Source organism: Acinetobacter sp. YH16038 (assembly GCF_013417275.1).
In the GTDB taxonomy this organism is placed as follows: Bacteria; Pseudomonadota; Gammaproteobacteria; order Pseudomonadales; family Moraxellaceae; genus Acinetobacter.
Map to the genome: position 1 here is coordinate 1 of NZ_VPEG01000006.1, position 57671 is coordinate 57671.

General features: G+C 44.6%; 57 protein-coding genes, 1 rRNA gene and 1 pseudogene (1 of these 59 running past the window's edge). 26 read left to right on the forward strand and 33 right to left on the reverse strand.

What is annotated here, in order from left to right; genetic code table 11:
* Positions 1-3: 3 nt before the first annotated feature.
* From rrf to FTV34_RS18070, 4 genes and pseudogenes are all read left to right on the forward strand, one after another.
* Positions 4-118: ribosomal RNA gene (gene rrf / locus FTV34_RS03375) — 5S ribosomal RNA — on the forward strand.
* 187 nt (positions 119-305) lie between these two features.
* Entirely contained in the window at positions 306-2093 is a 1788-nt protein-coding gene (locus FTV34_RS03380; protein ID WP_180068883.1) for a GGDEF domain-containing protein, read from the forward strand.
* A gap of 143 nt (positions 2094-2236) precedes the next feature.
* A complete protein-coding gene (locus FTV34_RS03385) occupies positions 2237-3394 on the forward strand; it encodes a PQQ-dependent sugar dehydrogenase (RefSeq protein WP_180068885.1) in 1158 nt (385 codons plus the stop codon).
* A gap of 375 nt (positions 3395-3769) precedes the next feature.
* A pseudogene (locus FTV34_RS18070) lies at positions 3770-4163 on the forward strand (tautomerase family protein).
* A 254-nt stretch (positions 4164-4417) separates the two neighbouring features.
* On the opposite strand, the gene FTV34_RS03395 reads toward FTV34_RS18070, so the two are convergent.
* The 5 genes from FTV34_RS03395 to ribF all read right to left on the reverse strand — a co-directional run bounded on the left by FTV34_RS03395 (position 4418) and on the right by ribF (position 10013).
* Positions 4418-4960, reverse strand: coding sequence for an NADPH-dependent FMN reductase (locus tag FTV34_RS03395; protein ID WP_005232867.1), 543 nt, complete (start codon positions 4958-4960; stop codon positions 4418-4420).
* Between the two features lie 133 nt (positions 4961-5093).
* Entirely contained in the window at positions 5094-5576 is a 483-nt protein-coding gene (locus FTV34_RS03400) for a peptidylprolyl isomerase (protein WP_125278879.1), read from the reverse strand.
* Positions 5569-6108, reverse strand: a complete 540-nt coding sequence (lspA, locus tag FTV34_RS03405) for a signal peptidase II (protein ID WP_004781354.1) — start codon at positions 6106-6108, stop codon at positions 5569-5571. Before lspA ends, FTV34_RS03400 begins: the two co-directional genes overlap by 8 nt.
* Entirely contained in the window at positions 6101-8947 is a 2847-nt protein-coding gene (gene ileS / locus FTV34_RS03410) for an isoleucine--tRNA ligase (protein WP_180017312.1), read from the reverse strand. The genes lspA and ileS overlap by 8 nt, the downstream gene beginning before the upstream one ends.
* Before the next feature lie 64 nt (positions 8948-9011).
* Positions 9012-10013 (reverse strand): bifunctional riboflavin kinase/FAD synthetase, encoded by a 1002-nt coding sequence (gene ribF / locus FTV34_RS03415; protein ID WP_034705207.1) that lies wholly within the window; start codon positions 10011-10013, stop codon positions 9012-9014.
* 255 nt (positions 10014-10268) lie between these two features.
* Between ribF and FTV34_RS03420 the strand changes: the two genes are divergently transcribed.
* Positions 10269-10832 (forward strand): 5'-nucleosidase, encoded by a 564-nt coding sequence (locus tag FTV34_RS03420; RefSeq protein ID WP_180011126.1) that lies wholly within the window; start codon positions 10269-10271, stop codon positions 10830-10832.
* A 72-nt stretch (positions 10833-10904) separates the two neighbouring features.
* Here FTV34_RS03420 and FTV34_RS03425 read toward each other — a convergent pair whose 3' ends face one another.
* The 14 genes from FTV34_RS03425 to ubiG all read right to left on the reverse strand — a co-directional run bounded on the left by FTV34_RS03425 (position 10905) and on the right by ubiG (position 22985).
* On the reverse strand, positions 10905-11528 hold the full coding sequence (locus FTV34_RS03425; protein WP_005232857.1) for a TetR/AcrR family transcriptional regulator: 624 nt from the start codon (positions 11526-11528) through the stop codon (positions 10905-10907).
* Between the two features lie 348 nt (positions 11529-11876).
* Positions 11877-12683, reverse strand: a complete 807-nt coding sequence (locus FTV34_RS03430) for an ABC transporter ATP-binding protein (RefSeq protein WP_180011124.1) — start codon at positions 12681-12683, stop codon at positions 11877-11879.
* Between the two features lie 25 nt (positions 12684-12708).
* The gene (gene ssuC / locus FTV34_RS03435; RefSeq protein WP_179991885.1) at positions 12709-13524 is read right to left on the reverse strand and encodes an aliphatic sulfonate ABC transporter permease SsuC; all 816 of its coding nucleotides are present in this window, start codon (positions 13522-13524) and stop codon (positions 12709-12711) included.
* On the reverse strand, positions 13524-14699 hold the full coding sequence (gene ssuD, locus FTV34_RS03440) for an FMNH2-dependent alkanesulfonate monooxygenase (RefSeq protein ID WP_166137591.1): 1176 nt from the start codon (positions 14697-14699) through the stop codon (positions 13524-13526). The genes ssuC and ssuD overlap by 1 nt, the downstream gene beginning before the upstream one ends.
* Before the next feature lie 16 nt (positions 14700-14715).
* Complete coding sequence (locus tag FTV34_RS03445) at positions 14716-15648, reverse strand: sulfonate ABC transporter substrate-binding protein (RefSeq protein ID WP_257218576.1); 933 nt, start codon at positions 15646-15648, stop codon at positions 14716-14718.
* A gap of 88 nt (positions 15649-15736) precedes the next feature.
* Entirely contained in the window at positions 15737-16696 is a 960-nt protein-coding gene (locus FTV34_RS03450) for a sulfonate ABC transporter substrate-binding protein (protein ID WP_180068887.1), read from the reverse strand.
* A gap of 334 nt (positions 16697-17030) precedes the next feature.
* Positions 17031-18374 (reverse strand): amino-acid N-acetyltransferase, encoded by a 1344-nt coding sequence (gene argA / locus FTV34_RS03455; protein WP_179991887.1) that lies wholly within the window; start codon positions 18372-18374, stop codon positions 17031-17033.
* Positions 18375-18506: 132 nt separating this feature from the next.
* On the reverse strand, positions 18507-18869 hold the full coding sequence (locus FTV34_RS03460; RefSeq protein ID WP_159124174.1) for an RcnB family protein: 363 nt from the start codon (positions 18867-18869) through the stop codon (positions 18507-18509).
* Positions 18870-19091: 222 nt separating this feature from the next.
* Complete coding sequence (locus FTV34_RS03465; protein ID WP_034704024.1) at positions 19092-19487, reverse strand: RcnB family protein; 396 nt, start codon at positions 19485-19487, stop codon at positions 19092-19094.
* A gap of 306 nt (positions 19488-19793) precedes the next feature.
* Positions 19794-19949 (reverse strand): hypothetical protein, encoded by a 156-nt coding sequence (locus FTV34_RS03470; RefSeq protein WP_004781372.1) that lies wholly within the window; start codon positions 19947-19949, stop codon positions 19794-19796.
* A gap of 182 nt (positions 19950-20131) precedes the next feature.
* Entirely contained in the window at positions 20132-20551 is a 420-nt protein-coding gene (locus tag FTV34_RS03475; RefSeq protein ID WP_180002558.1) for a hypothetical protein, read from the reverse strand.
* A gap of 223 nt (positions 20552-20774) precedes the next feature.
* A complete protein-coding gene (locus FTV34_RS03480) occupies positions 20775-21521 on the reverse strand; it encodes a YciK family oxidoreductase (protein WP_179991891.1) in 747 nt (248 codons plus the stop codon).
* A gap of 49 nt (positions 21522-21570) precedes the next feature.
* On the reverse strand, positions 21571-22260 hold the full coding sequence (locus tag FTV34_RS03485; protein ID WP_034170271.1) for an HAD family hydrolase: 690 nt from the start codon (positions 22258-22260) through the stop codon (positions 21571-21573).
* Positions 22257-22985: a bifunctional 2-polyprenyl-6-hydroxyphenol methylase/3-demethylubiquinol 3-O-methyltransferase UbiG gene (gene ubiG / locus FTV34_RS03490; protein ID WP_034704015.1), complete on the reverse strand. Its 729-nt coding sequence runs from the start codon at positions 22983-22985 to the stop codon at positions 22257-22259. The genes FTV34_RS03485 and ubiG overlap by 4 nt, the downstream gene beginning before the upstream one ends.
* A 226-nt stretch (positions 22986-23211) precedes the next feature.
* On the opposite strand from ubiG, the gene FTV34_RS03495 reads away from it, so the two are divergent.
* A complete protein-coding gene (locus FTV34_RS03495) occupies positions 23212-23829 on the forward strand; it encodes a thiol:disulfide interchange protein DsbA/DsbL (RefSeq protein ID WP_004781380.1) in 618 nt (205 codons plus the stop codon).
* A 98-nt stretch (positions 23830-23927) separates the two neighbouring features.
* Here the strand turns inward: FTV34_RS03495 and FTV34_RS03500 are convergent, their stop codons facing one another.
* The gene (locus FTV34_RS03500) at positions 23928-24557 is read right to left on the reverse strand and encodes a TetR family transcriptional regulator (protein WP_180068889.1); all 630 of its coding nucleotides are present in this window, start codon (positions 24555-24557) and stop codon (positions 23928-23930) included.
* A gap of 194 nt (positions 24558-24751) precedes the next feature.
* Between FTV34_RS03500 and rph the strand changes: the two genes are divergently transcribed.
* Together rph and FTV34_RS17890 are read left to right on the forward strand one after the other, a co-directional pair.
* Positions 24752-25468 carry a ribonuclease PH gene (gene rph / locus FTV34_RS03505; protein ID WP_004781384.1) on the forward strand — a complete coding sequence of 239 codons (717 nt, stop codon included), beginning with the start codon at positions 24752-24754 and terminating at the stop codon, positions 25466-25468.
* 149 nt (positions 25469-25617) lie between these two features.
* Positions 25618-25740, forward strand: a complete 123-nt coding sequence (locus FTV34_RS17890) for a hypothetical protein (protein ID WP_005232802.1) — start codon at positions 25618-25620, stop codon at positions 25738-25740.
* Positions 25741-25827: 87 nt separating this feature from the next.
* Here the strand turns inward: FTV34_RS17890 and nadC are convergent, their stop codons facing one another.
* Positions 25828-26673 (reverse strand): carboxylating nicotinate-nucleotide diphosphorylase, encoded by an 846-nt coding sequence (gene nadC, locus FTV34_RS03510; RefSeq protein ID WP_034704010.1) that lies wholly within the window; start codon positions 26671-26673, stop codon positions 25828-25830.
* Between the two features lie 181 nt (positions 26674-26854).
* On the opposite strand from nadC, the gene ampD reads away from it, so the two are divergent.
* Both ampD and murJ read left to right on the forward strand, forming a co-directional pair.
* Positions 26855-27427: a 1,6-anhydro-N-acetylmuramyl-L-alanine amidase AmpD gene (ampD, locus tag FTV34_RS03515; protein ID WP_159124180.1), complete on the forward strand. Its 573-nt coding sequence runs from the start codon at positions 26855-26857 to the stop codon at positions 27425-27427.
* 77 nt (positions 27428-27504) lie between these two features.
* On the forward strand, positions 27505-29055 hold the full coding sequence (murJ, locus tag FTV34_RS03520) for a murein biosynthesis integral membrane protein MurJ (protein ID WP_171505608.1): 1551 nt from the start codon (positions 27505-27507) through the stop codon (positions 29053-29055).
* Between the two features lie 84 nt (positions 29056-29139).
* On the opposite strand, the gene FTV34_RS03525 is transcribed toward murJ, so the two are convergent.
* Complete coding sequence (locus FTV34_RS03525; protein ID WP_004647174.1) at positions 29140-29298, reverse strand: DUF1328 domain-containing protein; 159 nt, start codon at positions 29296-29298, stop codon at positions 29140-29142.
* A 192-nt stretch (positions 29299-29490) separates the two neighbouring features.
* On the opposite strand from FTV34_RS03525, the gene FTV34_RS03530 reads away from it, so the two are divergent.
* Entirely contained in the window at positions 29491-29943 is a 453-nt protein-coding gene (locus FTV34_RS03530) for a YcgN family cysteine cluster protein (RefSeq protein WP_004781392.1), read from the forward strand.
* A 43-nt stretch (positions 29944-29986) separates the two neighbouring features.
* On the opposite strand, the gene FTV34_RS03535 is transcribed toward FTV34_RS03530, so the two are convergent.
* Positions 29987-32119, reverse strand: coding sequence for a bifunctional diguanylate cyclase/phosphodiesterase (locus FTV34_RS03535; RefSeq protein WP_180068891.1), 2133 nt, complete (start codon positions 32117-32119; stop codon positions 29987-29989).
* A 267-nt stretch (positions 32120-32386) separates the two neighbouring features.
* On the opposite strand from FTV34_RS03535, the gene FTV34_RS03540 reads away from it, so the two are divergent.
* Entirely contained in the window at positions 32387-33661 is a 1275-nt protein-coding gene (locus tag FTV34_RS03540) for a replication-associated recombination protein A (RefSeq protein ID WP_180031978.1), read from the forward strand.
* A gap of 267 nt (positions 33662-33928) precedes the next feature.
* Here the strand turns inward: FTV34_RS03540 and purC are convergent, their stop codons facing one another.
* Genes purC through dapA form a run of 3 tightly spaced genes read right to left on the reverse strand, consistent with a single transcriptional unit; the run spans position 33929 to position 36204 of the window.
* Positions 33929-34648 (reverse strand): phosphoribosylaminoimidazolesuccinocarboxamide synthase, encoded by a 720-nt coding sequence (gene purC / locus FTV34_RS03545; protein ID WP_004781395.1) that lies wholly within the window; start codon positions 34646-34648, stop codon positions 33929-33931.
* Between the two features lie 38 nt (positions 34649-34686).
* On the reverse strand, positions 34687-35292 hold the full coding sequence (locus FTV34_RS03550) for a lipoprotein-34 precursor (NlpB) (protein WP_034703997.1): 606 nt from the start codon (positions 35290-35292) through the stop codon (positions 34687-34689).
* A gap of 12 nt (positions 35293-35304) precedes the next feature.
* Positions 35305-36204, reverse strand: coding sequence for a 4-hydroxy-tetrahydrodipicolinate synthase (gene dapA, locus FTV34_RS03555; RefSeq protein WP_125278859.1), 900 nt, complete (start codon positions 36202-36204; stop codon positions 35305-35307).
* Between the two features lie 728 nt (positions 36205-36932).
* On the opposite strand from dapA, the gene mhpT reads away from it, so the two are divergent.
* From mhpT to FTV34_RS03570, 3 genes are all read left to right on the forward strand, one after another.
* Positions 36933-38138 (forward strand): 3-(3-hydroxy-phenyl)propionate transporter MhpT, encoded by a 1206-nt coding sequence (mhpT, locus tag FTV34_RS03560; RefSeq protein WP_180002565.1) that lies wholly within the window; start codon positions 36933-36935, stop codon positions 38136-38138.
* 233 nt (positions 38139-38371) lie between these two features.
* Complete coding sequence (gene pncA / locus FTV34_RS03565) at positions 38372-39001, forward strand: bifunctional nicotinamidase/pyrazinamidase (protein ID WP_159124185.1); 630 nt, start codon at positions 38372-38374, stop codon at positions 38999-39001.
* A 107-nt stretch (positions 39002-39108) separates the two neighbouring features.
* The gene (locus FTV34_RS03570) at positions 39109-40083 is read left to right on the forward strand and encodes a bile acid:sodium symporter family protein (RefSeq protein WP_180068892.1); all 975 of its coding nucleotides are present in this window, start codon (positions 39109-39111) and stop codon (positions 40081-40083) included.
* A 79-nt stretch (positions 40084-40162) separates the two neighbouring features.
* Here FTV34_RS03570 and FTV34_RS03575 read toward each other — a convergent pair whose 3' ends face one another.
* Positions 40163-41416, reverse strand: a complete 1254-nt coding sequence (locus FTV34_RS03575; RefSeq protein WP_180068894.1) for a hypothetical protein — start codon at positions 41414-41416, stop codon at positions 40163-40165.
* 77 nt (positions 41417-41493) lie between these two features.
* On the opposite strand from FTV34_RS03575, the gene serB reads away from it, so the two are divergent.
* The 4 genes from serB to FTV34_RS03595 all read left to right on the forward strand — a co-directional run bounded on the left by serB (position 41494) and on the right by FTV34_RS03595 (position 44661).
* Positions 41494-42714, forward strand: coding sequence for a phosphoserine phosphatase SerB (gene serB, locus FTV34_RS03580; RefSeq protein ID WP_180002568.1), 1221 nt, complete (start codon positions 41494-41496; stop codon positions 42712-42714).
* A gap of 417 nt (positions 42715-43131) precedes the next feature.
* Positions 43132-43467, forward strand: a complete 336-nt coding sequence (aciT, locus tag FTV34_RS03585) for a ciprofloxacin tolerance protein AciT (RefSeq protein WP_034703185.1) — start codon at positions 43132-43134, stop codon at positions 43465-43467.
* A gap of 140 nt (positions 43468-43607) precedes the next feature.
* Entirely contained in the window at positions 43608-44087 is a 480-nt protein-coding gene (locus tag FTV34_RS03590) for an SCP-2 sterol transfer family protein (protein ID WP_180068896.1), read from the forward strand.
* 67 nt (positions 44088-44154) lie between these two features.
* Positions 44155-44661 carry a hypothetical protein gene (locus tag FTV34_RS03595; RefSeq protein ID WP_180068898.1) on the forward strand — a complete coding sequence of 169 codons (507 nt, stop codon included), beginning with the start codon at positions 44155-44157 and terminating at the stop codon, positions 44659-44661.
* 57 nt (positions 44662-44718) lie between these two features.
* On the opposite strand, the gene dtd is transcribed toward FTV34_RS03595, so the two are convergent.
* Positions 44719-45159 (reverse strand): D-aminoacyl-tRNA deacylase, encoded by a 441-nt coding sequence (gene dtd / locus FTV34_RS03600; protein ID WP_004281259.1) that lies wholly within the window; start codon positions 45157-45159, stop codon positions 44719-44721.
* A gap of 227 nt (positions 45160-45386) precedes the next feature.
* Here dtd and FTV34_RS03605 point away from each other — a divergent pair, with 227 nt between their 5' ends.
* The 5 genes from FTV34_RS03605 to asd all read left to right on the forward strand — a co-directional run bounded on the left by FTV34_RS03605 (position 45387) and on the right by asd (position 50824).
* Complete coding sequence (locus FTV34_RS03605) at positions 45387-46901, forward strand: catalase (protein WP_180068900.1); 1515 nt, start codon at positions 45387-45389, stop codon at positions 46899-46901.
* A gap of 186 nt (positions 46902-47087) precedes the next feature.
* Complete coding sequence (locus FTV34_RS03610; protein WP_180031972.1) at positions 47088-47615, forward strand: ankyrin repeat domain-containing protein; 528 nt, start codon at positions 47088-47090, stop codon at positions 47613-47615.
* A gap of 128 nt (positions 47616-47743) precedes the next feature.
* Positions 47744-48949 carry a nicotinate phosphoribosyltransferase gene (pncB, locus tag FTV34_RS03615; RefSeq protein ID WP_180031970.1) on the forward strand — a complete coding sequence of 402 codons (1206 nt, stop codon included), beginning with the start codon at positions 47744-47746 and terminating at the stop codon, positions 48947-48949.
* Between the two features lie 178 nt (positions 48950-49127).
* Positions 49128-49976, forward strand: coding sequence for a sulfurtransferase (locus tag FTV34_RS03620; RefSeq protein WP_180031982.1), 849 nt, complete (start codon positions 49128-49130; stop codon positions 49974-49976).
* Positions 49973-50824: an archaetidylserine decarboxylase gene (asd, locus tag FTV34_RS03625; protein ID WP_180031968.1), complete on the forward strand. Its 852-nt coding sequence runs from the start codon at positions 49973-49975 to the stop codon at positions 50822-50824. The genes FTV34_RS03620 and asd overlap by 4 nt, the downstream gene beginning before the upstream one ends.
* A 300-nt stretch (positions 50825-51124) precedes the next feature.
* Here the strand turns inward: asd and FTV34_RS03630 are convergent, their stop codons facing one another.
* Complete coding sequence (locus FTV34_RS03630) at positions 51125-51739, reverse strand: SPOR domain-containing protein (RefSeq protein WP_159124212.1); 615 nt, start codon at positions 51737-51739, stop codon at positions 51125-51127.
* 313 nt (positions 51740-52052) lie between these two features.
* Positions 52053-53843: an arginine--tRNA ligase gene (argS, locus tag FTV34_RS03635; protein ID WP_180031966.1), complete on the reverse strand. Its 1791-nt coding sequence runs from the start codon at positions 53841-53843 to the stop codon at positions 52053-52055.
* 254 nt (positions 53844-54097) lie between these two features.
* Here argS and FTV34_RS03640 point away from each other — a divergent pair, with 254 nt between their 5' ends.
* A complete protein-coding gene (locus FTV34_RS03640; protein ID WP_125278848.1) occupies positions 54098-54385 on the forward strand; it encodes a DUF2798 domain-containing protein in 288 nt (95 codons plus the stop codon).
* Positions 54386-54471: 86 nt separating this feature from the next.
* Here FTV34_RS03640 and FTV34_RS03645 read toward each other — a convergent pair whose 3' ends face one another.
* From FTV34_RS03645 to FTV34_RS03655, 3 genes are read right to left on the reverse strand one after another with little or no spacing between them, the layout of a single operon-like run.
* On the reverse strand, positions 54472-55773 hold the full coding sequence (locus FTV34_RS03645) for a DUF445 domain-containing protein (protein ID WP_159124210.1): 1302 nt from the start codon (positions 55771-55773) through the stop codon (positions 54472-54474).
* 14 nt (positions 55774-55787) lie between these two features.
* Positions 55788-56354: a hypothetical protein gene (locus tag FTV34_RS03650; RefSeq protein WP_159124209.1), complete on the reverse strand. Its 567-nt coding sequence runs from the start codon at positions 56352-56354 to the stop codon at positions 55788-55790.
* A 41-nt stretch (positions 56355-56395) separates the two neighbouring features.
* Positions 56396-56935: a DUF924 family protein gene (locus FTV34_RS03655; protein WP_180014864.1), complete on the reverse strand. Its 540-nt coding sequence runs from the start codon at positions 56933-56935 to the stop codon at positions 56396-56398.
* 211 nt (positions 56936-57146) lie between these two features.
* On the opposite strand from FTV34_RS03655, the gene gshA reads away from it, so the two are divergent.
* On the forward strand, positions 57147-57671 hold the 5' portion of the coding sequence (gene gshA / locus FTV34_RS03660; RefSeq protein ID WP_159124207.1) for a glutamate--cysteine ligase. The gene runs 1053 nt beyond the window's last position; the window shows 525 of its 1578 coding nt (coding positions 1-525); it begins with the start codon at positions 57147-57149; its stop codon lies off the right edge, out of view.

Consider the following 57671-nt stretch of genomic DNA (forward strand, 5'->3'; position numbering starts at 1 on the left):
TGTGCTGGCGACCATAGCAAGAGTGAACCACCTGATCCCTTCCCGAACTCAGAAGTGAAACCTCTTAGCGCTGATGGTAGTGTGGGGTCTCCCATGTGAGAGTAAGTCATCGCCAGCTCATTATTCCTAAAAAGCCCTCTGCTCACGCAGGGGGCTTTTTTTATATTTATATAATCACTTTTCTCTCTTTAACGACTAATTTTTTACAGCTGTATAATCTCTGATCAGCTGTAAAATGTTATACTACTCGTGTAAATATTTTTTATTCTCTGAGTCATATGCAGCAGATTCTCATAAACACATTTGTGTTGATATGGCTCAGTTTGATTTCTCCACAGCTATACGCTGTAACAGAATTAAATTTTGATCATCATCAGTATGTCAAACTCGATGGAGAATGGGATTTCTACCCCAATCAGCTGATTGATCCCACTTCTGAGCAGCGACCATCCCCATTAAATTCCTTTAGTCAGACTCTGGCTGTTGAAAAAGTTCATTTACCTAATTCTTTCCTGACCTTAACAGGTCATAAAGACTATATTGGAACTTTTCAAAAAACCTTCAAGCTGCCTGAATCAGCCATTAATCATGCGGTTTATGTTTACATACCATACCAGTATGGGGCTTATCGCCTGTATGTTGATGATCATCTCCTGATAGAAGTAGGGCAGGTAGGCATACATGGTCAGCATCAGACCATGATGGCGCCAAAGTTGGCTTCTTTCTTTCCCTCACAGCGGGAAGTGACGATTACCATTCAGGCTTCAAGTTATCACCATATCCGTGGCGGGCTGGAAAACAGCATGTTTATTGGCTTTAACCAGCCTATTCTGGATAAGTTTTATGATCAGGTGATTCCTTTAAGTGTGATCAGTGGCGTTCTGCTGATGATTGGCTGCTTTATGGTGTTCTTTGCAGTATTTCGCAGCCTTAAAACGCAAGCAGGTAATTTGCTGCTGTTTCTAGGGTTATTTATTCTGTGCTTGAGCCTGCGTAGCTTCTTTGCAGTTCCATTTATTTATACTTTATTCACGAATATTTCCTGGGTATGGGGCACACGATTTGAGTATTTACTGACTGAATTGGCGACTCTGTTCTTCCTGATTTATATCTATTTATTGCCGTATCGACTGTTAAATCCTTATTTATTAAAAATCACAGCTTTGCTAATTAGTATCAATGTAGCTGTGACCCTGTTTACGCTGCCTTATATCTTCCAGAGCTTCTTTTTCCAAAGCTTTAGTATTGCAGTACTGGTTTTTATTAATCTGCTTTATGGCGCTTACCGCATGCACAAATCGCATGTGCGTTATTCCAAGATCAATTCTATTGCGGTGGTGCTGGTCTGCCTGACCTTCCTGCATGACTATTTACTTGCGCTTAAGGTAATTGATTCAGTTGAAATTGCATTTTATACCTCCTGTGCCTATTTTATTTTAATTACCTTTCAGCTCAGCCGTAATTATGCGGTGCAAAGTATTAATACCGAGTTGTTAAACAAGCAGCTTTTGCGCCTGAATAAAGAACTTGATCAGAAGGTTCAGGACCGTACACGTGATATTACTCTGCTTAATGAGAAACTCGCGCAGCAGGTGAGGCTGGATTCGCTGACAGGTGCCTATAATCGCTTTGCCTTAAATGAACAGCTTCAGCAGCAATATGAACATGCGATCGTAAACCAAACTTCGCTGGCTGTTTACATGATCGATGTCGATTATTTTAAAAACTATAATGACTATTATGGTCATCTCAAAGGTGATTATATTTTAAAAACACTGGTTCAAACCATTCAGCAAATATTGCCTGAAAATGGCTTTCTGGCACGTTATGGGGGTGAGGAATTTGCGGTTTTACTGGCAGATATTTCCTCGCAGGAAGCCGAAGCTTTTGCCGAGCAACTTTGTGAGGTCATTCGTCAGCTCAATTTGGAACATGCCAATCGTGGGGATGACAAGACCTGGATCAGTATCAGTGTTGGGGCAGCGATTATGGACGCTGAGCATATCTATAAAAATGTTGACCGTTTACTGAAAACAGCAGATCAGCGGTTGTATCAGGCGAAAATTCTTCGTGATTCAGCCTATATTAAATAATAAAAAATCTAATCAATACATCAGCTATCTTATTGAGATTATGTTATATCCGCTTACGATTCCTTTACTTTTTTATTATTTTAGCCGCTGTCTGGAATGCTAAATTGGTACTTATCTGAATGAAATTAGCATGAAAAATAACAATGAAACAGACTCAATTAGCAGCAATTTTATTATTAGGCTTGGGTTCCTATAGCCTGACCGCCTGTGCCCAAGATAAGACTTCAGCATCCCCAGCTGGACAATCCGCTGCCAAAACCACACAGCAAGCCTATAAAGTTGAAGAATTTACGCAGTTGAATGAGCCATGGGCACTGACTGAGCTGCCAGATCAGCGTTTACTGATTACCGAAAGATCTGGAAAGTTAAAATTATTTAATCCAGCCAATCGCAGCACTCAAACTGTTCAGGGTATTCCTCAAGTGGCCTATGGCGGACAAGGTGGCTTAGGCGATGTTGTACTCCATCCTGACTTTACCAAGAATCAGTGGGTATATCTCAGTTATGCTGAACAAGGGCAAGGTGGTTATGGTGCAGTCGTGGTTCGTGGCAAGTTGGATCTCACCAAGAGCACACCACAACTCACTCAGATCAAAAAAATCTGGACTCAGGTACCGAAATTTTCTTCCGGTCAGGGCCATTATGGGCACCGGATTATCTTTGGCTCAGATAACAAACTCTGGATCAGTTCGGGTGAACGTCAGCAATTCAATCCAGCTCAAGACATGAAATCCAATGCCGGCAAGATTATTCGTCTGAATGACGATGGTTCAATTCCTTTCGATAATCCATTTATGAATCAGGGTGAAATTGCCAAGCAGGTCTGGAGTCTGGGGCACCGTAATCCTCTCGGTTTGGCATTTGATCCACAAGGGCAGCTTTGGGTGATTGAAATGGGTCCTAAAGGCGGTGATGAGCTGAATAAAGTGATGAAAGGCAAAAATTATGGCTATCCGATCGTCTCCAATGGAGATCATTATGATGGCAAGCCGATTCCAGATCACAGTACCCGACCAGAGTTTGAAGCACCAGCACTAGATTGGACTCCAGTAATTTCTCCTTCAGACTTGCTGTTCTATACTGGCAATAGCTTTCCTCAATGGAAAAATAAAGCCATTGCTACAGGTCTGTCTTCTCAGGCAATGATCGTGATTGATACTACTCAAAGCCCTGTTAAAGAAATACAGCGACTGGATATGAAAGAGCGGATTCGTGGTGCGATTCAGGCCAAAGATGGCTCACTCTGGGTGATTGAAGATGGTCCAAAAGCCAAGTTGCTTAAGATGACCGCCCCTCAGTAAAAAGCTAAATAGTTAATATCAGAATGAAAGAAAAAGGCCCCAACTCCTGTGAGGGCCTTTTCAAATTTAGCTCAGATACCTTTCCTCCGGTATCAATCAGCATCCTGCCGATGTTTTATTCTTGTTTTTGCAAGACTTCCTGTCTTGGTATGCACTCAATATAGCCTGAGTCAGAAAGACCGAGTAGAGGCATTGACCGCATCTGCTGTAGGCCAGAGGCGACAAGGTCACTTGAAAATATTTATCCAATTAATTCCAGAGTTCTCAGGATAATTTTGCGATATGGTAGAGATAGAAGACCTTATTAAAGCTCATCTCTCTATTCAATAAAAAATATCTAAAAGAATTCAATAAAATAATAAAAAGAAGAAGCACATGCCTACCGTTCAAATTGAAGTCCGGCAGCAATATTCCCAGGCTGATGAAGAGCAGTTACTCGACAGCGTATTTCACTGTGTGAAAAATGCCTTTCAACTGCCTGACTATGACCGTAATATCCGGCTGGTGGTACATGAAGCCCATCGTTTTCAATATATGGTTCATCTGGCCCAGCCTGAATATTTTACTTAGATCAGTATTGACTGCTTCGCTGGCCGAAGTCTGGAGACCAAGCGCAAACTGTATCAACAGAGTGTAGAAAGCTTGGGAAAACTGCATTCCGTCTGACCATATCCTGATTCATCTGCAGGAAAGTCCATTGGAAAACTGGGGAATCCGAGGCGGACAAGCAGCCTGTGATGTCAATTTAGGCTTTAATGTAGAGATCTGACCTTTTTAGAAAAATACCAGATTTTAAATACAAAAAAGCCCCAACATCCTGTTGAGGCTTTTCTGGATTTGCTTTTCAGATCTGACTCCTGTCTGACCTGTCAACGTCCTGTTACTCTGCGCTTTTTATTGTTGTTGTATCGCTTTGCAGACTTCCTGTCTGTCTATGAATCAAACTATAGCCTTGAACTGAAAGTGGGAATAGCCGACAAATTCTGCGCTGCCTGTAGGCTAAAGCGCACATCGCTGTCGTCCTCAGGCACTGACATACTGGATCAGCTTATCCACGACATCTCTGAGTGTTTTATTGTCGAATTCATTTCCTTCAAAGCTGTAGTCTTTATTGCGACTAAAAATGTCTCGCAGCTCTACAATCGCATTGGTATCCACCATACCGAGCTGAGTGCCGACCTGGCGGATCTGATCAATGGAACGTGAGCCATTAGTGACGCCATAACCTATATAGGCTGCCGGCTTGCCTTGCCATTCCTTGGCCAGATAATCCAGCGCATTTTTTAATGCCGGGCTATAGCCATGGTTATATTCGGGACTGATAAAAATAAATGCATCCGCAAGGGCAATAAAGTCAGCCCATTCCTGCTGTTTCGGCTGATCATAAATACCGGTCAATGGGGGATGAGAACCAGCAAAAAGCGGAAGATCCCATTCTTTTAAGTCGACAAGTTCGGTTTCAAGCGTGCTAAAACCATATTTTTTAATTTCCTGTAGTACCCAATGTGCGACCTTAATTGCTGTACGTCCTTCACGCACACTGCCAACCACAATATAAATTTTCATATCTTTCCCTTTCTTATCGCATGCTCATCAAATTAAATTAATCAGATTTCTGAACAGAGACTAGAGAGGATTTGTATCCAGAAACTAAAAAAGCTCCCGAAGGAGCTCTTTTAAATCATGTGATTAGCCGATATTACATCAGCTTCACGCCTTGCTGGCCAGCTGGAGTAACTTTGAAGATTTCGACTTCAAAGGTGATATTTTTACCTGCAAGCGGATGATTAAAGTCCACTTCGGTAATATCATCATTTACGGATCTTACTACGCCATACAAAGTCGATTTGGCCTTGTCTTCAAACTCGATCATGTGACCTTCGATCGGACGTTCGCCAAATTTCACCGTATCAAATTTTTGGACATTTTCAGGATTCCACGGACCAAAAGCTTCTTCGGGCGGGAGGCTGACGGTACGACGGTCACCAGCACGCAAGCCCATCAAGGCTTTTTCAAAACCTGGTAATAGGTTGCCATCACCAATGGTCAGGCTTACCGGTTCTTCACGGCTACGGGTATTGTCAATTTCTACGCCACTTTCGATCGCGACAGAAAAATGAAGCTCGACTTTAGAGCCGTCTTCAACACGAGTTTCCTCGTTAGGATTAATAAAATCAGTCATGTTGCGCCTGTGCACGTTGAATTCGGTGTTTTTCCAGGAAAAACGTATCAATCAGCAGCAGAATCGTACCTAAAGTAATGGCACTATCCGCAATATTAAAAGCAGGGAAGTGGCTGTTCTGATAATAGACATGAATAAAGTCAACCACATAACCCAAAGAAATGCGATCAATCAGGTTACCAATAGCACCACCCAGAATCAGGGCAACCGCTAATGGTAATACTTTCATGCTCTTTGGCATACGCATCAGCCAGAACACGAAAACCACAGACACTAAGCCTGCAAGAGAAGTAAAGAAATAACGTTGCCAGCCACCGGCATCGGACAAGAAACTAAAGGCAGCGCCATAGTTATGTAACAGTGTCCAATTTAAAAAGGGCAGGACGGGCACCGGATCTGCATATTCCAGATGTGTTACCGCAATCCATTTGGTCCATTGATCTAGAATGATCGCCAGAATAGCCAGTCCAATCCACCACAAATTGTGAGGATAGAACTGGAACAGACCCTTTTTCTGCTGTGGGTTAGGCATATTTTCTCTCTTCACCTTGGCCGCTCGGGAGGTTAATAATACAACGACCGCATAGTCCTGGATGTGAGGCATGTGTATTCACATCAGGAAGCACGTGCCAGCAGCGTACACATTTCTCGCCATCTGCCGCAGATACTTTCACGCGTAGACCTTCAAGTTCAGCGTCATTGCCTTGAGCAGCATCAAACGGATTCACGATTACCTGAGAAGTGATCAAAACGAAACGCAGCTCATCACCCAGACGGTCTAGAACAGCTTTCAGTTCATCATTGGCCCACAGCTCAACTTTGGCAGACAGGTTTGAACCCACCAGTTTCTCGTTACGCGCATTTTCAATGTGCTTGTTCACCGCAGATTTCACTGTAATCAGGGTTTGCCAGTCTGCTTCAGACAACAGGTTTGCCTGTGCTGAAACTGGAATATCGTACCATTCAGCAGTGAACACATATTTCTCGCTTTGACCTGGAATTAGTGGCCATGCTTCTTGAGCGGTGAAGCTCAGGATTGGTGCCATCCAGCGAACAAAGGCTTGTACCAGATGATACAGCGCAGTTTGCGCAGAATGACGTGCCTGTGAATCTGCTTTAGTGGTGTACTGACGGTCTTTGATGATGTCTAAGTAGAAACCACCGAGGTCGTTAATACAGAAATTGGTCAAGGCATTGGTCACGATATGGAAGTTCATATCTTCATATGCTTTCTTGATGGTTTCCTGTACATCATTGGCGCGTTGCAGGATGTATTGATCCAGTGCAATCAGTTGATCTACAGGTAGTGCATCAGTTTCCGGATTGAAGCCATTCAAATTCGCCAGCAAGAAACGCAGGGTATTACGGATACGACGGTAACCATCTGATGCACGGTTAAAAATTTCTTTACCTGCGGTCATTTCATAACGGTAATCTGCTGAAGCGATCCAGAAACGCAGGCCGTCTGCACCCATGTTCTTGATAATGTCTTGCGGAGTAATAATATTACCCAGCGATTTCGACATCTTGCGACCTTTCTCATCAACCACGAAACCGTGAGTCAGCAGACCTTTATATGGCGCACGTTGATTGATTGCCATAGAGGTCAATAATGAAGACTGGAACCAGCCACGGTGTTGGTCAGAACCTTCAAGATATAAATCAGCTGGATCAGTTAACTCTTCACGGTCACGCAGCACTGCATAGTGAGTTGTACCAGAGTCAAACCATACGTCTAAGGTATCGCGAACTGCGTTGTACTGCTCAGCATCATTACCAATAAAGTCTTTGGCTTCACGATTATACCAGGCATCAATACCTTCCTGTTCGATTAGTTTAGCCACTTCTTCGATCAGTTCAGGTGTACGAGGATGCAGTTCATTGGTGTCTTTGTGCACGAAGAATGGGATTGGCACGCCCCAAGTACGTTGACGTGAGATACACCAGTCCGGACGGCCTTCGATCATTGCCTGGATACGGTTTTTACCCCAATCCGGAACGAAGCTGATGTCATTTTCAATGGCATTCAATGCGCCCTGACGCAGACCTTTTTCATCCATGCTGATGAACCATTGTGGGGTCGCACGGAAGATAATCGGAGTTTTATGACGCCAGCAGTGCGGGTAGCTATGCTTGATCGGCTTATGTGCCCATAGCTTGTTAGCTTCGCCAAGCGCCGCAATAATTTGTGGATTGGCCTTGTAGATATGTTCGCCTGCAAATAGTGGTGAAGTCGGTAAATACACACCATTACCGCCCACTGGATTATCTACTTTCAGGTTATACAGCAGACCAACTTTATAATCGTCCACACCGTGGCCAGGTGCAGTATGTACAGCACCAGTACCGCTGGTTGCAATAACGTGTTCACCCAGAATAACTGGCACTTGACGCTCAGCGATTAAAGGATGTTGTAGTACCAGATTCTCAAGTTTCGCACCGGCAAAATCGGCAATCACTTCAACCGCGTTAAAGCCATAACGTTCAGTCGCAGATTCAACCAGATCTTTAGCCAGGATAAAGTTTTGCGCCGCTTTATCTTCACCACGTGCAACAACCAATTGGTATTCAATTTCAGCGTGCAGAGCAACCGCCTGATTCGCAGGCAGGGTCCAAGGCGTAGTCGTCCAGATCACGATATCGGTTGAGTCTTTAACTTCAACACCTAAACGTGCAGACAGATCCGCCAGATCCACCACGGTGAAACCCACGTCAATCGCGTCTGACTTTTTATCTTCATATTCAACTTCAGCTTCAGCCAGTGCTGAACCACAGTCCAGACACCAGTTCACCGGTTTAAGACCTGGCTGGATATGGCCATTTTTCGCGATTTCACCGAGTGAACGCACGATGTTGGCTTCCTGCTTGAAGTTCATGGTGAGGTAAGGATTGCTCCAGTCACCAAACACGCCCATACGGATGAAGTCTTTTTTCTGTAGCTCCACCTGACTCAATGCATATTCGCGGCAAGCTTTACGGAAAGTAGGCGCATCCACTTTAACGCCGACCTTACCGACTTTTTCTTCAACTTTCAGTTCAATTGGAAGACCGTGACAATCCCAGCCTGGCACATAAGGCGCATCAAAGCCGTCCATGATGCGGCTTTTAATGATGATGTCTTTAAGTACCTTGTTGACTGCATGACCTAAGTGAATCTGGCCATTGGCATATGGAGGGCCATCATGAAGCACGTATTTTTTCTTGCCAATTCGCGATGCACGAATCTGCTGATAAATGTCATCGGCATACCACTCTTCTAACCATTTCGCTTCACGTACTGCCAGATTTGCTTTCATTGCAAAGTCAGTACCTGGGAGGTTCAGCGTGGCTTTATAATCCACTGCATTTTCAGGAGTTTGCTTATCGCTCATGCAAGTTGTCTTCCAATTTAATCAGTCATTAGACTGACACGTTTTACAATAAAAATACGGGACATTAAAAGGGAAATGTGGGGTGTTTTCGACGAAACTCAAGCAGTTTCTCAACATCATCATCAATTCCGGCCTTTAACGCTTCAAGCGAAGGATAATCTTTTTCGCCATGCAGATAATTCAAGAAGGTTACCCGCATTAACAGGCCATACAGATTAGCAGAAACATCAGGAAAATGTACTTCTAATCGCCATTCCGGATGAGTCTGTTTGATCGCAGGGCGGGTACCTACATGACCGGCACCAAACAGGCTGCCCTGATCATAGCCGGCAATACCCGGCTGTTCAGGATTTTCTTGCTGAACCTTGGCGCTGAGTGATCCGGTTTCACAGACGACTTCAACCCCATAAATACCCTGCAGACAGGGTCTATGCCGGTTTAACCGGACATTAATGGTCGGGAAATCAATGGTACGACCAATCTGGTCGCCGTATTGCACCCGGCCGGTAATACTATAAGGACGTCCCAGTAATTTGGCTGCCAGAGCCAGGTCACCCGCTTGCAGAGTCTGACGGATGCGGGTAGAACTGACCCGTTCACCATCCAAGGCAATGGTATGCAGGTTGGTAACCTTAAATCCGTAGTCTCGCAGGAATTCACTATTACCTTGACGGTTTTTACCAAAGTGAAAATCATCCCCCAAGACCAGATGCGCTGCATTCAGTTTATCTTTCAGAATGTCGGCAAAGGCTTCGGCACTCAGGCTACGAAAATGATGATCAAACTTGGCGACTGCAATATAGTCCACACCCAGTTCGCTTAAATATTCCACTTTTTCACGCAAAGAGGAAATACGCGGCGGTGCTTCATAACCTTTAAAAAATTCAAGCGGTTGTGGCTCGAAAATCATCACAACAGTTTTTAGTTGCTCAGCTTCTGCAACAGCTTTTAACTGTTTGATCATGGCCTGATGACCCAGATGCACGCCGTCAAAATTACCAATCGTAACGGCGGTTTTTGGCAATTCAGAATGTGACGCTAAAGCATTGAGACGGAGCAGCTGCATAGGCGAAATCAGGGAATTGAAAAATAGGAAAGGCTATATATTGCCATAATCTCAACGATTCGTCTTGTTGTTGTGTTTTTATGCAAAAAAATTATTGAAAAATCACGAAACCCATCAAGAAGAAAGTGTGCCATCCAAGAATCTTCTGCGGTTATTTAAGTGAAAGATCTGCAAAACAGAAATCTAAAAACCCGCTTTTCATTGCCTGGATTTTGCTTTCTAATGTCACGGTTTTCTCAGTATCGAGTAGTTTGCATGTCAGATTCGGCACTCATTATGGCATTGGCCAGTGAATCCAAAGGTTTGTTCGAAGCAGAAGGTGTAGAAGTCCACTATAGTGGCATCGGCAAGGTGAATGCTGCTTTTAAGGCTTTTGAAGTGATTCAGAAAACTCGCTGTAAGACCCTGATTAATCTGGGCACCGCAGGCAGTTCCCATTTCAAGGCGCATGAACTGGTCGAAGTTAAGCGTTTTGTGCAACGTGATATGGATGTTTCACCCTTGGGGTTTGACGTCGGCATTACCCCGATGGATAATCATTTGCCGGGTGCAATTGATCTGGAACCGTTCTTTGCCCATTTACCGAAAGGGGTTTGTGGAACAGGGGACAGCTTTGAAATAGACTTACCAAAAGTGGCTTGTCAGCTGGTGGATATGGAAGGCTATGCGCTGGCCAAGGTATGCAGAAAATTGGATGTGCGCCTGATTTCAGTCAAATATATTACTGACGGTGCAGATGATAGCGCTCACTTGGACTGGGAAGAGAATCTGCTGCTGGGTGCGCAGAAATTATTGAATTTATATCGAACGTTAAAATAATAATAAAGGGTGAGAGAAGGGGTCGGCGACCATAAAATTTATGGTCGTATGCCAAATAATTTTTGCGTTGACCTATTTTTCTTGTGTACGCGGAAGTACGCCGTACAGCATCATATGTACAGTATGCTGGATAATCCGTTGTTGCATGCTGCGGTTACGTAAGGTCTTGCCTGTTACCATTTCCATCTGAGTCGCGAAATCTGCATAGTTCTGGGTTACCGCCCAGATATTCAGAATCAGCAGTTCAGGATCGATATCTTTAGAAATCTTGCCTTGTTCCTGCCAGTTTGAAATCACTTTGGCTTTACGCTTGACCAGTTTTTTCAATGGACCTTTTAAGATTTCTAAAATGTGCGGCGCACCCTGAATCACTTCCAGAGCGAACAGGCGTGAAGCTTTAGGCTGGGTACGCGATACTTCAATTTTTTGCATCAAATAATTGGTAATCGCTTCTTCAGGCTCAAGATCAGCTTCTAGCATTTGTAAAGGTGCCAGCCATTTTTGTAGAACGGTCGTTAAAACCTCTACATAGAGCGCCTCTTTATTTTCGTAATAATAGAAAATATTCGACTTATGCATTTCTGCAATTTGCGCGATCTCATCTAAACTCGCCCCATTAAAACCGTATAGGGAAAAAACATCGAGTGCAGCATTCAGCAGCTGGTTGCGTTTTTGAGTACTCTTTTTTTGTTCCATCAGCAAATATTAAAAACAATTAAAAAGGGAATTTTTAATTGTACGTCAAATCATCAGATTTGTGCATCAAGTCAGGTGCTAATTTTATGAATAATGATGATTTATTCTTTAGATTAAAGATATAATTAGTATCGGTTTAAGGCGCAGGAATTAAAAACCAAGCTTTTGAAAAGGTTGATGATTTTTTAAGTACTAATTATTACCTTGAAGCATCATAAAGTTAAAATAAAATTAATGAATGAAGTTGAAATTTTGCCAATTGCTGAATAAATAATCAGTGAGACAGATATTCTCTTGATTCGAAATAAGGAATCCAGAATAAACAGTTATTCCAGATTCCCTCACATTTTAGGTTGCCAGAACGGCATTCAGAACCTGCTGTTCAAGTTCGGCGAATTTCACATTCTTTTGTCGTGGACGTGGAAGATCAACTTTGAACTCTTTGGCAATATGGCCTTTATCCAACAGGATAATCCGGTCTGCCAGTTGTACGGCTTCACTCACGTCGTGGGTGACCAGAATCGCGGTAAAGCCCTGTTCAGTCCATAATTTTTCAATTAGGTTCTGCATATCCAGACGGGTCAGGGCATCCAGCGCACCAAGTGGTTCATCTAGCAATAAAATACGTGGCTTATGTGACAAGGCACGTGCCAGAGCTGTACGCTGACGCTGACCACCAGATAATTGTGAAGGCCAAAGCCCAGCTTTTTCTTTTAAGCCGACTTTCTCCAGCATTTGTGAAGCATTGCCATGCTGATCTTTTGGTAAGCCAAGTTGTACGTTCTGTTCGATGCTGCGCCATGGCAATAGACGCGGATCCTGGAACATCACGCGGATATCATCAGCGGTAATACCTTCACGAATATGACGCGCAGACTTGAATTTAATTTCACCGTAACTCTGTTTTTCAAGATCGGCAATCAGACGGAGCAGGGTACTTTTACCACAGCCACTACGTCCAACAATCGCCAGAAATTCACCCGGCTGAATATGCAGGTCCAGATCTTCCAGTACCTTCACCGAACCATAGAACTTGTGCAGCTGTTCAATAATGATTTCGGCACCCGCAACGGCATTGGGATTGATGTCGGTTGCAGCAGGCTCCTGCACTGCAGTCGGATCATTGGCAAGACGCCCTAAGCTGAGATCAGTCATCACATGCTCCTCAATATTTTTTCAATTATTTTTGATAGCCAGCATGCCAGCGCAGCAGGAATCGTTCTAAGGCCACGGCTAGGACATCTGCCAGTTTACCGAGCAGGGCATACAGTAAAATACCCACCAGTACGACATCAGTTTGCAGGAATTCACGCGCGTTCATGGTCATATAACCGATACCGGACTGGGCAGAAATCGTTTCAGCCACAATCAGCAGTACCCAGACCAGACCAAGTGAAAAACGTAGGCCGACCAGAATTGAAGGCATTGCCCCTGGCAGGATGATTTCTTTATAAAGCTGCCAGCGAGTCAGGCCATAGCTTTTACCCATTTCAATCAGCTGGGGATCGACTGAACGAATCCCATGATAGGTATTGATGTAGATTGGGAAAAACACACCAATCGCGACCAGGAACAGCTTGGCTGATTCATCAATCCCGAACCATAAGATGACTAGGGGAATGAGTGCCAGTGCAGGAATATTGCGGATCATCTGCAAGGTGGTGTCGAGCAGGGTAGAGGCAGTTTTGGATGAACCATTTAACAGACCCAGCAATAGACCCAAACCACCACCTACCAATAATCCGCTGATGGCACGTCCTGCACTGACTTGCACATGCGTCCACAGTTCACCGCTGAGCAATAAATTCCAGAAGGCTAAAACCACGGCACTCGGTGCAGGCAGAATCCGGCTTTCCAGCAGGCCTGTGCTAGAGGCAATTTGCCAAACTGCAATCAAGAAAATTGGAACCAGCCAGGGCAGCAGATGCTGCTCCAGAATTGTTCCACGTGAAACCTTCTTTTCTGCGAGGGTTTCAACTGAAACGACTTTCGACATTAAGCTGGCTCCTGAATACTCTCAGCCTTCTTGTTCTCATCTGGAGTGTAGTTATTTGCCACAATCTCACCGAATGGACCAGTCAGGTTTGGCTGAGCCAGTTTTTGCTGAGTTTCAAGCGGAAGTAATGGGAATACCAGTTCCGCAAAACGGATCGATTCTTCCAGATGTGGGTAGCCTGAGAAAATGAAGGTATCGATACCTAGATCAGCATATTCCTGAATACGTGCTGCGACAGTTTCTGGATCACCTACAAGCGCTGTACCTGCACCGCCACGTACCAGACCTACACCTGCCCACAGGTTTGGAGACACTTCGAGTTTGCTACGGTCGCCATTGTGCAGCTCAGCCATACGACGTTGGCCGACAGAGTCCATTTGCTTGAATTTCGCTTGTGCAGCAGCAATAGTGGCATCATCTACATACTGGATGAGCTCGTCTGCTGCTCTCCATGCTTCTTCATTGGTTTCACGCACGATCACATGCAGACGGATACCGTAGCTCAGCTTGCGACCTTTCGCTTCCGCTTTGGCACGCACATTTTCAATTTTTTCTTTCACTGCTGCAGGCGGCTCACCCCAAGTCAGGTAAGTGTCAACCTGATCAGTGGCCAGTTCAACGGCTGCATCTGAAGAACCACCGAACCAGAGTGGTGGATATGGTTTTTGAATTGGTGGATAAAGCAGTTTGGCATCGTCCACACTTAAGCGTTCACCATGGAAAGTGAAGCTTTCGCCGGTATGTGAACGGGTCAGGATTTCACGCCAGATGGTGGTGTATTCAGCTGCAGTCTTGTAGCGTGTTGCATGATCTTCATAAACGCCGTCGCCTTTTAGCTCTTGCTCATCACCACCCGTCACCAGGTTCAGCAATACACGGCCACCAGACAGACGGTCAAAGGTTGCAGCCATACGTGCAGTCAGGGCAGGCGTAGTAACACCTGGACGCAGCGCGACGAGGAATTTCAGTTTTTTAGTGGCATCAATCAGGCTGGCTGCAGTTAACCATGGATCTTCACATGAACGGCCAGTCGGGATTAATACACCTTCATAACCAAGATTATCGACCGCAACCGCAATCTGCTTCATGTAGGCATGATCAACCTGGCGTGCACCTTTGCTGGTACCTAAGTAGCGGCTGTCGCCATGTGTCGGGATAAACCAGAAAATTTTCATGTCTTTGATCCTTAGATTATTTGCCTGCCCAAACGGCTTGCTGAATATTGATAGATTTCGGAATGATCTTGAGTTCGCTGAAACGGTTTGCGAGTTCCTGCTGATCGGCAATTACTTTCTTGGTGAGCGGTGCCGCACCAGACGGATTCGGACGACGCTGGATAAAGGTCTGGCTGACAATCGGTTTTAGACCGGTACTTTGTGCAAAGATGCTTGCAGTTTCAGCCTTATGGCTTTGTACCCATTTATCTGCAACATTGACCTGCTTGATAATGCCTTTTAAGGCTTGCGGGTGATTTTTGATCAAATTTTCTGAAGCCAGGTAAAAGGTATAATTCGGACTTAAGCCCTTGCCTGAAGATAAAACTCTGGCTTTATCTTCTACTTGAGCCGCAGCATAGTACGGATCCCAAATTGCCCAGGCATCAATCGCCCCTTTCTGGAAAGCTGCACGCGCATCAGCAGGGCTTAACCAGACCGGCTGGATATCGGTCCATTGCAGACCCGCTTTGCGTACTGCCTGCACCAGTAAATAATGTGAGCTTGAACCGCGGTGTACGCCGACACGTTTACCTTTGAGCTGGCTCAGCTTGGTAATTTTGGAATTATGCTGGACCAGAATGGCAGAAGATAAAGGTTTTGCAGTTTCATAAGCAAAATAGTGCAATGGCTTATTGCCTGCCTGAGCGTAGACAGGAGGTGTATCTCCAGTTGCACCTACATCAATAGAACCTACCGCCAGTGCTTCTAGAATTTGTGGTCCGCCTGGAAATTCGTTCCAGCTGATTTTTGCATTTGGAAATTCCTTTTCAAACAGCTTTTGCTGCTGTGCAATCACCAGGTTTACAGAGGCTTTTTGATAACCCACACGCAGCTGTTTAACTGAAGGATCCACTGCCCAAGCGGCACTTGAACCCAACATCGCGCAAGCAACTAATGCAGCGTTCATCCCATGACTGGAGGTCTTGAACCATGTGATTGCTTTGTTGTGTAGCTGATGTTGAGTCATGATTAAATCCCCTAAATTGTTCTTTGGTTTACTTCGCGATAATTGCAGATTGAATATTCAGTTTGGCTGGAATCAGTTGCTGGCCATAAAAGGCATCAGCCACCTGTTGTTGTTTTTGTGCCACTTCGGGAGTGAGTGGTTTTACTCCAAAACCCATGCGTGAAATAGACGTTTTCAATACATCAAAGGCCAAACCTGTTGGTTTTTCCAGAAGTTTGGCGGCTTTATCCTGATGAGCAGAGACCCACTCAGTGGTCAGGTTGAGTTCATTCACGACAGCTTCAATAATCTGTGGGTTGGCTTCAGCAAACTTGCGATCTGCCAGATAGAACTGATGGTTACTGATGATGTTCTCACCCGTGGCGATGACACGGGCACCAATCTGATGTTCTGCTGCAGCGAAGAACGGGTCCCAGATCACCCAGGCATCGACAGCACCGCGTTCAAAAGCGGCACGGGCATCAGAAGGTGGCAGGTAAACCACTTCGATATCACTGAGTTTCAGATTGTTGGCTTCAAGGACTTTAAGTAGTAAGTAATGAACATTTGAGCCTTTATTTAAGGCAACACGTTTGCCTTTCAGATCCTGAACTGACTGGATATTCGAATCTTTTTGTACGATTAGCGCTTCAGCTTTCGGTGCTTCAGGCTGATTGGCCACATAGACCAGATTTGAGTTCGCTGCTTGAGCAAAGATCGGTGGCGCTTCACCGGCTTCACCAAAAGATACGCTGCCGACATTCAAGCCTTCAAGCAACTGAGGACCAGCCGGGAATTCAACCCATTTCACATTCACGCCTTGTTCTTTTAATGACGTTTCTAAGGTGCCACGTTCTTTTAAGATCGGCAGTACGCCATATTTCTGGAAACCAATATTCAGGGTCACGGCTTCCTGTTTTTTGCCACAGCCAGAAAGCATCATCACGCCAGCCACCGCAGCACTAAGGACCGCAGTTTTTGTGAATAATTGAATGTGTGATTGGCGCATGAATCAGAACTCCTGAAAATTTAGAAATGTGAAATGAAGAACTTAGGCATACGCTAAAGCTTTTTACTTTTCTAAAAAAATAACTATTCAGGAATTTCTAATGAAGAAAAAAGATAAATAAAAAAGTGCAAAACTTATGCAGGAAAGTGATTTACACATTAATTTAGGAAAAAAGAATTATTTATATAAGACAATGAAATATAAAATTATTTATTCTAAATAAAGTGGCCAGATATGCTTATTAGAAAATCAGCAATAGGATTTTTATGCTGAATACAGGTTTTATGAATATCGTTATCTAAAATAGAGATATGAGAGCGAATAAAAAGTCACTTTAAAGTGACTTTTTACAGACAATTGAATTGCGCTGATAATTATAAAAAGCCTGTCGGGCATCAGGCAAATCATCTACTGATGCCGGTTCAAAACCCTGTTCCAGAAACCAGTGTGCAGTACGGGTCGTTAAAATAAACAGTTGCTGAATACCCAGACTTTTGGCCTTATCTTCCAGATAATGCAGGATCTGGCTACCGCGGTTGGATTGACGGTAACTTGGATCTACTGCAACGCAGGCGATTTCTGCGGAACGCAGTTCATTGCCCGTAGTCGGAATCGGATACAGGGCAGCACAGGCCAGAATCATGCCGTCACGCTCAATTACCGCGAACTGGTCAATTTCATTTTCCAGACGCTCCCGCGAACGGTAAACCAGAATACCTTCTTCTTCTAAGGGGCGGAGCAAACGGATCAGGCCACCGACATCCTGAATATCGGCCATACGCACTTCTTCATAATGCGCATCGGTGATCATGGTGCCGGAACCATCCCGGGTGAACAGTTCTTCCAGCAAGGCGCCGTCATAGGTATATGAAATCAGATGAACACGATTGACGCCATTTCGGGAAGCTTCCTGAGCGGCCTTGAGCTGGAGCCGAATTTCAATATCCTGTTCATCAGAAAGAATATAGTCATCCAGTTGCTGTGGGGTTACTTCCCGTTTTAACTGGCCCTTACTGTCGAGCAGACCATGCTGTCGACCCAAGATAATCAGTTTATCTGCTTTGAGGCGGGTCGCAGTTTTGGTTGCAACTTCTTCAGCTAGAAGGTTAAAAACTTCGCCTGTCGTTGAATAGCCGGTCGGACCGAGAATCACAATATTATGATTGTCCAGATGACGTTGAATCGCATCAGTATCAATCGCCCGAACTTCACCAGTTAACTGAAAATCGACCCCGTCACGGATGCCATAAGGTTTGGCTGTCACAAAATTTCCTGAAACGGCATCAATGCGCGCACCATACATGGGTGAATTGGCCAGCCCCATCGACAATAGCGCCTCAATCTGTAAACGGATCGATCCTACTGCATTCAGTACACAGCTTAAGGATTCACGAGTTGTGACCCGACGCTGCTGATGGAAAGGGGTCTCGAAGCCACTCGCAGCCAGATTCTGGTTAATCTGCGGACGCGCGCCGTGCACCAGAATCAGCCGGATTCCTAAAGAATTGAGCAGGGCAATATCATGAATGATGTGCTGAAAGTTGTCATGCAATACCGCTTCACCATCAAACATGATCACAAAGGTTTTATTGCGATGAGCATTGATATAAGGCGCAGAATGGCGAAACCAGTGCACATATTGCAAGGTGTTGCTCGGTGAGGTTTCTGCTGCAGTCATAGCTGTGCCTATTTCAACATTTAAAGATCTAGCTTTGATTCTAATGAAAAAATACTGAAGTGGAAGTACAGATATAAAAAAACACCTAAAGCGAGCTTCAGGTGTCTGCTAGAAGGGCAGAAAAGAGAATGATTAGTTGATGATTCGAACAATCTTGTCATTACGATCGTTGACTAGTACATAGTCACCATTGATTTTGTACCATTGCTGGTTTTTACCTGCTTTCGGCAGACGGCGTGCTTCATAGCCACTGACTTCAAAGCGACGGTTGTCATACTGGTTTGGCAGTTTTTGACCTACACGCCAGTCACGGCTTGGGTTAACCCCACGGTTGTTGTAACGACGGTCATCCCATTTTTTCGCATCTTTATGATTCCAGTGCGGTGCTGGTTTATGCGGTGCATAACGTGGATCATGATGCTGCGGTGCTGCCATTGCAGAAGTAGCAACCAGCGCACTAAGAGATAAGGCAATTGTAGTTAAAACTTTTTTCATGGCTCTCACCTAAAAATCTGTACATGTTTTCGATGAGATTAAATTAGCGAATAAGTAGATAGAAAGCGTGAGGCCAGTTTAGTGGAATTGTTAAATTCATGAAGGAATTTAGGAGATTAGCCACGATTAAAAGGAAAGCTCTAAAATAAGAAAAAGCCTAAAAAGGCTCATCCGAAAAATCAAAAAGCCCAAACGAGGTTGGGCTTTGCATCAGGTTCTAAATCAGTCTCCGATAATCCGGACAATACTGTTATTTTCAGAGTTCACCAGAATGTAGTCATTGTTGACTTTGTACCATTGCTGCTTACGGTCTGGTTTAGGCAGTTTATGGTCCTTATATTCGACCTTGTAGCCATTACTGCGATAATGCTGCGGCATGACATAGCCAGGCTGCCAGCGTAACTGTTGCAGACGTTTAACACCACGTTCTTCACGCATACGACGTTTATCATACTGGTCTTGGTGATCGTCATGGAACTCACGCGATTTCTTGGCCTGATGATGACCCGGACCCCGTTCCATACGCTGTTCATCATTGAAATGAGGGGCAGCGTTTGCAACATTTGCCAGCATGAATGCACTGCAGGACATCGCCAATGCTACCAGAACCTTTTTCATGTTGAACCCTCATTCAATTGTTCATTTTCTACAGTAACTAATGTACGGAAAAATTGCAGAGAAACTGTGAAGAACTGGCTGAAGTTTTATATCAATTACAGAGAAATTATGATTATGCCATGATTTTACATAAGCTTAGGATGCACTTCAGTCAGTTGACCAGTTATGCCCAGCCCCATTGGCATTTCAGCAAAACAGGGATCAAGATGCAAGCGCAATGTCCTGAATTGTGTATCAAAACCGTCTCAAATTAGTGGAAAAATATTCTTTTTAAGCACCAGATCTTGATTCGGTCATTGCAATTTTTCAATTCCACTGTTCCGTTAAACCCTGTAAGGACTGAATGGCTTCAGCCACAGACTCTGCCTCGACTGCATCTTCTAAAGCCAAAATCAGGGCAGTTGATAACTGCAAGTTTTCAATACGACGAATAGTTTCAGTTTTACGTTTTTGGTCTGCCATTTAATTTTCCTTCGCTTTGATTTAACTTGAAAAGCATTATAAAAATTTTATATTAATTTGAGAAACCGAATAATTTTATATTATTGATTCGTTAAAACGATTTATGTCTGTTTTTTAAAGAATTTAAGGATAAAAAAGAGCATCATCCGTAAATGTGCTCTTTCGGGGTCTAATGAACGATCTTAATAGGCATAGTTCAGATCAGTATAGTCACTTAGGGATTTCTGTACATGTGCCTGAATAAAAGTACGCACATCTTCTGCTGTCATTGCTTTGCCCTGATTGCTGATCACATGTTCAATTTCAGGCTGACCTTCGATCTTGATGCGATAGACAAAGTGTTTCGCTACCTGATAACGATCGCCCAGCTTTTCGATACCCGTCACATAATGATAGGAATGTTCAAAATTCAGATCGGTATGGGAAAAGACAAACTGGTCAAACAGTTTCAGTTTTTGACCATTTTCGAGTGCCTGAATGTCATCGACAATGCTGGCATCAAACTTCATGCCGTATTTTTCAGAGATCGGCTGCTGATCGACCAGCAGAGAGACCATGCCATCTTCCAAAGTCGTCACGGTGATGTTGTTTAAGTCAGTCATGTTGCACTCAAATAAAAATCTGTTGGCGCTAGTATAGGGGAATTTGCAGCGAACTGAATAAAGACAGTATTGTAGAAATAAGAAAGGTCTGGCTGATTCAGTCTGAAATCTGGATGAATTGGGCAGAAGAATAAGCCAGCTTTCAAATGGGTCTTATCTTTATAGAGTTTAAAAACAAAAAGCCAATGCGGACATTGGCTTTTAAATAGGCGTCAATTAAAGCTTAATCTTGAGCATCAATACTTTGACCATTCATATGCAAGCTATCTTCACCCATCAGGTACAGATAGGCTGGCATGATGGAATCCGGTGTCGGTAAGGTTTTCGGATCTTCATTCGGATAAGCCTTGGCACGCATTGCCGTACGTGTAGCGCCTGGATTGATACAGTTAAAACGGATATTCGAATTGACCCGTTCTTTGGCAAATAACTGGCTCACTGCTTCAATGGCAATTTTTGAAACTGAATAAGCGCCCCAGCATTCCCGGGCTTCACGACCTACGCCGGAACTGGCAAAGACCACCGAAGCATGTTTGGATTTTTCCAGCAGAGGTAACAGGGCTTGGGTAATCACAAAAGGCGCACGAAGGTTAACTGCCATGACATCATCCCAGACATTGACCGGGTATTCCGCCAACGGCACTCGTTCGCCTAAAATACCGGCATTATGCAAAATCCCGTCCAGACGGCCAAACTGGCGATCGAGCGTGTCGAGCAATAACTCATAATCACGTTCAGAGGCGCTAGATAACTGTAATGGGAGAATGGCAGGTTGCGGCGCCCCCAAGCTTTCAATCTCGTCATAGATGACTTCAAGCTTGTTTAAGGTACGCCCATGCAGAACTACAGTCGCCCCATGCAGGGCATAGCTGATTGCTGCTGCACGACCAATGCCATCGCCCGCACCCGTGATCAGGATGATACGATCTTTTAACAGATCGGGGCGAGGTTGATATTCTGAATACTTCATTATCTACCTCCTCATTATTATTGTTAAGTGTCTTCAGTAGTTTCAGGAATCAAGACAGGACACTTGGCTCGCTCAAGACCAGTTTTTGAATGTGCTGGTGTAACTCGTTCACTGTATTCACTATATAGTCGGCTTGCCAGGCTGTTAAGTCATCTTTGTATTGCAGTGGTAAATAACCGTATGCTGCCAGTATGGTATACATTTTGGCATTGCGGCCAGCATCAATATCCCGTGGATGGTCACCGACATAGATACAGTCTTCTGCAGCCAGCTGTAACTGCTGGGCAGCCAGATACATTGGCTCCGGATCTGGCTTGGTTCGAGTTACATCTTCCGGACAGACCAGTACGGCACAGCGCTCGGTCAGGTTTAAAGCTTTGAGTAAAGCTTCGCTCAACCAGCGCGGTTTATTGGTTACGATTCCCCAAGGGATATCATTTTCCTCTAATTCTTCAAGTAGAGGATACATTCCGCTGAACAGGTCTGTATCCACAGCAATATCTGCACCATACATATCCAGAAAACGCTGGCGATGATCCAAGAAAACCGGGTCTTCCAGTTGCAGTTCCGGATAGACCAATTTGACCATAGCACGTGCACCTTCTGAAACCTGGGTACGGATCAGATCAGCTTCCACCACGTCACGGCCGGCTTCACGGCACATATGCTGGATAATCCGGATAAAGTCAGCTGCGGTATCAATTAAAGTACCATCCAGGTCGAATAGAACCGCCTTCATTGGGCAGCCTCTTGCGCACTTTCTTTAACGGTATACACCATATAGTTCACGTCAACATTCGGTGCCAGCCAGTAACGCTTGGTCAGCGGGTTATAATGCAGGCCAGTCATATCTTTCAGTTTTAAACCGGCATTACGGATGTCGTGCGCCAGTTCAGACGGCTTGATGAATTTGCTGTAATCATGTGTACCTTTGGCCAGCATACGCAGGATATATTCTGCGCCAATGATCGCGAACAGATAAGATTTTGGATTACGGTTAATGGTCGAGAAGAAGACATGGCCACCAGGTTTGGCCAGTTTATAACAGGCCTGAATAATAGAGGCTGGATCAGGTACATGTTCCAGCATTTCCATACAGGTAACCACATCGTATTGACCGGCTTGCTCTTCTGCCAGCTGTTCTACCGGAATCTGACGGTATTCAATATTGCTAACATCTTCCTGCTCAGCATGGATGCGTGCCACATTCAGTGGCGCTTCGCCCATATCAATGCCCAGCACCTGAGCGCCACGGCGCGCCATGCTTTCTGACAGGATGCCCCCGCCACAGCCCACATCCAGCACTTTCTTGCCGCTCAAGCCACCAGCATGTTCATCAATCCAGTTGAGACGCAACGGATTGATCATATGCAATGGGCGGAACTCGGAATGCTGATCCCACCATATAGCTGCAAATGCTTCAAACTTGGCAATTTCTTGTGGATCAACATTCAATTGCGACATCGGTGTTACCTCAATCAGTCGTGATTATTTAAAATTTAAGTTCGCCCAGAGGCGGTATAAACAGATTTAACTTCTTGTAAATCAGTACACTTGTTTAGTGTAGCGATTCTGGAAAAAAAAGCGATAAAAGCTGTAAAAAAGTTCACAGAATAAAAACGAAACCGGCATAATTACTTTATAGTGAAGCCATAAATTAGACATAATGATTTAGAGGACGATAATCCCAATGAAAAAATTTATTTTAGGCACTGTAGCCGCATCTGTTTTGGCATTTTCTGGCAGTGCAATGGCCGCCAACTTTGTAGCAGGTCAAGACTATCAAGTCCTGGCGAATCCAGTAAAAGTTGAAAAGCCGGGGAAAATTGAAGTCCGTGAATTCTTCTGGTATGGCTGTGGTCACTGCTATTCTCTTGAACCACACATGCAAAGCTGGTTAAAAAAATTGCCTAAAGATGTACGTTTTGTACGTACTCCAGCGGCGATGAATCCGCTATGGGAACAGGCAGCTCGTGCGTATTATGTGTCTGAAGCTCTAGGTGTTCGTCAAAAAGCACATTTGCAGCTATTCCATGATATTCATGCGAAGAAACAGCCAATTCTGGAACAGGCTCAATTGGCTAAGTTCTATACCCGTTATGGTATTTCTGAAGCGAAATTTAATACCACCTATAAATCATTCCCGATTTCTTCAAAAATCGCACAGGCCAAAAATCTGGCTGCGACTTATCAGTTAAGCGGCGTACCAGCGGTAACCGTAAATGGTAAGTATGTGGTTCAGGGCGATGATGCCAAAGTGGTTCAAGTGGTAAATTATCTGGTTGAAAAAGAGCGTAAAGCTAAATAAAACCAGATCTGCATGAATCTAAAAACCCGCTGTTATATGCGGGTTTTTTATGTCAGGATAAAATTGAACTGCGAAATAGATTTCACTCAGATGAGATCTCAGGCTTGAGATAAAATTCCACGAAATAACAGTTCTAACTGCTTTAGGCTTTGCGCTTTGAAGTCATTTATCCGAGTTTGCCGCAGTGCAGGATCAGGCTGTGCCTGAAGCTGAATCCAGCCCATAGCCCAGTTTAATGCGAGAGGAACCAGGATCTGTGCCAGTGCGGTTAATTCGGCTGGAGAAGGAGATTGCTGGACGGCTGGAATCTGTTCCAGGGTATGCCTTAAATCTTGGGTCAGATAATGAATTTCCCGCTCAATCCCTTGTCTGAGAATGATAGAACCGCCCCAACGTTCGGCACTCACAAATGTCCAGGCTTCGGGATGTGCATCAACTGCCTGAAAAAACAGTTCGATCTTGGCTGAAAGCTCATCAAGAGAAAAATCTGCAGGTCCTAACTGATTCAGCACACCTTTGAGATGAATTGAAACCTGATCCAGAAGTTCTAGTCCCAACTGATCCATATTCTGAAAGTGTCGATAAAATGCGGCAGGTACTAGTCCGACTTCATGAGTGATTTCGCGCAGGCTGATGCTGCTAAAGGCATGGCCACGGCTGCTCAATGCCAAGGTAGCATCGAGGAGGGCCTGACGGCTTTGTTGCTTGCGTTCTTCACGTAAAGACATAGGGATTTTCCTTCGGCAGATCTGCAGTTTAGCAAAAAACATCTGTCTATCGCAGTAGCCCCAATGGACTGAAAAATCTATACAAGCAAGGCGTGTCCAGTGATTTTGTAAATGATCTGTCCTCTGTTCCAATCTTGGCGGAGGCTTCTGTTATACTGAGCCGCAATTATTTTTAGTCAACAGCAGGACCTATTATGCGTATCGACCAACGAGCATTAGATCAATTACGTGAAGTGAAAATTACCCGTAACTATACACGTTATGCGGAAGGTTCCGTATTGGTTGAATTTGGTCATACCAAAGTGCTGTGTACTGCCAGTGTGGACAGCTCTGTACCACGTTTCCTAAAAGGTCAGGGCCAAGGCTGGGTAACAGCAGAATACGGCATGCTGCCACGTTCAACACATACCCGTAGTGATCGTGAAGCTGCTCGCGGCAAACAAAGTGGCCGTACTCAGGAAATCCAGCGTCTGATCGGTCGTAGCCTACGTTCAATGGTCGACCTGAAAAAACTTGGTGAAAATACCATTACCATTGACTGTGACGTGATCCAGGCAGATGGTGGTACCCGTACTGCATCAATTACGGGTGCAGCCGTAGCATTGATTGATGCCATGAACGTATTGCTTGAGAAAAAGAAAATTAAACAGGACCCACTTAAAGGTCTGGTAGCAGCCATTTCTGTAGGTATTTTTAAAGATGAAGTCTTGCTGGATCTTTGCTATGAAGAAGATTCAAACTGTCAGACTGACTTGAATGTCGTGATGACTCAGGCAGGTGAATTTATTGAAATCCAAGGTACTGCTGAAGATAAGCCATTTACCCGTGAGCAATGCAATGACATGCTGGCCATGGCTGAAAAAGGGATTCAGGAACTGATCAAGAAACAGCAAGAAGCTTTGGGCTGGTAAGCTTTTCAAGTTGTAAAAAACGCATCTTCGGATGCGTTTTTTATTGTACCTACACATTGCCTGACAAAAAATGAACAGGATCTGTCTACTGTGTAACCTCTGTTTTAAGCGATGATCTTTTAACCAAATCTCATTCAGAGGGGTATAACATGAAAATATGGTTAATGGCATTTTCAGTATTTGCTGTGCTGGGTTTAACTGCCTGCGATTCGAATTCTCGTGATGAAAACCGCGATGGTGCAAATATGGAACGAGGAAGTGATACCAATTAACAGAGTAGAGCCCATTCAACCTCTATGATTTATATCCTTGAGAATAAGAAAAAGGGTGCTGTGGCACCCTTTTTTAATAATAAGACTTTAACCATTAAAACGCATCGACAGGTCAATGGCTTTGACATCTTTGGTCAGTACGCCCATCGAAATATAATCTACGCCTGTACTCGCCACTTCACGTAAGTTATCAATGGTGATATTGCCTGAAGCTTCCAGTTTACAGCGACCAGCCACATGTTTAACGGCATCAATCATTTGCTGCTGACTGAAATTATCCAGCATCACGATATCAGCCTCGGCTTCTAGGGCCTGATTCAGTTCATCCCAGGTTTCAACTTCCACTTCAACTGGTTTACCCGGTGCAATCTGGTGGGCCATGGCAATCGCCTGGCGAATGCCGCCGGCTGCCATAATATGATTTTCTTTAATCAAAAAGGCATCGAATAGGCCCAGACGGTGATTCTGACCACCACCGACAGCAACAGCATATTTTTGGGCAATACGTAAGCCTGGCAGCGTTTTACGGGTATCTAAGAGCTTGGTATGCAGACCGTCCAACTCTTTGACATAGGTTGCTGTTTTGGTCGCAACTGCAGACAGCGTCTGTACAAAGTTCAGGGCAGGGCGTTCTACAGTCAGTAGGCTACGTGCAGAACCGGCCAGTTTTAGAAAAGCTTCATTGGCAGCGACATGATCGCCGTCATTTTTTAGCCAGATCACTTCTACACTCGGATCATAGGCCTGAATCAGGGCATTGACCCAAGGCTGACCAGCAAGAACCATTGCTTCACGGCTAATAATCGTGGCAGTCGCCTGTTCATCTTCAGGAGTCAGCAGGGCAGTAATGTCACCATCGCCAATATCTTCGGAGAGTGCTTGTTGAATATTGATCTGAATCGACTGTTCTAGCAAAGCCTGAGATATGCTCATGAGTATTTCCGTATCTTTTTTAGCCGTGAAAAATTGTGCGTTATCTTAACACCGTTACATTAAAATGAGCGATTTTTCATACAGCCTGCCGGGATGAATTGAGATTTGCCTATGAAAGTTTTAGCATTAAGCCGGCTGCAATCCTGATATTGCAGATTTTATTTTTGTACAGGACAGTTTTATGCAACAGGCAGCTGAGTTTCAAATCCGGGACGGGCAATTGCTCGGGGCGCGCCAGATCCCTTCTCCAAATTTTAATCAGCGGCCTGAACATACCGACATCCAGTTACTGGTGATCCATAACATCAGTCTGCCGCCGTCACAGTTTGGTGGTGGCTATATTGAACAGTTTTTTCAGAATCAGCTGGAGTGGTCAGTGCATCCGTATTTTCGGACTATTGAAGGCATGCAGGTGTCGGCGCATCTGCTGATTTTGCGTTCTGGTGAAGTGCTGCAGTTTGTGAATTTCAATGACCGAGCCTGGCATGCAGGTCGTTCTAACTATCTGGCCAAAAAAGAATGTAATGATTATTCCATCGGGATTGAACTGGAAGGCAGTGATGACCTGCCGTTTGAACAGGCACAATATGATGCCTTGGTCAAAGTCACCGCCTGTTTACAAGACTATTATCCAAAAATGCAGCAGCATATTGCCGGACATTCGGATATTGCACCGGGACGTAAAACCGATCCGGGACCATATTTTGACTGGTGTGCTTTTCGTGCCCAGTTACAACATTATAAGAACCCATGACCCTTCAGGAAGTCATGTGATTAAGCAATGAACTTCTTTTGCAAGTTTCATTACAATAGGCCCAAATTAATTATTAGGTGAATAGGATGGCGCTTTGGCGTTCGACCGTAATTGTCAGTGCGATGACCATGTTGTCGCGGGTTCTGGGATTGGTCCGGGATGTGGTTTTACTGAATGTATTCGGTGCCGGTAAAGATTTCGATACCTTCGTGGTGGCATTTCGTATTCCAAACTTTTTCAGACGACTGTTTGCAGAAGGGGCATTCTCCCAAGCCTTTATTCCGGTACTGACTGAATATAAGACCAGTCGCACCCATGCAGAAGTGCAGATCCTGATCAGCCGGGTCTTTGGCTGTCTGGCTACCTTCATGACCACCCTGACCATGATTGCCATCATTGCCGCACCGGTGATCATGTATATCTATGCGCCAGGGTTTCATGGCGATGAAGCAAAGTTTGCGCTGGCCACAGACATGTTCCGTCTGACCATTCCATACCTACTATTTATGTCACTGACGGCTTTTGCCAGCAGTATTCTGAACAGTTATGGCTCTTTCAGTACGCCAGCCTTTGCTCCGGTTTTATTGAATATTGCCATGATTGCCGGTGCGCTCTGGCTCACGCCTTTTATGGCAGAGCCGATTATGGCGCTAGGTTGGGCCGTCGTCATTGCCGGGATTTTGCAGCTGGCAATCCAGATTCCAGAGTTATGGCGTAAAAACCTGCTGATTCCACCGAAAGTGGACTTCAAGCATGAAGGGGTGGATCGCATCATGAAACTGATGCTACCCGCTTTATTTGGTGTATCCGTCACCCAGATCAACCTGTTACTGAATACGGTTTGGGCCTCTTTCATGCAGGACGGTTCAGTGTCGTGGCTGTATAGTGCTGAACGGATGACCGAGTTACCATTGGGTCTGATTGGTGTGGCAATCGGTACCGTGATTCTGCCGTCCTTATCCACACAGCATACAGAAAAGAATCCGGAAAAATTCCGCGACATGATGGATTGGGCAGCGAAAGTCATTGTGCTGGTGGGTCTACCAGCCAGTATTGCCTTGTTCATGCTGTCAACACCGATTATTCAGGCATTGTTTGAACGTGGACAGTTTACCTTTGAAGATACCCAGATGACTGCCTTGGCACTGCAATGTATGAGTGGTGGTGTGATTGCCTTTATGCTGATTAAAGTCTTTGCTCCCGGCTTCTATGCCCAGCAGGATACCCGTACACCGGTACGCGTCGGTTTAATGGCCGTGGCAGCCAATGCGATTCTGAACGTGATCTTTATTGGTTTCTTTAAGCTGATTCATTGGGAAGCGGAGCATATGGCACTGGCACTGGCTTCAACCGGTTCAGCCATGGTCAATGCAGGTCTGCTGTATTTCTATCTGCATCAACGCAATATTTTCCGTTTTGGCGCACACTGGAAAAAAATCTTTATGCAATTCATGTTTGCCAATGTGGTGATGATTGCAGCCTTGGCCTATGCACTGAGCTGGTACAATGGTGATGTATCACAGTGGATGCGTGTACTGGAAGTGCTGATTTTATGTGTGGTAGGAGTCGTGGCGTATTTGGCCGCATTGGTCGCTGCTGGTTTCAGACCACGCCATATCAAACCGTAATTCATTTTGGGCGCATAAAAAAACAAGAGCCAAATGGCTCTTGTTTTTTCTGTAGGAAACTTTTCCTTAAGCAAAACTCAGTCGCTAGACCTTGCCGCGAGAAAGGAAACCAACAATGGCAAGAATAACGGCAATCACCAATAAGATAATTGCGAAATCCTTAGATAAGCCTGCTACTCCACCGAAACCAAGTAGACTGGCAATCAAGGCAATCACAGCAAAAATAATAGCCCAGCGAAACATATCAATTCTCCATGTGTTTTTATTCTCAAATCCAGTATAGGAATATTCGATTTTGGGCACTGTTAGTGTTTTGTTGATGTACTGTCTCTGATTTAACAATAGTTTACGTGATATTAATAAGATTCACGTCCCTACATTTCCTTTGTTGAGACTTGGTATAATAAGCTGATTTTTACCATAGCCGTTTTGATTATGTCTGATGCCTTACGTCCATACTTCTGGAAAAAATATAGTCTCACTGAGCTGACGCCAGAAGAATGGGAAGCGCTTTGTGACGGTTGTGGGCTTTGCTGCCTGATCAAGCTGGAAGATGAAGACACCCACGAAGTCGCCTATACCAAAGTGGCTTGCAAATTACTGGACTGCAAAACTGCCCGCTGTTCGGATTATCCGAACCGGCTGCAATATGTGCCGGATTGTATCCAGCTGACACCTGAGAAACTGGACACTATTCACTGGTTACCCTCAAGCTGTGCTTATCGCCGAGTTGCTGAAGGGAAAAGCCTGCCATCCTGGCATTATCTGAAGACGGGTTCACGACAAAGCGTGATTCAGGCCAAAAAATCCGCTGCTGGTCGCTGCTTAAGTGAAGTCGATATTGATGAAGATGAAATTGATGAATATATCGTGCGCTGGGTGCGCTAATGATTAGCGCAATCCAACCCCGTCAAATGATTAAATAAAAAAATTAAGCTGCCTGTTGTAGCAGTTGCTGTGCTGAAGACCCGGACATAGGACGATAAAAATAAAAACCTTGTCCGATCTGGCAATCACAATTGATCAATGTGTCTAGCTGTTCGGTATTCTCAATGCCTTCGACCAGTACATCCAGAGAAATACTGGAACCAATCTGGGTAATGGCTTTAACAATGGCCAGCGCAGACGGATCATTGTTCATACGTTCTACAAAGTTGCGATCAATCTTGATGCAGTCGACCGGATATTCCTGCAAACGAGTCAGGGAAGAATGACCGGTACCGAAGTCATCCAGAGAAATATGAATTCCATGTTTTTTCAGCAGGTTCAGTGCCCGGATCACATAATTGGCTCCGCCTTCAGACAAGCTCTGCTCGGTAATTTCCAGCTCAACCTTATGCACAGGAATATCGAATCGGGACAGACGAGCCAGAAATTTCTCAGCATAGTCATCGCGCAGGAATTCAACTGGAGCTGCATTGATTGAAATTGGCAGAATATCCAGACCTTCGGCCTGCCAGCGGCTCATATCCTCAAAGACTTTCAGCTGCATGGTTTCACTGATGCGCGAAGCCAGATCATAGTCCTGGAAAGCTGAAAAAATATGAGAGGGTAACTGGATCTGATGCTGCTGATCCTGCCAGCGCAGCAAGGCTTCGAAACCAATCACCTCACCATCGGAGAGGCGAACCTTAGGCTGATAATAAGGAATAATCTGATCCGCATGAATAATCTTGCGTGCCAGCGTCAGTTGTTTGGTCATGTTTTCCAGTGATCTGAACATCTCCTGATTAAACATGCGAATCCCGCCACGACCACTATTTTTCAGATCATTCAGGGCAATATCGGCACATTTCAGCAGGTTAGAGCTATTCTGGGCATCACGCGGATAAACGGTACAACCAATACTCATGCCGATACTCATACGATGGCCGACATAACTCACTGGTTGTTCTAGTTGAGCATAGGCCAGTTGTGCGGTATTAATCAGCTGGGCTTCGTTTTCCAAGTTTTTGACCAGAATGGCAAACTCATCTCCGCCCAGACGGGCAACGACTATATTGTTGGAGCCAAAACAGGCCTGAAAACGCTTGCCCAAGACATGCAACAAATGATCTCCGGCAATATGACTCAGGGTGTCATTGATATGCCGGAAATAGTCCAGATCGATCAGGAGCAGGCCAACCATCATTTGCTGTTGCTTGGCTTTTAGCAGCACCTGTTTAAAGGTCTTATAAAAGGCATTGCGGTTATACAGTCCGGTCAGCTCATCACGCTGAATTACGGCTTTTAAACGGCTTTCGGCTATTTTTTGCTGACTGATATTACGTGAAACACACAGAATATTTTGGGGAATATTATTTTCGTCCAATACCGGAGTCAGTAAATGATCCCAATATTCTGGGTCCTGATTCTCTGTCTGGGCTTTTTCTACAAAACGGCTATTTAAGCCTTGAGCAGCCTGTTTTAAAGCGCGCTGTCCGGTCTTTTTAACCTCGGCTGGTAACAGGCTTAACCATGAATGCGGGGCAGGCTGCTGTTCAGGATCAATCCCTAACTTATGACAGGCTGACTGATTGATATGACGGATCTCGCCTTGTGGAGACATCACTTTAATACAGTCAACACTGGCATCCAGCATGTTTTTCTGGGTAGAAATGACCTGAGACAGTTGTTGCTGAATCTCAAAATATTCATGGATGTCCGTCAGTGATACCGACCATTGCAGCAGATGTTCCGCGGTATGCTGAAACTTAATAGCCAAGGCACACATACGGTAGCTGGAATCAGCCGATTTAATCCGGCACTGGGTATTAAAGCCTTGTTGCTGATTCAGGGCAGCATGCCATTGCTTAGAAAACGCTGGTTGATCATCTGGATGAATCAGGCTTTGCCATTCTTTAGGACCATATTTACTTAAATTGGTGCCTAAATAATCCGAAAGTGCCTGATTAAAATATTCAATATTATCTTTGCCCAGCACCCAGAGTGGATGTGGCACATCATTGATCAGGTCCTGTAATAATCTGAATTTTGCCTGTTGCTCATTAGAAGATTGTATCGAGGTTGAAATAAGCGACTCAGCGCATTCTGCAGTTGTTCGTCTAGATTTATTATGCTTCATGCATCCCCACCGATACCACCCAAAGAGCATCCAATCAGTTGCTCAAGTCCATTCTAATTAATATGAGACAATGTGAAATTTACAAGGTTATTCACCTGTAATTAATCATGTTCTATTTATCTACTTTTCATAAGATTAATCCATTCATTGTAAAAAAAATAGAGCTTTCTTACATAAATTAAATTTTTCTCATAAATGTTTGAAATATTGGAATCAAAACTACCGGTGTTAGAATGAAAGCAGAATTTAATTTGAGCCAATAATAAGATGTCAGACAGTCATATCCCGCTTCCAGAACGCTTGCGGCCTCGCGACCTTACAGAAATTATCGGGCAGGATCACTTGCTTGGAGAGAATGCACCTCTACGTCAGATGATTGACCAGGGGCATTTACCATCGATTATCTTCTGGGGGCCACCTGGAGTAGGTAAAACCACAATTGCCTTGCTACTTGCCCAAGCGGTGGACCGGCCATTTATCAGCCTGTCTGCACTTAATACTGGTGTGAAGGAGTTGCGTGAAGTCATTGCAGAAAGTGGTGATCTGCTGACGCCCGTGGTGTTTATTGACGAGATTCACCGTTTTAATAAATCCCAGCAGGATGCACTGCTGAATGCCGTCGAAAAAGGCAAAATTACCTTGATTGGTGCGACGACGGAAAATCCATCTTTTGAAGTCAATAGTGCCTTGCTGTCACGTTGTCAGGTCTATACCTTAAATGCGCTGAGTGATGAAGCGATTCAGACTTTACTGACTCAGGCGATTCAGACTGACAAATTTCTGCAGGAACGCTATATCCAGATTGAAGAATTTGACGTCTTATTGCAGTTTGCCGCTGGGGATGCGCGTAAGGCCCTCAATTTGCTGGATCTGATTGCCAGTACCTTTGAGGCTGACCAGGAAAATATCATTACCAATGCGATTGTGGTCAAAGTCGCACAGCAGAATATTGCCCGTTATGACAAATCTGGCGAACAGCACTATGATCTGGTTTCGGCCTTCATCAAGTCGATTCGTGGCAGTGATCCGGATGCTGCCCTGTACTGGATGGCGCGTATGCTCAAAGGTGGTGAAGATCCGGTCTTTATTGCCCGCCGTATGCTGATTGCAGCATCAGAAGATATTGGCAATTCCAATCCGAATGCCTTGTTGCTGGCGGGCGAATGCTTCCGCTCAGTTCAAGCGATTGGCATGCCGGAATGCCGGATTATTCTGGGACAATGTGCGGTTTACCTGGCGACTAGTGCCAAAAGTAATAGTACCTATCTGGCGATTAACAAGGCGATGGATCTGGCTGAAAAAACGGCCAATTTGCCAGTGCCTTTACATCTACGTAATGCACCGACCAAAATGATGAAAGAGCAGGGCTATGGGGTAAATTATCTGTATCCGCACAACTATCCGGAACATTTTGTCCTGCAAGATTACCTGCCGCCTGAGCTGAAAGGCACCAAGCTGTACGAATCGGCACGTAATAAGCGTGAAGTAGAAGGCGAACGTCTGCAACAACGTCGCTGGCAGCAGGAACAACAGCAGCAATAAGCAAAAAAAAGCCCAATTCAAGGAGAATTGGGCTGAAATAGGATGTCTTGGGGGAGATACATCCTAGAGGGTAAGGGTATAAATCTGGTCAGCAACATCAGATGGATTGCATCTGCTGGGGATGTTGCTGGGATGCAGTAATATTAAGGCATGCATTGAATAATGTAAAAACGATCATTTTTATTAATAAAATTCATTTTTTCGATCATAAGATTAGACAATAAAAAACCGGGTTATTAACCCGGTTCTTTGAAGCACTATTAGTGCTTAGATATCTTCAAGATTGATACCTAAACGTGCTGCAACTTCTTCGTACGCTTCAACCACGCCGCCTAGGCCTTGACGGAAACGGTCTTTATCCAGTTTTTTCTTGGTGTCTTTATCCCATAGACGGCAACCGTCTGGAGAGAATTCGTCACCCAGTACGATACGGTCGTGGAACACACCAAATTCAAGTTTAAAGTCAACCAGAAGCATATTACCCGCTTCGAATAATGCTTTAAGCACATCGTTCACTTGGTAAGTCAGTTCTTTCATTTTTGCCAGTTGTTCAGCAGTCGCCCAACCTAAAGCAATCGCTTGAGATTCGTTCACCATTGGATCGCCTAGCGCGTCATCCTTGAAGAACAATTCGAATGTAGGAGGCGTTAATTCTTTACCTTCTTCTACACCCAGACGACGGCATAAAGAACCCGCAGCATAGTTACGTACCACACATTCTACTGGAATCATTTTAAGTTTTTTCACTAACACTTCAGTTGGTGTCAGCAGTTTCTCAAAATGAGTTTCAATACCAGCAGCAGCCAGCTTTTCCATGATGAAGGCGTTAAAACGGTTATTCACCTTACCTTTACGATCCAGTTGTTCGATTTTTTCGCCATTGAATGCGGACGCATCGTCACGAAAAACTAAAATCAGGTGGTCTTCACTGTCCGTGGTATAGACAGATTTCGCTTTACCAGTATAGAGCAAGGTTTGTTTTAACATGAGGGAACCTTCTACAAAAAAAAATGCCTAGAAAATGTCTAGGCTGGCCAATTTTGGTAAATCTGGTTTAACAGTTCTGCTGCTTTTTCGCGGTCGGCAAAACTGTTATCGGGATTAAACACAGCCAGGGTGTTACTCGAACCTGCGGGAGAGAGTCTTAAAACATAGGTTTGCTGATCAACCTGAATCGTTACTTCATAACGATCTTTATTTTGACCAACGATAGAATGGTTAAGGCTGCTAAGCGTGGCAAGAGTGTATTGCCATATTGTAGCAGCATTTCCATCAATTTTGAGCAGTGGATTTTGATTTCCGTCAGTGACTAATTGCGGCTTTCCTGAAAAATTTTCTTGAGTTTCATCTGCTTGAGTTGAATTTACTGGCTGTGCAGTAGGGCGTGGCATCGCAAAGCGGTTACCACGCTGATTTTCAAGCTTTGGTGCATTTTCCAGGGCAAGCGGATCCACTGTCGGAGCAGGGTACAAAGGCGTTGCAGGACGAACCATTGACCCTTCAGGATATTGTAATGGTTGCAGCGTGGTTGTTTCTTTATAGTCCAAGGTACCGTTTTTAAAGGCCATTGAACTACAACCTGCTAAACTGAATACTGAAAGTGCCAGGGTAAGTCCTAAACGTAATTGCATAATCGTTGCTCTTTATTTAATGACGCTCGCTTCTACAAGTGCCTCATGAAGCGGAGCGCGATATTGTTCTGCAAGTGGTGTTAATGGAAGGCGAATACCTGTACCAATTAAGCCCATATCATGGAGAGCCCATTTCACAGGAATTGGGTTTGATTCGCAAAATAGAATATTGTGTAAATTTGCAACCTGAGCATTGAGCTCTTCAGCACGTGCAGCATCGCCTGCAATGGCTGCAGCACATACTTCACTCATGACTTTAGGTGCAACGTTGGCAGTCACAGAGATATTACCTTTGGCACCATGACCCATTAACTCATAGGCAGTTGCATCATCACCTGAGTAAACGGTCATGTTTTTACCTGCCAGACCTTCAATCAGGGCAGCACCACGGGCTACATCACCTGTTGCATCTTTAATGCCCACGATCTGTGGAATATCTGCCAGACGGATCACGGTTTCATTAGCCATATCCACGCCAGTACGGCCTGGAACGTTATAAAGAATTTGAGGTAGGTCAACCGCTTCAGCAATGGCTTTATAATGCTGGTATAAACCTTCCTGAGTCGGTTTGTTGTAGTAAGGAGTAACCAGCAGGGCAGCATCAGCGCCAAGTTCTTTGGCTTCCTGAGTCAGCTCGATTGCTTCACGAGTCGAGTTTGCGCCTGTACCGGCAATGATAGGAATACGTTTGTTGGCAACACGAATGATTTCTTTGATCACTTGAGTGTGCTCGCTCATGCTGAGCGTTGATGCTTCACCAGTAGTACCTACAGCCACAATGCTGTTAGTGCCTTCTGCAATATGCCACTCAACCAGCTTCTCGAGACCCTTCCAATCTACGCTGCCATCTTCAAACATGGGGGTGACGATTGCGACAATGGAACCCTGAATGGTCTGTGCTTGCTGAGTCATTTTAAAAAACTATCCTATTTGTCCATCCGAAGAGAATGAGAAAACATATTTGGGATGGGTTTGTATTTTGATTTGTAGCAAATTCAATAGATTTGCACTGAATTGAATATTGCTTATGCAAATTATGACTGATCAAACGCATAAGAACAATATGCTTTAGTAAAAGCCACTGAATTCTTTATACAAAGCCTCTAGGCAACAATCAAGTTTTAATCGTTATGATTTTTTGCTGTCCAAATCATCCTTTATCCTCCAGCAGTATGAAAGCTAATGAATTCATTTTTTCAGGAAAAAATACAAAGAATAAGTTACTTAAGTGAATTAAATAGATTTAGAAAACATTCTTTTATGGCGTTTTAGGGGAGTATTAATATTTATATTCGATGAATTAAGAGCTAAAATATATCGAACAATAAACCTCATTTATGAGGAATAAAAAGCAAAAATACCTGAACTAATCTTTTTTTCGTATTAGTGATCGGCCCCGAATTTTTCTCACTGTTGAATTTCCGGGTTTGATGTATAAGTCTAAATCCAAAAATACTGGGATTTTAATACTTCTCATTAATTGCTTTTTTGACTTTATCGAACAGCATCTTAAGGTCATCAATTTTCTGGATTTTTCAGTATATCCGAGCAAATTGTTCAACTTATTGGTAGTTAATTCTATTTGAGCGCTCATAGATGATGGCCTCTCTTTTGAACGCTGATTGAACAAGGATATTCCAATGGAAAAATCAGACAATAAGCACGCGATCATCACGGTAGGGATCTGCTTTCTGATCGCTGTGATTGAAGGCCTGGATATTCAGGCTGCCGGGATTGCCGCTGCTGGTATTCGTGAGCACTTTGGTCTGGATAGCTCACAATTGGGTGTGTTTTTTAGTGCAGGGATTCTGGGCTTATTGCCTGGTGCACTGGTCGGTGGTCGATTTGCGGACCGTATTGGCCGTAAGAAAGTTTTAATCTGGTCAACCGCAATTTTTGCACTATTTACCTTATGTACCGTGTGGGTGAACAGTTTCCACAGTTTGCTGGCAGTTCGTTTTCTGGCGGGTGCGGGTCTTGGCGGTGCAATGCCAATCTTAATCACGCTGGCTTCTGAAGCCGTGGCTCCACAAAACCGTGGACGTGCCGTGGGCCTGATGTACTGTGGTATGCCAGTCGGTGCAGCAATCTTGTCTTTAATCGCAGCAACTGAATTCGGTGCAAACTGGAAAAATGTTTTTTACTTAGGTGGCTTATTGCCCATCATTGTGATTCCACTGATGATGTTGTGTCTGCCTGAATCTAAAGAATACATAAAGGCACAAAACAAGACAGCCGCAGAACGTGCAGCATCTCCTCAGGGTTCATTCAAGGATCTGTTTAACTCTGACAACTTGCTTCGTACGCTTTGCATCTGGGTGAGTTACTTCTTCACCCTGATGGTGGTGTACATTATGTTGAGCTGGTTGCCATCATTGTTCATGGAACTGGGCTTCACCCGTAAAGATGGTTCAACTGCACAGTTCTACTTTATGGTGACTGCAACGATTGGTACCGTGATTTTGGGTATGCTGACGGATCGCCTGAAAAAAGCGTATGTCATTCTATTGATGTACGGCGGTATCCTGGCGGGTCTATTAGCGTTGAACGGTGCAAGCTCACTTGAGCAAATGTACATGGCCGCAGCACTGGCAGGTGCCTTTGTGATTGGTTGTCAGGGCGTACTCTATGCCTTCGGTAGTATCGTTTACCCGACTGAAGTACGTGGTACAGGGGTAGGTGTTGCTTCCGCAGTTGGCCGTATCGGCGCCATGCTTGGCCCTGCAATTGCGGGTCAGCTACTGACAGCAGGCTTCGGTGCAGCAGGGGTGATCTCGGCAGCGATTCCATGTATCGTAATCTCTGCGGTATGTATGCTACTCCTGGTCAGCCGTACCAAGGTTTAAAAATAAAAAGATGAATATCCGAAAAGCCTGCACTGATGCAGGCTTTTTATTTTCCAGTATCAGTTCAGCTTAAGACAAATTCTTTCTATGTTTTGGAGAGCAATAGCTTTTACAGTTAACTCATCATGCGTTTTATCAGAATGCAGAGTCATTCTATTTTTACCTAAAGGGCTAAAAATTTTCTTTAGTTTTAAGCTATGCTTGGATGCAAACTCAGATTTCAAGGGATGAAAATGATGCAAAATGCGGCGCTGATTGTGGTGGATGTACAAAAAGGATTTACCCCAGGTGGAAATCTGGCTGTTACCAATGCCGATCAGATTATTCCGAATATCAACCGATTGGGGCAGTACTTTCAGAATATTGTGCTGACTCAGGATTGGCATCCGGCAGAGCATATCTCCTTTGCAGACAATCATCCTGCTCAAGCAGCCTATGACACGATTCAGCTGGATTATGGTTCTCAGGTCCTTTGGCCGAGTCATTGTGTACAAGGGACTGAAGATGCTGAATTCCATCCGGAGCTGAACCTTCCGCAAGCCCAACTGATTATCCGTAAAGGCTTTCATCAAAATATCGACAGTTACTCCGCCTTTATGGAAGCTGATCAAAAAACCAGTACCGGTCTGGCCGGCTATTTACGTGAGCGCGGTATTGATACCGTGTTTATCGTGGGTATCGCGACTGATTTTTGTGTGGCCTGGACTGCGATGGATGCCTGCAAACTCGGCTTTAAGGCCTATGTCATTGCGGATGCCACCAAAGGTATAGACCTGAACGGTTCGCTACAACATGCCTGGCAGGACATGCTGGCACAGGGTGTAAAACGGATTTATCTGAAAGATATTATTAATGCTGCCTAAGCGCTGACTTAAGGCGATTAGGGCCATTTGCCATTATGCAATGGTTTGTTTACTTTGAGGCATCCACAGATGCCTTGATTTCTTTTTCATGACCCCTGGATTTTCCCATGTCAGCACTTCTTCAATTTAGCCAGTTTGTCCAAAAGACCTTTGCTCTATGGGTCATTCTGTTTTCAGCCATTGCCTTGATGCTGCCGGATCTTTTTGTCTGGTTACGCGCCTATATTCCCTGGATGCTGGGTCTGATCATGTTCGGCATGGGCATGACCATGACGCCAGGTGATTTTAAAAGTATCTTGCAAAGTCCCAAGGCCGTTGCGATTGGGGTCGTGGCTCAGTTTATGGTGATGCCAGGATTAGCCTTTTTGCTCTGTCAGCTATTCCAGCTTCCGGCTGAAATTGCGATTGGTGTGATTCTGGTGGGCTGCTGTCCAGGTGGCACGGCATCTAATGTGATTACCTATATGGCCAAAGGCAATACGGCCTTGTCTGTGGCGTGTACTTCGGTATCAACTTTATTGGCACCGCTTTTGACTCCGGCAATTTTTTATCTGCTGGCCAGCCAATGGATTGAAATTAATGCCTTATCTATGCTGATTTCGATTCTACAAGTGGTGCTGTTTCCAATCATTTTAGGTTTGATTGTCCGTGCCCTTCTAAAAACCAAGGTAGAAGGCTATATCCAAGTAATGCCAGTAATTTCGGTGATTGCCATTGTCGCAATTGTGGCGGCCATTATTGCTGGCAGTAAAACCCAGATTCTGGAATCCGGGTTAATGATTTTGGGTCTTGTGGCTTTACACAATGGAATGGGCTACTTATTGGGTTATTGGGCAAGCCGAATATTGAAACTGGCAGAAATCGATTGTCGCGCGGTTTCGATTGAAGTGGGAATGCAGAATTCTGGTTTAGGGGTAGCGTTGGCTGCGACCCATTTTGCCGCGTCTCCCATCACTGCGGTTCCAAGTGCTATTTTCAGCCTATGGCATAATATTTCTGGACCCGCCTTGGCGACGTACTGGGCTGCTAAAAGCAAGACAATTGAATCCGGATCAGCACAAGATACCTCTGCGGATAGATAGCATCCTGACTGCTGAAGATTTTATTTCTCTTTCATATAAAAAAGCCCGATATTTAATCGGGCTTTTTTATATCTGTGACTTAGGACGCTTTAGACTGTTTCGATTTGAGAATCTCGGTTCTGAAGCTTTGCGCCAGTTCAGCACTTTCTGCATCCATTCCATTGACTACAAAGGCATGGCGAGTCAGAACATTGGTCGGATTTGGCATGTTGACCAGCTCAAAGTGGTCCGCGATCTGTTTTAACAGGGCATTAGGAACATGCAGTGCACTTTCCTTAGCCACCAGTTGTTGCACCAAACGTTCTGCAGCCTGAACGGAATTAAGCTGCATTTCTTCAACGGCTGAAGAAATTGCGCTACGTGTCTGCAGGACAAAACGTTTTTCTTCGCGATAACGTTTATACAGGACTTCTGAAAGCAACTGGAATACTGAACTGATCATGGTCAGACAGGCGAGGGCATCTGGCTTCTCTGCCGCAATACTGATACTGGCACCTTTTTCATCAAACTTGTGTACGGTACAAATATCCGTGCTGTTCAGTTTGTAGTGCTGGATGCACAGTTCAGTAGCTTTGTTCAGGAAAATCTGGCACAGATTGAAATAAGGAACCGATACCGTCTTATTCACACTATCTAGCAACTGTTTTGGATCATAGAACTGAATGTTCAAGCTCAGGCTATCGGTATCTAGGACCACAGGTTTACTGTCTTTTTCTTTCGGTTTGTTTTTCAGGGCTTGCTGTGCCTGGGCAATGGCGAGGGCAGCATTATGCTTTTCCTGTTCTAATGCCTGAGTTAAAGTCTGAATCTCGAATTTCAGTCGCGATTCATTATTGATACGTGCCAGATACTCGGTACGGCTTGGACGCGCTACCGCACGATAACCGACCCAAAGCAAACCATGAATAATGAAAGAGAACAGAATGGCAAGCCATTGAGTCCGCAGAATTTCACCAATACTTGGCTCAATCAGGGTGATTTCAATCACACCGACTTTTTTCTCGTTTTGCAGGGCATCACGGACAAAAACTTCCCCATCACGGGTCTTGGTCAGCCCACCAGTGGCTAAAACCTGACCATTCGCATCCAGGATACGAATTGAAGCAACGCTTGGGTTAGTCGCATAACGGTTGGCCAGAAGTGCCAGAGAAACGCGGTTCGCCGGTTCAAGCTCCGCCAGGCTGTCTGTGACCAGTTGGCTCGTCATGAGCTGTCCCTGGTTGGCACGGTTATCATTCAGTTGGTGAGTCGTTGCCAATACCAGTAAAAAGGTATGCAGAGCAAAACTTACAATCAGTAGGCTAGCAAATAGCCCTTGTCTAGGCGCATTCAACGTAAACTTCCAAGGCAATTCTGTTCAATTTCGATTATGATTCTAACAATAGTTGTAGCTCAGACCCGAGTCAATTCATGCGAGAAATCATTCTTATATCATTCTTAGGACCCGACCAGCCTAATCAATTTACACGATTAATGCAGGTTTTGTCCGCTCATTCCTTACAGATTCTAGATGTGGGGCAAGCGGTCATTCATAATCAACTGACCTTAGGTATTGTTGTATCGTCTGATGACCAAACTGCAACAGCATTAGCCATGAAGGAAATCCTGATTCTAGCACATGATATCGGGTTAACAGTGCGCTTTAAACCAATCTCTGCTGCTGAATATGAACAGTGGGTAAGAGAGGGCGGCCGCACGCGTTATATCGTAACGGCATTGGCCCCGGAATTAAATGCCTCTCATCTGCAAGCCGTGACCCAGATTGTGTCGAGTCAGGGCTTCAATATTGAAACCGTAACCCGTCTTTCTGGCCGTCCTGAGCTGGATGGTTCCAATACTGGCCCTAAACGTGCCTGTGTACAGTTTGGTCTGAAAGGCCAGATGCTGGATGCAGCAGCCATGCGTGCAGCCTGCTTAAGCCTGTCGAATAACCTGAATGTCGATGTGGCAGTACAGGAAGATAATGCTTACCGCCGTAACCGTCGTCTGGTCTGCTTTGACATGGACTCGACCCTGATCGAGCAGGAAGTCATTGATGAGCTGGCGATCGAAGCTGGTGTCGGTATCCAAGTCTCTGAAATTACTGAACGCGCGATGCAGGGCGAGCTGGACTTCCAGCAAAGTTTCCGTGCCCGTGTTGCTTTATTAAAAGGCATGGATGCATCGGTATTGCCAAAAATTGCTGAGCGTCTGACCGTGACTGAAGGTGCAGAACGCCTGATTTCAACCCTGAAAGCACTGGGCTACCGTACCGCAATTCTGTCTGGTGGATTCCAGTATTTTGCAGAATATCTGCAAGCCAAACTGGGAATTGATGAAGTTCATGCCAACGTTCTGGATGTGCAGGATGGCGTGGTGACGGGTGAAGTCAAAGGCCATATCGTAGATGGCGCACGTAAGGCTTTATTGCTCCGTGAAATTGCCGACAACATGGGAATTTCTCTGGAACAGACCATTGCTGTAGGTGATGGTGCCAACGACCTGCCAATGCTTTCAATTGCGGGCCTAGGTGTGGCTTTCCGTGCCAAGCCTTTGGTTCGTCAGAATGCCAATCAGGCCATTTCCAGCGTGGGTCTGGATGGTGTGCTCTACCTGCTCGGTGTACATGATAAAGATCTGAGCCGCGCGTAACACATAGCTTTTCGGTGAAATCCAACGCGGCCTTAGGGTCGCGTTTTTTTATATTTTTAGCTTAACTTTTATCGAGGGACGGCGCAGCTTGTCTATAAATACCCCGATCATCTTAAACGGAAAATATTTTTTTTAAGTCGATGAAAGGGCATATGATTTTGTAATGACACGCCAACATCGACGCAGCAATTGATCCACAAATACTGTGAAAATAAAAAATGTAATGACAAAATAATATCGCGACAGAGTATGTCGTAAGGGGAGAAAACAGGACTTTTTTTATGCAAAAAACTCAGCATAATGCATGCATAGAGATACAAATCAACACATTCCATTTTATTGATTTAACGAAATTCAATAGGTAGGACGGTTGCAATATCAAGCATACACACTATCCTTTTGGATGGAGGGGTTTATATGGTAACAGCGAATCTAGCAACTCTCGTAGGCTTTAGTTTAGTCGCCGCGGCTGTGCTTGCTGTTTTCTTCTCGCCTTATCGTCGCTGGTTAAGTTTTATGGCTGCGGGAATGCTAGCCTGGGGCCTGATCGAAGTGATTCGAGTAGGTACTCAAGCCTTGTTTGAGCTCCCGATGACATATAGCTATCTGACAGCTTTAACGGCCGTGATGGTCGTAGTGACCTTACTGTTATTGCGTGAAGATCGACGTGCAGAGCGTGCTTTGGCTAAACGCCGTTATATCGAACATACACCAGTGTATGAAGATGACCAGCAGCAGCTATCTAGCCGTTAAGTTCTCTAATATCAGCGAAATAATGCACCTGCGGGTGCATTTTTCGTTTAGAAATATGATACAAAGTCCTGCATCTGCCTGGCTTTGATCTATGCTAGGATATTTGTCAATTTTCGTACAATTAGAATAGGCATAATTCCATGAAACTGTCCTCCATTCCTGTGCTCAAACTTCCTCTGGTTGACCTCAGTACCGATCCACTTGATTTGCTGGTCGCAGGTCTTGCATTACGTATGAAGCAGTTAGCGCGTACCAGTCCAAAATTTATTGAATTGGTACATGAACGCCAGTTCCGTATCCAGATCGGAACAGATGAAGGAATGGCACGTCAGATCGTTGTGAATAATGGTCATATCGATACCGTTTCAGGTGATGCAGAAAAAGCTAATTTTGTACTGCAATTTGCTGATAGCGAACAGGGTGTAAAAACGTTGCTTAAAGGTGATCCGACTGCATTCATGACCGGTATGCAAAGTGGCACGATTAAAATGGAAGGTGATTTTGGTCTGCTGGTCTGGTTTAACCAGGTTGCAAAAATGATTCCGCCTAAACTGCCAAAACCGGTCAAAGAAAAAGTAAAAATGGCACGCCAGTTTATTAAAGAGAAAACTGGTAAGTAGTCTAAAGGCTTATTGAATAATCATTTTTCTACTGTAAAGTACCCCCTTTATTTTTAGGGGGTATTTTATGAAAAAATTAATTACAGCAAGTTTAATTGCTACATCGTTAACCATGACAGGTTGTGCGAGTATTATTTCAGGATCAACTCAAACACTGACATTTAAGTCCATTCCTGAACAAGCATCAATTTCTATTGCAAATAAATCTGGTGAAAAAGTCCATACTGGTGTTACGCCTGCAACAGTGACGCTTAAGCGTGGGAATGGATTTTTTAAACCAGCAGCTTACGATGTAACGTTTAAAAAAGAAGGATTCCAGACTAAAACTGTTCAAGTTACTGGCACAGTAAATGGCTGGTATATCGCAAATATTATTTTTGGTGGCTTAATCGGATTATTGATTGTTGATCCTGCGACAGGTGCAATGTATACCTTAAATCCGAGTGACATCAATGCGGTTCTCGAAGAGAATCAGACTGCCTCACAAAAAGGACAACAATCCCTTACGGTTATGTTAGTTCAAGATATTCCAGCGAATATAATGATCCGAGCAAAATATATTACGACTCTCTAAGAGTGTTGAAAAAAGCCCTCATTTAGAGGGCTTTTTTCATTCTGGAACAATGACAGTTTATTCAACTTCCAGATTAAACGTTACCGGCCCATCATTGACCAGATGCACTTTCATATCGGCCGCAAAAATACCGGTTTGTACATTTTCGAACTGGCTCTGCGCATATTCAACCAGCTGTTCATACAAGACCTTGGCATCGCTTGGCGGCATGGCGGGACCAAAATCCGGACGTAAGCCTTTTTGAGTTTGCGCCATCAAGGTAAATTGGGACACTAGCAGTAAACCGCCACCGGCCTGACTGACATTCCAGCCCATCTTGCCCTGCTCATCATCAAAGAAACGGTATTTCAATATCTTATCAATCAGTTTTTTGCCTTTTTCCAGATTGTCTTCTTTACCTAAACCTAGAAAAACCAGAATACCTTTGCCAATTTCTCCGGTGGTTTCACCATCGACCACGACTTTGGCTTCCAGTACCCGTTGTAATAATGCACGCATAATCAATTTTAGTCAGATTCAAAATTGCCGCCATTGTAGCAAGATCAGACTCATCTGTTATTAAGTTAATGTCTAAAAAATGGGCTTAATTGATTGATTAGCATTGATAATATTTTAAACTATCTAAAAACACGATCATAATCATAAAAATTATCTGTTTTATCTATTTTTTGCTCTCAAGTATCTTAGCTGCATGCAGGAAAGGTATTAAATTGAGAGATTTAGAAATGTTTAAGCGTTCATTACTTGTTGCAATGCTTGCAACGGTGACAGCTGCACAAGCTGCACCATTAACCAAAGATAACGGGGCACAAGTCGGTGATAACCAGAACTCGATCACTGCGGGTCCACAAGGTCCAACTTTGCTGCAGGATGTACAACTGGTTCAAAAACTGCAACGTTTTGGCCGTGAGCGCATTCCTGAACGTGTCGTACACGCACGTGGTACGGGTGCTTATGGTGAATTCGTTACGACGAAAGATCTGTCTGATTTAACAATTGCTTCTTTATTCAAGGCCGGTACCAAAACTCCAGTTTTTGTGCGCATGTCTACCGTCATTCATGGTAAAGGTTCACCAGAGACCCTACGTGACCCGCACGGTTTCGCCATCAAATTCTATACCCAAGAAGGTAACTGGGACTTGGTCGGTAACCAGACACCAGTCTTCTTTATCCGTGATGCGATCAAATTCCCGGACTTCATCCACGCGATGAAACCAAGCCCCGTCACCAACGTACAAGATGCCAACCGTGTGTTTGACTTTCTGTCTAGCCAGCCTTGGGCAACCAACATGCTGACTTATGTTTATGGCAAGCAAGGTGTCCCAACCAGCTACCGCGAACAGGACGGTTTTGGTGTACATGCCTACAAACTGTATAACGACAAAGGCGAATACAAGTACGTGAAATTCAACTTCCGCTCTAAACAGGGCGTGAAGGGCTTAAATGTCAAAGAAGCGGCTGCGCAACAAGGTAAAGATTTCAATCACTTGACCAATGATCTTTATAACAACATCTATGCAGGTAATTTCCCGAAATGGGATCTGTATATTCAGGTGCTTGATCCTAAAGATCTGAACAGCTTTGATTTCGATCCGCTAGACCCAACCAAAATCTGGCCAACCAAACTGGTTCCAGAAGTGAAAGTCGGTACATTGACACTCAACCGTATGCCGAAGAACTTCTTCAATGAAACTGAACAGGCTGCATTTGCACCAGGTAATCTGGTCCCAGGTATCGAACCCTCTGAAGACCGTTTGCTTCAAGGCCGTATCTTCTCTTATTCAGATACACAAATGTATCGTCTAGGTGCGAACCATCAGCAAATTCCGGTAAACCGTCCTGTGGTGAATGTGAACAACAATAACCAGGAAGGTCACATGAATGTGTCTGAACGTGACTCTGATGTGAACTACGAGCCAAGCCGTAAAGAGCCTAAACCGGCGACTGAAAAAGCACGTGCAGTTGAAACACCATTGACTGGTCATGTTCAGCAGATCGCTACTAAAGAGCAAAACTTCAAGCAAGCAGGTGACTTGTACCGTTCATATACTGCCAAAGAGAAAGATGACCTGATCATGAACCTGGCGGCTGATCTGGGCAATGTCAAAGATTCAGAAACCAAGCACATCATGTTGTCTTACTTCTATAAGGCAGATGCTGACTACGGTATGCGCATGACTAAAGCTGTAAATGGTGACATCTCAATCGTTAAAGCCAAAGCTGCAAAATTAAAAGACTAATCCCGATTGGTCTTGAAGAACTGGTGACTAGGGCCTAGCGCATCACCTCCAAAAAGTCCTGTAATACTCCAAACCTTTCCTGCACCCTAGGGGGAGTTTTACAGGCACTCTGTTTTTTATTCCATCTCAGGTCAATTGAGTCTTTCAAGACTTAAATTTTCCTTTCGATTTCTGTTGGAGTTCATCATGAAAGTTCTGCCATATACATTTTTAGCCAGTATTCTTGCCTTTAGTTCCGCATTCGCAACTGCTGCTGAAGTGAAGAATGTCTCCCCTGCAAAAACTGCGGCAAGCGTTCAGATGACCTCACAACAGGAATTGATCGATCTGTTTTTTGCTGCTGCTAAAATCGGCAATAGCGAAGTGATCAATGAATTTTTAAAGCACGGCTTTCCAGTCGATGTACGCAATCAAGATGGTTATACCTCGTTGATGATGGCAACCTATTATGGCCATCAGGATATTGTGACCACCTTACTGGCCAAAGGGGCAGACCGCTGCGCCCGGGACAACCGTGGCAATACAGCCTTGATGGGTGCCTTGTTTAAAATGGAATTTGCCATTGCCAAACAGCTGCGTCAGGTCGACTGTGATGCCCAAGCCAAGAAAACCGGGCAAAAAACCACAGCTGAATTTGCCAAGGTGATCGGTCAGGAAAAGCAGCTACAAAAAATTATCAAGGAACAGGAAAACGGGCTGAAAGCAGTCAAATAACTGTGTGGGAAGCAGTTTATTTTCTTGAACTTTTGTCGATAATTCAGCTAGCTGTACGTAAATCCTGCAATATTGCCTAAACTTTTATGCTTTAATGCGGGATAAGCACAGCGATATTTCCCTTAGTTATGGCTCCAATTATCCACTCTTTGTTAGATACTGACTTGTATAAATTCACCATGCTACAAGTGGTATTACACAAGTTTCCACAAACGCATAGTGTCTATCATTTCCGTTGTCGCAACCTGGAAGATACGGAATATCCGCTGACGGATATTCTGGATGATTTGAATCACCAACTGGATTTGCTGTGTCAGCTCAAATTTAAAGAAGACGAATTACAATATTTACGCAGCCTGCGTTTTATCAAAAGCGATTTTGTGGATTATCTGGAACTATTCCAGCTCAAACGCCGTTTTATTAAGGCCACCATCGACAATGAAGGCCGCCTGGATATTACTATTGAAGGCCCCATGGTTCAGGCAATGATGTTTGAAATCTTTGTACTGGCCATTGTGAATGAACTGTATTTTAGCCGCATTCGTACATCTGAAGTGCTAGCTGAAGGTGAGCGCCGTTTAAAAGCTAAAATTGAACTTTTAAAACAGTATGATGCCGCGCAGAACCCGAATGATCCACCATTCCTGGTCTCGGACTTTGGTACCCGCCGTCGTTATAGTTTTGACTGGCAAAAGCATGTGGTCGAAGAATTTAATAAAGCTGCACCGCACGTATTCCGTGGGACCAGTAATGTGTATTTAGCCAAAGAGTTGGGTATTACCCCGATTGGCACCATGGCACATGAATTTCTGCAAGCCTTTCAGGCGTTAGATGTGCGTCTGCGTAATTTCCAGAAAGCCGCCCTGGAAACCTGGGTACAGGAATACCGTGGTGACCTTGGAATTGCCTTGACCGATGTAGTCGGTATGGATGCTTTCCTGCGTGACTTTGACCTGTACTTTGCCAAACTGTTTGACGGCTTGCGTCATGATAGTGGCGATCCCTATGAATGGGGTGACAAGGCTTATGCTCACTATAAAAAGCTGAAAATTGACAGCAAAACCAAAATGCTGACTTTTAGTGATGGCCTGAATCTGGAAAAAGCCTGGAAATTGCATCAATACTTTAAAGATCGCTTTCAGGTCAGCTTCGGGATCGGCACCAATCTGACCAATGACATGGGGCAGACGCCGCTAAATATCGTATTGAAACTGGTGGAATGCAACCGTCAGTCGGTAGCGAAAATCTCCGATAGCCCAGGAAAAACCATGACGGATAATGATACTTTCCTGGCATATTTGCGTCAGGTGTTCAATATCTCAGAACCTGCCTAAAAATCTCTGCTTGATTCAAAAAACCGCTTCAATCATGAGGCGGTTTTTTCTTGGATGATGGTCTTTCTTAAATCAGCTTTAGCTAAAATTATGCTAAGGATCTAGATAAAAACAACATAATTGAAAAAATGAGCTGTGCTAAGATCAAAAGGATTTGACCGCAATGACAACTACTAAGATGACAGCTTCCGCCTTTGACTTTGGTCTGCTGATTGAAGCAGAAGATTTGGTTCCACATTTGGGAAATGAAAAACTTCGAATTGTTGATTTAAGCCGGGCGTCGGTTTATGAACAATTGCATATTCCACATGCCTTACATCTGCAACCCAAGCTGCTGGTTCGTCAGGAAGAAACAGCCATGGGCCTGTTACCGGATGCAGAAGGGCTGGAAGCTTTAATTCGTTACCTGAATATTTCTCCTGAACATCATGTCGTAGCTTATGATGATGAAGGCGGTGCGTGGGCAGGGCGTCTGCTCTGGAACCTGCATTGCATGGGCTTTGAAAATACCAGTTTACTCAATGGCGGCATTCATGCCTGGCTGGGTGCGGGACTACCGACTTCATCAGATCAGGAAACGTTTATACCTGTCGATCATCTGGTTCCAGTCAATCTTGAAAGAAAGGCTGAGTTTCAGATTGATTATGATGAATTAAAACAACTCATTGAAAATGAAAAAATTCAGGTATGGGATTGTCGTACAGAAGATGAATACACTGGCCTGCGTCTGGCTGCGCGACGCGGTGGTCACATCCCGGGCGCACGTCATTTTGAGTGGAGTACTGCCCTTAACCGGCAAAATCATTTAAAATTACATCCTTTACCACATACTCAGCAGCGTCTGGAACAACTGGGATTTGATCTGGATCAGCCGGTTGTGGTGTATTGTCAGTCCCATCACCGTTCAGGTCTGGCTTATATTCTGGGTCGCTTATTCGGCTGGAATATTCGAGCCTATGATGGTGCGTGGAGTGAATGGGGCAACCGCCTCGATAGTCCAATCGCTACAGGAGAGGTGCCATCTTGAGCATCACATCGCGTCTAAAACAACAACTGTTTATCCAGGCCCAAAAAGTGGTGCCACAGCATCGCCTGTCCCGTGTGGTGGGAAAAATTGCAGCCAGCGAAAATCCGCTGGTAAAAACAGCCGTGATTGCAGCGTTCAAGACCAAATACGGGATTGATATGTCGATTGCTGAGCAAACCAATGCCCTGAAATTCAAATCATTTAATGATTTCTTTACCCGTGGATTAAGAACTGGAGTGCGTGCGGTCGATGCTGATTCAACTGCGATCGTATCTCCGGCAGATGGCGCGATTTCCCAACTGGGTAAAATTGAAAATGGCGATGTGTTTCAGGCCAAAGGCCAGAAGTTTACGGTTGAAAACCTGATTGCTGATCCGCAACTAGCAGAACCATTCAAGAATGGTGAGTTTGCGACGGTGTATCTGTCACCACGTGACTATCATCGTGTTCACATGCCATTTGCCGGAACTCTAACAGAAACTTTATATGTGCCGGGTGAACTGTTCTCGGTCAACCAGACCACAGCCGAAAATATTCCAGGTCTGTTTGCCCGTAATGAACGTATGGTATGTCTGTTTGATACCGAACTTGGTCGTATGGCAGTGGTTCTAGTTGGTGCGATGATTGTGGCTGGTATTGAAACTGTGGCGACTGGCAAGGTAAAACCATCTGGTCGTATCGAGCTAAACCAGCACAATTTATTCCTTGAAAAAGGCGCTGAACTGGGTCGTTTTTACCTAGGTTCAACCGCCGTTATCCTGTTTGAGGAAAACAAGATGCAATGGGATGAGAAATTTAAAGCCAATTCAACCGTATTGATGGGTGAGGCGTTGGGTCATACCCTATAAAAAGCTTTTAATCTCCTGTTATGTTGCTTCCCCCTTTGAAAAAGGGGGATTGAGGGAGATTAAATATTCTAATTTCCTCCTCTTGCGTTTCAATTCAAAGCAGTGCTTCAAAGCTTGCTTAGGAGGGAATCTCATGATAACAAATATCCCTTAGATTCTTTCCCTTTGAAAAAGGTGAGAAGCCTTGCTTCGCAAGAGGGAGTTAAAAAATTAAAATCCCTCCCAACCTCCCTTTAAAAAAGGGAGGAGATAAAAGATTCAAAAAAAAGCGCCATCTGGCGCTTTTTTATTTTCTAAACTTTATCGTTTGACAACGATCGAATCGATACCACTGTGCTGTAAGGTTTGCTGTGCAATAATCGCAGATTCTGCTGAATCATAAGGTCCAGACACGACACGATACCAAACCTTGCCATTTTCCACACTGCGGACTACATCTGCAGATAAACCGTTGAGAATGATTTCTGCACGGCGGGCATCTGCCTGATCCGGGTCATCAAAACTACGAACTTGTAAAATATAGCTTGCAGAAGCAGGAGTTGGGGCTTCGGTTGCATCCAGACCTGGCTCAGTTGCTGTTTCTGATTCATCAACTTCAGGCCTTGGTGCCTCTACAATCACCACTGCTTCCTGATTTTTTGCTTCAGGAACCGCCTCTTCAGGAATCGGTGTCACTTGCTGCTGTGGCAACAGATCATAAAAACGGTAGTCTTTATTGGTATCTTCTTCTTGAGAATGTTCAGCCGTAGCCTGGTTTTTAGGTTTAACAGGTTCCCATGGCTTCCACAGCATGAGTGCCATTAAAAAACTTAACACGATTAAAATGATCACGAGTGTGCCGAGCCAGGTAGGAATAAGTGGCTTTTTAGGCTTATTCGGTCTTTCAGATACACCGCGCTGCGTTTTTCCAAACACTTGGGATTTCCTCTTATTTATCGGGGCAAATAGAAAAGGCATAACAGCAGTTATGCCCCTACTATGACTTCATCCTATGTGATCGTGATAGAAAAGTCATTATCTAGATCACAAATCACACAGAATTTTAATTTATCTACATCTTCAAGCACATAGCTAAAGTTACAAAATATTTATTCAGCAGATAAACGGCAATGACTAGCATGCTGACTTCGAGCAGAGCTCTTCGTCTTGCGTTAATGTAAAAGCAGTGCTTTACATTTTTGCTTCGAGCGGAGCTCTTGCCTTGCGAGCATGCAAAACAGTGTTTTGCTTACATGCTCTCAGGCGCAGATACACCAAGCAGTTCCAGACCGTTACGCAGCACCTGACGAACATTTACAGATAACAGTAAACGTGCCTGAGTTAATTCTGCATCATCGCCCAGAACCTTGTTGTCGTTGTACCAGCCATGAAACAGCGCAGCCAGCTCTTTCAGGTAGTTACCAATCTGATGTGGTTCATAGCTGTTTGCAGCACGAACGACAATCTCTGGATAAGCTGCCAGTTTTGCCAGAATTTCAGTTTCTGCTTCCAGCTCAAGTTTGGCTGCCAGACCACGTGCAGTGGTTGCATCAAAGTTCACGCCTGTAGATGCTGCCTTTTCTAACATACGGCAGATCCGCGCATGCGCATACTGGATGTAATACACGGCATTGTCCTTGCTTTGAGATACGGCAAGGTCAAGGTCGAAGTCAATGTGCTGTTCAGATTTACGCATGACATAGTAGAAACGCGCTGCATCATTACCGACTTCTTTACGCAGGTCACGTAAAGTCACGAACTGGCCTGAACGAGAGGACATCTGTACCATCTCTCCACCACGCCACAGGCTGACAAACTGAACCAGAAGTACAGTCAGTTTTTTCGAGTCATAGCCCAGAGCATCAATCGCTGCTTTTACACGTGCGATATAACCGTGATGGTCTGAACCCCAGATATCAATGATATCGGTATAGCCACGTTGTAATTTGTTTAGGTGATACGCAATATCAGACGCGAAATAAGTGGTTTGACCATTACGGCGTTTCACTACGCGGTCTTTTTCATCACCAAATTCAGTCGACTTGAACCAGATGTTGCCATCTTTTTCATACAGGAAGCCTCGCTGATCTAGAGTTTGTAGCGCTTCATCAATTTTTTCAGTCAGAGTTGCTTCGCTGAACCACTGGTTGAAAGTCACCCCGAATTCACCGAGGTCATCTTTAATATCATCAAGGATGGCTTTTAACGCAGCTTGATGGAATACACGGTAACCTTCATTTAATAAAGTTTGTGAGTTGAAGATCAGGCCATCAATGTGTTTTTCTTTATCGCCTGAAACAACCACTTTATTGCCTTCAGCATCCGGTTCGGCAGCATACTGTACGTCTTCAGGGACATCTTTATAAACGTCTGCAACAGGGCGAACATAGATATCGCCGTCTTTATCAATAATGCTTTGTGCGATTTCTTTAACGTAATCACCTTGATAGGCATTTTTCGGGAACACCAGTTCCTGACCTGTCAATTCTAAATAACGCAGATAAGTTGAAGTCGCCAAAATATCCATCTGACGGCCAGCGTCGTTGACATAATATTCACGGTCAACTTTGGCACCTGTCGCTTCAAGCAGATTTGCAACAGTCATACCATAAGCAGCGCCACGACCATGACCTACATGCAGGCTGGAAGTCGGGTTCGCAGACACAAATTCAACCTGAACGCGTTTTTCCGCATTGGCCTGGGTACGACCATATGTTGCCTGTTGAGCCTGAATCTGATCCAGCACAGCAAAACGCTGGTCTGCATTTAAAAAGAAGTTAATAAAGCCTGGGCCTGCAATTTCTGCCTTGCTGATATCCGCCACTTCAGGCAGGGCAGCAAGAATTTTTTCTGCTAAATCACGCGGTTTCATACCCGCAGCTTTAGACGCGATCATGGCAATATTTGATGCAAAGTCACCGTGGCTGCGGTCTTTGGTACGCGTCAAATTACTTGTATTGTTCCAGTCAGATGGGAGTACGTTTTGTGCCTGTAAAGTTTGCACTGCATGATCGAGAGCTGCTTGGATTGCCGTATTCATAATCAGTCGAAAATAGATATCGCAGAAAAACAGCAAATATAGCAAATTTCCGACTCTTTAGGTAAAACCATTTATGGGGAATAAAAAATATACGATTAGTAGTCTATAGTTTCTATCCATCGGTCGGTCATCAATGAAGGATCACATGAGAAAGAGGGGAATAAATAAGTTGCAAATTTTGCTATAAAAAAATGAATCATCCAGCAATCAAAATGGCCTATATTAGCCTGATTGAAACTATAAAAAGAGTCAGCATGGATTCAAAACAGCGTCCGACCATCATCGGCAATATTCCCAAACTTCCAGCCAAATGGGCCTTGGTCATTGTGCCTTTTATCTTGTCCTGCCTGATGAGTGGAATTATTTCCATGATTAACATGCTGCGCAATCTGGGCTGGATTGAGGGCTTTATGGCCCTCTGGTTTCATAACTGGATGATTTCCTGGGCGATTGCTTTTCCGATTGTGGTGACGCTTTTACCTTTTGTACGCAAATTTGCCGGCTTGCTGGTCGATATGTCAGGAAATCAGCCACCCAAATAATTGTTTTCTATCCATGAGAATTAAGAAAGAAGTTCTAGAAGGTAAAAAGCATTCACTAACAGATGGGCTCTCTAACTAAAAATCAATTAAATCAGATGCTCGACTGCAGCACGGATGATCCCAAGGATCAGACCAATACAGGCCCCGACCACGACACCATTGACCCGGATCATATGCAGGTCACCACCGACTTCGTTTTCAATCTTGTCGATCATCTCAGTCGAATCCCATTCATGAATACGTTCACTGATAAAACGGATCACTTTCTCACTGTACTGGTCACTCAAATCGACAGCGATACCACTGAGACGGTTATTCAGCAACTCACGCACTGAAGTATTTGAAATAATATTTTCACCGACTTGCTGAATGGCGACTCGCAGATTCTCCGCAATCCCCGAATCCGACTTTTGCAAATCTGCTTTGATGGCATCGCATAAAATGACCACTGCACCACTGATAAAATTTAGCACTTGCGGACTGTCAAGCAGGGCATCTTTAGTTTCATTCAGTCGCTGGCTGGCCATACTTTCAGAATCTGCCAATTGCTGCATCAATTCTTGAGCTGTTTCTTCAATTTTAAGCCGCCACGGATGGTCGGGATCTGCCAGCATGGCTTCCACCCGCTGAATCACCGAATCGATACTGCGTTGCTGCACATCAATACCGATCCAGCTGGCGCCTTTAGCCAGACGCCAGACGCCCATTTCCTTGAATAAAGTGCGGGTCAGCTCACGGGTTTGTTCTGGATGTGAAGTCATCCAGGCATGTACCACATCTAGGCCGCGTTGCAGCACATCCTGATGGAAATCATTTTCCAAAACAGCGCGCAGCATTTCGCTGGCCAGGGTATTGATCTGGGTGTTTTTGACCCATTGCACACTGTTGCTCTGGATAAACCCGGCGATCTGTTCCTGCCCGACAAATTCAAATACTTTGGGTACGGTCTGCTGAATCACTTGTGTGACTTGAGCATTATTCTGCGGATTGGCCAGCCAGCGGCCAGCAGCCAGACTTAAATCGGTACTGGCCAGACTGCGCTGCACAATTTGCGGGGAAAGGAAATTTTCCTGCACAAAGCGCCCCATAGATTCGGCAATCCGGGCTTTATTGCGTGGAATAATTTCAGTATGGTCACGTAAAAATTTTGGAATCGGTAGCCGGCCAAAAGGATTGCGGAACAGCACGGTAATTGCATACCAGTCCGCCAGACCACCGACTACACCTGCTTCGGCAGAGAGCATCAGAATATGAATCAGCCAGACATATTCAGGCAGCAGTTTGGCAGTAATCATCAGCGCCAGCCAAGCCAGTACTGCGACGACCAGTGCAATAGTCGCAAAACGTTTACTGCGTTGTAAGCTCGGTGACGGCTGCTCTTTCTGCATAAATCATCCTGTTATTAGGGCGTGGCCGGCTGCGGTTGGAGTACTTGGCCGGATGGACTTACTCCATATTTAGCGCCAAGTGATTGTAAAATCAAGCGGGCATCAAAGGCATCTTTCGGCTCCTGACCGGCTTTAAAGCACTCAATGGTATAAGCCACTTGAGCAGGATCTAAAGTGACAGTATAGGGCTGGTCATAGAATGGATCGGGCCAGAATCCCGGATAGCGACGGGAATAACCATAAGGACGATAATAACCGTATGGATAGACGCTAGGCGCCGGATAGACAATCGCCTGACGCGGTGGTTGCTGGGTACGGTTGCTTGGATCGTTCAGTACCCGGAAAAACTGGAAACCGTTCTGAACTGTGGTCTGCGCGGCTTTCAGCAGGGTAATTTCTTCGGCTGTACCGAAACTCATATTAGGTCGCGCCTGAAAACTGATGCGATAAGTGTTGGCATTCAGTGGAGTAGTGCTGTACTGGCCGAGCTGGTCAAAGGTAAGCGGCTTGGACGGTGTCGTTGCACAGCCAGAAAGCAGGGCAGTCGTCGCAAGGGTCAGGGCAATGACGGTTTTTTTCATCTTCGTTCTCCTGATAGGATGATCCAGCGAGTTACAGACCTCTAGAAGCTGCTATCTGGCTGGGTCAGGAAACTCAATTCTTCCTCGGTGGATTCACGGCCCAGAATCTGGTTGCGATGTGGGTAGCGTCCGAAACGGTCAATAATGATTTTATGCTTGATTTCATATTCGAGGTTTTCTGGATTGCCGAGGCGCTGAAATAATTTTAGCGCAAATTCATGGATTAATTGAGACTCGCTATGCATGAAAGGCATATAAAGAAAGGAACGTTGCTCCGGACTCAGCTGTTTGTCCAGATCCTGGCTGATGGCTTCCTGAGCCAGTGCCAAAGCCAGACTGTCCTGAGCAAAAGCACGCGGCGTATCCCGAAAAATATTACGTGAAAACTGGTCCAGAACAAGGATTTCTGCTAACCGGCCGTCAGCATTCTTACGCCATGACCATAGTTCAGCTCTACTCGCCTGTTCCAGAATATCGCCAAATTTTTCCTTCAAACTTTGGTCGAACTGGTCACTTTTGGCAAACCAGTTGGGTTGAGTCTCAGGACTAAACCAGAAGTCTAAAATATCTTGATAATTCATATTGTTTACAATTTATTAGCATTTATTTGTCAATAAAATCACAAATTTCACATGTCTTATAGAGAAACTTTGTGTTAAAAATTTGCCCAACTAAAAATCAATGGTTTGCTTGAAAACTAGGCAGGGCAGCATGTGCTGTCTGGAAATCGCGGTATACTAAGCTAAACCGATGATTCTATTTTAATAGTTACCCCCATTAAGCGAGATTGTAATGAGTCAACCTGAATCGACTGCCCATGATGTATTACCGGAATGGGTAGATTCGTCGCTCATCAAAGGAATGCTGCGCGGTATCGAGCGTGAGAGCTTGCGTATGCAAAGCAATGGTTTCCTGTCGCAGGAACCGCATCCTCATGCCTTAGGTTCAGCTCTGACACATCCGCATATTACGACCGATTATTCTGAAGCCTTGATGGAGTTTATTACTCCACCGAAAGAGAGTATTACTGAAGCTCTCAACTATCTGACCGACATTCATGCCTTTGTACACCGTCATCTGAAAAATGATGAAAAGCTCTGGCCGATGTCTATGCCATGTATGCTCGACAGCAAGGATGAAAATATCCCGCTAGCGCAATATGGCAGCTCCAATATTGGTTTATTTAAAACGCTGTATCGTCATGGTTTAGGCGTGCGTTATGGCCGTCGTATGCAGACCATTTCCGGGGTTCACTATAATCTGTCTTTCCCGGATCATTTCTTTATAGCGCTCCAGGAACAGGAAACTGATGAAGAG

Bases quoted from the DNA above. Each gene is read 5' to 3' on its own strand.
- aciT (WP_034703185.1), top strand. From the start codon at position 43,132: ATGGTAACAGCGAATCTAGCAACTCTCGTAGGCTTTAGTTTAGTCGCC.
- FTV34_RS03590 (WP_180068896.1), top strand. From the start codon at position 43,608: ATGAAACTGTCCTCCATTCCTGTGCTCAAACTTCCTCTGGTTGACCTC.
- rph (WP_004781384.1), top strand. From the start codon at position 24,752: ATGCGTATCGACCAACGAGCATTAGATCAATTACGTGAAGTGAAAATT.
- dapA (WP_125278859.1), bottom strand. From the start codon at position 36,204: ATGACTCAGCAAGCACAGACCATTCAGGGTTCCATTGTCGCAATCGTC.
- FTV34_RS03470 (WP_004781372.1), bottom strand. From the start codon at position 19,949: ATGGCAGACCAAAAACGTAAAACTGAAACTATTCGTCGTATTGAAAAC.
- FTV34_RS03420 (WP_180011126.1), top strand. From the start codon at position 10,269: ATGTCAGATTCGGCACTCATTATGGCATTGGCCAGTGAATCCAAAGGT.
- FTV34_RS03525 (WP_004647174.1), bottom strand. From the start codon at position 29,298: ATGTTTCGCTGGGCTATTATTTTTGCTGTGATTGCCTTGATTGCCAGT.
- dtd (WP_004281259.1), bottom strand. From the start codon at position 45,159: ATGCGTGCATTATTACAACGGGTACTGGAAGCCAAAGTCGTGGTCGAT.
- FTV34_RS03570 (WP_180068892.1), top strand. From the start codon at position 39,109: ATGTCAGCACTTCTTCAATTTAGCCAGTTTGTCCAAAAGACCTTTGCT.
- argS (WP_180031966.1), bottom strand. From the start codon at position 53,843: ATGAATACGGCAATCCAAGCAGCTCTCGATCATGCAGTGCAAACTTTA.
- FTV34_RS03465 (WP_034704024.1), bottom strand. From the start codon at position 19,487: ATGAAAAAGGTTCTGGTAGCATTGGCGATGTCCTGCAGTGCATTCATG.
- FTV34_RS03445 (WP_257218576.1), bottom strand. From the start codon at position 15,648: ATGAACGCTGCATTAGTTGCTTGCGCGATGTTGGGTTCAAGTGCCGCT.
- FTV34_RS03425 (WP_005232857.1), bottom strand. From the start codon at position 11,528: ATGGAACAAAAAAAGAGTACTCAAAAACGCAACCAGCTGCTGAATGCT.
- argA (WP_179991887.1), bottom strand. From the start codon at position 18,374: ATGACTGCAGCAGAAACCTCACCGAGCAACACCTTGCAATATGTGCAC.
- FTV34_RS03530 (WP_004781392.1), top strand. From the start codon at position 29,491: ATGTCTGATGCCTTACGTCCATACTTCTGGAAAAAATATAGTCTCACT.
- FTV34_RS03605 (WP_180068900.1), top strand. From the start codon at position 45,387: ATGTTTAAGCGTTCATTACTTGTTGCAATGCTTGCAACGGTGACAGCT.
- pncB (WP_180031970.1), top strand. From the start codon at position 47,744: ATGGCTCCAATTATCCACTCTTTGTTAGATACTGACTTGTATAAATTC.
- FTV34_RS03620 (WP_180031982.1), top strand. From the start codon at position 49,128: ATGACAGCTTCCGCCTTTGACTTTGGTCTGCTGATTGAAGCAGAAGAT.
- FTV34_RS03645 (WP_159124210.1), bottom strand. From the start codon at position 55,773: ATGCAGAAAGAGCAGCCGTCACCGAGCTTACAACGCAGTAAACGTTTT.
- FTV34_RS03485 (WP_034170271.1), bottom strand. From the start codon at position 22,260: ATGAAGGCGGTTCTATTCGACCTGGATGGTACTTTAATTGATACCGCA.
- ileS (WP_180017312.1), bottom strand. From the start codon at position 8,947: ATGAGCGATAAGCAAACTCCTGAAAATGCAGTGGATTATAAAGCCACG.
- serB (WP_180002568.1), top strand. From the start codon at position 41,494: ATGCGAGAAATCATTCTTATATCATTCTTAGGACCCGACCAGCCTAAT.
- ribF (WP_034705207.1), bottom strand. From the start codon at position 10,013: ATGCAGCTGCTCCGTCTCAATGCTTTAGCGTCACATTCTGAATTGCCA.
- FTV34_RS03640 (WP_125278848.1), top strand. From the start codon at position 54,098: ATGGATTCAAAACAGCGTCCGACCATCATCGGCAATATTCCCAAACTT.
- FTV34_RS03595 (WP_180068898.1), top strand. From the start codon at position 44,155: ATGAAAAAATTAATTACAGCAAGTTTAATTGCTACATCGTTAACCATG.
- FTV34_RS03535 (WP_180068891.1), bottom strand. From the start codon at position 32,119: ATGAAGCATAATAAATCTAGACGAACAACTGCAGAATGCGCTGAGTCG.
- FTV34_RS03540 (WP_180031978.1), top strand. From the start codon at position 32,387: ATGTCAGACAGTCATATCCCGCTTCCAGAACGCTTGCGGCCTCGCGAC.
- FTV34_RS03385 (WP_180068885.1), top strand. From the start codon at position 2,237: ATGAAACAGACTCAATTAGCAGCAATTTTATTATTAGGCTTGGGTTCC.
- purC (WP_004781395.1), bottom strand. From the start codon at position 34,648: ATGTTAAAACAAACCTTGCTCTATACTGGTAAAGCGAAATCTGTCTAT.
- ampD (WP_159124180.1), top strand. From the start codon at position 26,855: ATGCAACAGGCAGCTGAGTTTCAAATCCGGGACGGGCAATTGCTCGGG.
- FTV34_RS03400 (WP_125278879.1), bottom strand. From the start codon at position 5,576: ATGACTGATTTTATTAATCCTAACGAGGAAACTCGTGTTGAAGACGGC.
- FTV34_RS03495 (WP_004781380.1), top strand. From the start codon at position 23,212: ATGAAAAAATTTATTTTAGGCACTGTAGCCGCATCTGTTTTGGCATTT.
- FTV34_RS03480 (WP_179991891.1), bottom strand. From the start codon at position 21,521: ATGAAGTATTCAGAATATCAACCTCGCCCCGATCTGTTAAAAGATCGT.
- lspA (WP_004781354.1), bottom strand. From the start codon at position 6,108: ATGCCTAACCCACAGCAGAAAAAGGGTCTGTTCCAGTTCTATCCTCAC.
- ssuD (WP_166137591.1), bottom strand. From the start codon at position 14,699: ATGAAAATTTTCTGGTTTATCCCGACACATGGCGACAGCCGCTACTTA.
- FTV34_RS03500 (WP_180068889.1), bottom strand. From the start codon at position 24,557: ATGTCTTTACGTGAAGAACGCAAGCAACAAAGCCGTCAGGCCCTCCTC.
- nadC (WP_034704010.1), bottom strand. From the start codon at position 26,673: ATGAGCATATCTCAGGCTTTGCTAGAACAGTCGATTCAGATCAATATT.
- FTV34_RS03450 (WP_180068887.1), bottom strand. From the start codon at position 16,696: ATGCGCCAATCACACATTCAATTATTCACAAAAACTGCGGTCCTTAGT.
- mhpT (WP_180002565.1), top strand. From the start codon at position 36,933: ATGGAAAAATCAGACAATAAGCACGCGATCATCACGGTAGGGATCTGC.
- FTV34_RS17890 (WP_005232802.1), top strand. From the start codon at position 25,618: ATGAAAATATGGTTAATGGCATTTTCAGTATTTGCTGTGCTGGGTTTA.
- FTV34_RS03475 (WP_180002558.1), bottom strand. From the start codon at position 20,551: ATGACTGACTTAAACAACATCACCGTGACGACTTTGGAAGATGGCATG.
- FTV34_RS03460 (WP_159124174.1), bottom strand. From the start codon at position 18,869: ATGAAAAAAGTTTTAACTACAATTGCCTTATCTCTTAGTGCGCTGGTT.
- FTV34_RS03610 (WP_180031972.1), top strand. From the start codon at position 47,088: ATGAAAGTTCTGCCATATACATTTTTAGCCAGTATTCTTGCCTTTAGT.
- FTV34_RS03550 (WP_034703997.1), bottom strand. From the start codon at position 35,292: ATGCAATTACGTTTAGGACTTACCCTGGCACTTTCAGTATTCAGTTTA.
- FTV34_RS03655 (WP_180014864.1), bottom strand. From the start codon at position 56,935: ATGAATTATCAAGATATTTTAGACTTCTGGTTTAGTCCTGAGACTCAA.
- pncA (WP_159124185.1), top strand. From the start codon at position 38,372: ATGATGCAAAATGCGGCGCTGATTGTGGTGGATGTACAAAAAGGATTT.
- FTV34_RS03650 (WP_159124209.1), bottom strand. From the start codon at position 56,354: ATGAAAAAAACCGTCATTGCCCTGACCCTTGCGACGACTGCCCTGCTT.
- ubiG (WP_034704015.1), bottom strand. From the start codon at position 22,985: ATGTCGCAATTGAATGTTGATCCACAAGAAATTGCCAAGTTTGAAGCA.
- FTV34_RS03395 (WP_005232867.1), bottom strand. From the start codon at position 4,960: ATGAAAATTTATATTGTGGTTGGCAGTGTGCGTGAAGGACGTACAGCA.
- FTV34_RS03430 (WP_180011124.1), bottom strand. From the start codon at position 12,683: ATGACTGATCTCAGCTTAGGGCGTCTTGCCAATGATCCGACTGCAGTG.
- ssuC (WP_179991885.1), bottom strand. From the start codon at position 13,524: ATGTCGAAAGTCGTTTCAGTTGAAACCCTCGCAGAAAAGAAGGTTTCA.